The sequence below is a fragment of the Streptomyces sp. NPDC002825 genome (assembly GCF_040295385.1).
Taxonomy (GTDB): domain Bacteria; phylum Actinomycetota; class Actinomycetes; order Streptomycetales; family Streptomycetaceae; genus Streptomyces.
Genome location: NZ_JBEOVH010000008.1, coordinates 1 through 57,671 on the forward strand (window position 1 = coordinate 1; position 57,671 = coordinate 57,671).

Annotated in this window: 47 protein-coding genes (1 of these 47 running past the window's edge); 18 read left to right on the forward strand and 29 right to left on the reverse strand. The window is 71.1% G+C overall.

All coding sequences use genetic code 11. From position 1 onward, the window contains the following. Positions 1-102, reverse strand: a 102-nt coding sequence (locus ABT041_RS13055; protein ID WP_351183699.1) for a serine dehydratase beta chain, incomplete at its 3' end; no start/stop codon positions are given. Positions 103-153: 51 nt separating this feature from the next. Between ABT041_RS13055 and ABT041_RS13060 the strand changes: the two genes are divergently transcribed. Continuing rightward, the gene (locus tag ABT041_RS13060; RefSeq protein WP_351183298.1) at positions 154-951 is read left to right on the forward strand and encodes an IclR family transcriptional regulator; all 798 of its coding nucleotides are present in this window, start codon (positions 154-156) and stop codon (positions 949-951) included. A gap of 95 nt (positions 952-1,046) precedes the next feature. On the opposite strand, the gene ABT041_RS13065 is transcribed toward ABT041_RS13060, so the two are convergent. From ABT041_RS13065 to ABT041_RS13110, 10 genes are all read right to left on the reverse strand, one after another. Next, positions 1,047-1,649 (reverse strand): sarcosine oxidase subunit gamma, encoded by a 603-nt coding sequence (locus ABT041_RS13065; protein ID WP_351183300.1) that lies wholly within the window; start codon positions 1,647-1,649, stop codon positions 1,047-1,049. Further along, entirely contained in the window at positions 1,642-4,854 is a 3,213-nt protein-coding gene (locus ABT041_RS13070) for a sarcosine oxidase subunit alpha family protein (protein ID WP_351183302.1), read from the reverse strand. Before ABT041_RS13070 ends, ABT041_RS13065 begins: the two co-directional genes overlap by 8 nt. A gap of 11 nt (positions 4,855-4,865) precedes the next feature. Next, positions 4,866-6,098, reverse strand: coding sequence for a sarcosine oxidase subunit beta family protein (locus ABT041_RS13075; RefSeq protein WP_351183304.1), 1,233 nt, complete (start codon positions 6,096-6,098; stop codon positions 4,866-4,868). After that, positions 6,095-7,378 carry a serine hydroxymethyltransferase gene (glyA, locus tag ABT041_RS13080; RefSeq protein WP_351183306.1) on the reverse strand — a complete coding sequence of 428 codons (1,284 nt, stop codon included), beginning with the start codon at positions 7,376-7,378 and terminating at the stop codon, positions 6,095-6,097. Before glyA ends, ABT041_RS13075 begins: the two co-directional genes overlap by 4 nt. Next, positions 7,375-7,887 (reverse strand): tetrahydrofolate dehydrogenase/cyclohydrolase catalytic domain-containing protein, encoded by a 513-nt coding sequence (locus ABT041_RS13085; protein WP_351183308.1) that lies wholly within the window; start codon positions 7,885-7,887, stop codon positions 7,375-7,377. Before ABT041_RS13085 ends, glyA begins: the two co-directional genes overlap by 4 nt. Before the next feature lie 22 nt (positions 7,888-7,909). Further along, on the reverse strand, positions 7,910-10,348 hold the full coding sequence (locus ABT041_RS13090; RefSeq protein ID WP_351183310.1) for a GcvT family protein: 2,439 nt from the start codon (positions 10,346-10,348) through the stop codon (positions 7,910-7,912). A gap of 205 nt (positions 10,349-10,553) precedes the next feature. Further along, positions 10,554-11,531, reverse strand: coding sequence for an ABC transporter substrate-binding protein (locus ABT041_RS13095; protein ID WP_351183312.1), 978 nt, complete (start codon positions 11,529-11,531; stop codon positions 10,554-10,556). An 11-nt stretch (positions 11,532-11,542) separates the two neighbouring features. Then, entirely contained in the window at positions 11,543-13,516 is a 1,974-nt protein-coding gene (locus tag ABT041_RS13100; RefSeq protein ID WP_351183314.1) for an ABC transporter permease, read from the reverse strand. After that, positions 13,516-14,604 (reverse strand): quaternary amine ABC transporter ATP-binding protein, encoded by a 1,089-nt coding sequence (locus tag ABT041_RS13105; RefSeq protein ID WP_351183316.1) that lies wholly within the window; start codon positions 14,602-14,604, stop codon positions 13,516-13,518. The genes ABT041_RS13100 and ABT041_RS13105 overlap by 1 nt, the downstream gene beginning before the upstream one ends. Positions 14,605-14,624: 20 nt before the next feature. Continuing rightward, on the reverse strand, positions 14,625-16,094 hold the full coding sequence (locus ABT041_RS13110) for an aldehyde dehydrogenase family protein (protein ID WP_351183318.1): 1,470 nt from the start codon (positions 16,092-16,094) through the stop codon (positions 14,625-14,627). Between the two features lie 205 nt (positions 16,095-16,299). Here ABT041_RS13110 and purU point away from each other — a divergent pair, with 205 nt between their 5' ends. Continuing rightward, a complete protein-coding gene (gene purU / locus ABT041_RS13115; RefSeq protein ID WP_351183320.1) occupies positions 16,300-17,193 on the forward strand; it encodes a formyltetrahydrofolate deformylase in 894 nt (297 codons plus the stop codon). Positions 17,194-17,257: 64 nt separating this feature from the next. Here purU and ABT041_RS13120 read toward each other — a convergent pair whose 3' ends face one another. Both ABT041_RS13120 and betA read right to left on the reverse strand, forming a co-directional pair. Next, positions 17,258-18,094 (reverse strand): methylenetetrahydrofolate reductase, encoded by an 837-nt coding sequence (locus ABT041_RS13120; protein WP_351183322.1) that lies wholly within the window; start codon positions 18,092-18,094, stop codon positions 17,258-17,260. 3 nt (positions 18,095-18,097) lie between these two features. Continuing rightward, complete coding sequence (gene betA, locus ABT041_RS13125) at positions 18,098-19,768, reverse strand: choline dehydrogenase (protein WP_351183324.1); 1,671 nt, start codon at positions 19,766-19,768, stop codon at positions 18,098-18,100. Between the two features lie 151 nt (positions 19,769-19,919). Here betA and ABT041_RS13130 point away from each other — a divergent pair, with 151 nt between their 5' ends. After that, positions 19,920-20,717: an IclR family transcriptional regulator gene (locus tag ABT041_RS13130; RefSeq protein ID WP_052499527.1), complete on the forward strand. Its 798-nt coding sequence runs from the start codon at positions 19,920-19,922 to the stop codon at positions 20,715-20,717. Position 20,718: 1 nt separating this feature from the next. Here ABT041_RS13130 and ABT041_RS13135 read toward each other — a convergent pair whose 3' ends face one another. From ABT041_RS13135 to ABT041_RS13145, 3 genes are read right to left on the reverse strand one after another with little or no spacing between them, the layout of a single operon-like run. After that, complete coding sequence (locus ABT041_RS13135; protein ID WP_351183326.1) at positions 20,719-21,849, reverse strand: aromatic ring-hydroxylating oxygenase subunit alpha; 1,131 nt, start codon at positions 21,847-21,849, stop codon at positions 20,719-20,721. Positions 21,850-21,884: 35 nt separating this feature from the next. Next, a complete protein-coding gene (locus tag ABT041_RS13140) occupies positions 21,885-23,039 on the reverse strand; it encodes an NAD(P)/FAD-dependent oxidoreductase (RefSeq protein ID WP_351183328.1) in 1,155 nt (384 codons plus the stop codon). After that, on the reverse strand, positions 23,036-23,401 hold the full coding sequence (locus ABT041_RS13145; protein ID WP_351183330.1) for a bifunctional 3-phenylpropionate/cinnamic acid dioxygenase ferredoxin subunit: 366 nt from the start codon (positions 23,399-23,401) through the stop codon (positions 23,036-23,038). The genes ABT041_RS13140 and ABT041_RS13145 overlap by 4 nt, the downstream gene beginning before the upstream one ends. Before the next feature lie 265 nt (positions 23,402-23,666). Here ABT041_RS13145 and ABT041_RS13150 point away from each other — a divergent pair, with 265 nt between their 5' ends. Continuing rightward, positions 23,667-24,764 (forward strand): HAD family hydrolase, encoded by a 1,098-nt coding sequence (locus ABT041_RS13150; RefSeq protein WP_351183332.1) that lies wholly within the window; start codon positions 23,667-23,669, stop codon positions 24,762-24,764. Positions 24,765-24,823: 59 nt separating this feature from the next. On the opposite strand, the gene ABT041_RS13155 is transcribed toward ABT041_RS13150, so the two are convergent. From ABT041_RS13155 to ABT041_RS13175, 5 genes are all read right to left on the reverse strand, one after another. After that, the gene (locus ABT041_RS13155) at positions 24,824-25,453 is read right to left on the reverse strand and encodes an MBL fold metallo-hydrolase (protein ID WP_351183334.1); all 630 of its coding nucleotides are present in this window, start codon (positions 25,451-25,453) and stop codon (positions 24,824-24,826) included. Then, positions 25,453-26,541: an S-(hydroxymethyl)mycothiol dehydrogenase gene (locus tag ABT041_RS13160; RefSeq protein ID WP_351183336.1), complete on the reverse strand. Its 1,089-nt coding sequence runs from the start codon at positions 26,539-26,541 to the stop codon at positions 25,453-25,455. The genes ABT041_RS13155 and ABT041_RS13160 overlap by 1 nt, the downstream gene beginning before the upstream one ends. Before the next feature lie 190 nt (positions 26,542-26,731). After that, the gene (locus tag ABT041_RS13165; protein ID WP_351183338.1) at positions 26,732-28,063 is read right to left on the reverse strand and encodes a M1 family metallopeptidase; all 1,332 of its coding nucleotides are present in this window, start codon (positions 28,061-28,063) and stop codon (positions 26,732-26,734) included. A gap of 44 nt (positions 28,064-28,107) precedes the next feature. Then, a complete protein-coding gene (locus ABT041_RS13170; RefSeq protein ID WP_351183340.1) occupies positions 28,108-32,016 on the reverse strand; it encodes a Pls/PosA family non-ribosomal peptide synthetase in 3,909 nt (1,302 codons plus the stop codon). A 352-nt stretch (positions 32,017-32,368) separates the two neighbouring features. Further along, complete coding sequence (locus tag ABT041_RS13175) at positions 32,369-32,941, reverse strand: TetR/AcrR family transcriptional regulator (protein WP_351183342.1); 573 nt, start codon at positions 32,939-32,941, stop codon at positions 32,369-32,371. 127 nt (positions 32,942-33,068) lie between these two features. Between ABT041_RS13175 and ABT041_RS13180 the strand changes: the two genes are divergently transcribed. Next, the gene (locus ABT041_RS13180; RefSeq protein WP_351183344.1) at positions 33,069-34,058 is read left to right on the forward strand and encodes an aldo/keto reductase; all 990 of its coding nucleotides are present in this window, start codon (positions 33,069-33,071) and stop codon (positions 34,056-34,058) included. Between the two features lie 20 nt (positions 34,059-34,078). On the opposite strand, the gene ABT041_RS13185 is transcribed toward ABT041_RS13180, so the two are convergent. After that, entirely contained in the window at positions 34,079-34,369 is a 291-nt protein-coding gene (locus tag ABT041_RS13185; protein WP_351183346.1) for a hypothetical protein, read from the reverse strand. A gap of 160 nt (positions 34,370-34,529) precedes the next feature. On the opposite strand from ABT041_RS13185, the gene ABT041_RS13190 reads away from it, so the two are divergent. After that, positions 34,530-35,792, forward strand: coding sequence for a cytochrome P450 (locus ABT041_RS13190; protein WP_351183347.1), 1,263 nt, complete (start codon positions 34,530-34,532; stop codon positions 35,790-35,792). On the opposite strand, the gene ABT041_RS13195 is transcribed toward ABT041_RS13190, so the two are convergent. After that, a complete protein-coding gene (locus ABT041_RS13195) occupies positions 35,789-36,970 on the reverse strand; it encodes a carboxylate-amine ligase (RefSeq protein ID WP_351183349.1) in 1,182 nt (393 codons plus the stop codon). The two genes, ABT041_RS13190 and ABT041_RS13195, sit on opposite strands and share 4 nt — an antisense overlap. A gap of 321 nt (positions 36,971-37,291) precedes the next feature. Here ABT041_RS13195 and ABT041_RS13205 point away from each other — a divergent pair, with 321 nt between their 5' ends. Then, the gene (locus tag ABT041_RS13205) at positions 37,292-38,092 is read left to right on the forward strand and encodes a GNAT family N-acetyltransferase (RefSeq protein ID WP_351183351.1); all 801 of its coding nucleotides are present in this window, start codon (positions 37,292-37,294) and stop codon (positions 38,090-38,092) included. Between the two features lie 124 nt (positions 38,093-38,216). On the opposite strand, the gene ABT041_RS13210 is transcribed toward ABT041_RS13205, so the two are convergent. Both ABT041_RS13210 and ABT041_RS13215 read right to left on the reverse strand, forming a co-directional pair. After that, positions 38,217-38,618, reverse strand: coding sequence for a hypothetical protein (locus tag ABT041_RS13210; RefSeq protein WP_351183353.1), 402 nt, complete (start codon positions 38,616-38,618; stop codon positions 38,217-38,219). Positions 38,619-38,716: 98 nt separating this feature from the next. Continuing rightward, on the reverse strand, positions 38,717-39,637 hold the full coding sequence (locus ABT041_RS13215; protein ID WP_351183355.1) for a hypothetical protein: 921 nt from the start codon (positions 39,635-39,637) through the stop codon (positions 38,717-38,719). A 475-nt stretch (positions 39,638-40,112) separates the two neighbouring features. Between ABT041_RS13215 and ABT041_RS13220 the strand changes: the two genes are divergently transcribed. Continuing rightward, complete coding sequence (locus ABT041_RS13220) at positions 40,113-42,863, forward strand: ATP-binding protein (protein ID WP_351183357.1); 2,751 nt, start codon at positions 40,113-40,115, stop codon at positions 42,861-42,863. Here the strand turns inward: ABT041_RS13220 and ABT041_RS13225 are convergent. After that, positions 42,802-43,656 carry an alpha/beta hydrolase gene (locus tag ABT041_RS13225; protein ID WP_351183359.1) on the reverse strand — a complete coding sequence of 285 codons (855 nt, stop codon included), beginning with the start codon at positions 43,654-43,656 and terminating at the stop codon, positions 42,802-42,804. The genes ABT041_RS13220 and ABT041_RS13225 overlap by 62 nt on opposite strands. Before the next feature lie 325 nt (positions 43,657-43,981). Between ABT041_RS13225 and ABT041_RS13230 the strand changes: the two genes are divergently transcribed. Continuing rightward, positions 43,982-44,386, forward strand: a complete 405-nt coding sequence (locus ABT041_RS13230) for an SsgA family sporulation/cell division regulator (protein ID WP_351183361.1) — start codon at positions 43,982-43,984, stop codon at positions 44,384-44,386. A 219-nt stretch (positions 44,387-44,605) separates the two neighbouring features. Beyond that, a complete protein-coding gene (locus ABT041_RS13235) occupies positions 44,606-45,673 on the forward strand; it encodes an alpha/beta fold hydrolase (RefSeq protein WP_351183363.1) in 1,068 nt (355 codons plus the stop codon). 153 nt (positions 45,674-45,826) lie between these two features. Here the strand turns inward: ABT041_RS13235 and msrA are convergent, their stop codons facing one another. Beyond that, positions 45,827-46,345 carry a peptide-methionine (S)-S-oxide reductase MsrA gene (gene msrA / locus ABT041_RS13240; RefSeq protein WP_351183365.1) on the reverse strand — a complete coding sequence of 173 codons (519 nt, stop codon included), beginning with the start codon at positions 46,343-46,345 and terminating at the stop codon, positions 45,827-45,829. Positions 46,346-46,544: 199 nt separating this feature from the next. On the opposite strand from msrA, the gene ABT041_RS13245 reads away from it, so the two are divergent. From ABT041_RS13245 to ABT041_RS13260, 4 genes are all read left to right on the forward strand, one after another. Further along, the gene (locus tag ABT041_RS13245) at positions 46,545-47,396 is read left to right on the forward strand and encodes an alpha/beta fold hydrolase (RefSeq protein WP_351183367.1); all 852 of its coding nucleotides are present in this window, start codon (positions 46,545-46,547) and stop codon (positions 47,394-47,396) included. A 142-nt stretch (positions 47,397-47,538) separates the two neighbouring features. Further along, positions 47,539-47,967, forward strand: a complete 429-nt coding sequence (locus tag ABT041_RS13250; protein WP_351183369.1) for a hypothetical protein — start codon at positions 47,539-47,541, stop codon at positions 47,965-47,967. A gap of 277 nt (positions 47,968-48,244) precedes the next feature. Further along, a complete protein-coding gene (locus ABT041_RS13255) occupies positions 48,245-48,691 on the forward strand; it encodes an SsgA family sporulation/cell division regulator (protein WP_351183371.1) in 447 nt (148 codons plus the stop codon). A gap of 211 nt (positions 48,692-48,902) precedes the next feature. Then, complete coding sequence (locus tag ABT041_RS13260) at positions 48,903-49,724, forward strand: LysR family transcriptional regulator (protein ID WP_351183373.1); 822 nt, start codon at positions 48,903-48,905, stop codon at positions 49,722-49,724. 231 nt (positions 49,725-49,955) lie between these two features. Here the strand turns inward: ABT041_RS13260 and ABT041_RS13265 are convergent, their stop codons facing one another. Further along, on the reverse strand, positions 49,956-51,575 hold the full coding sequence (locus ABT041_RS13265) for a tannase/feruloyl esterase family alpha/beta hydrolase (protein ID WP_351183375.1): 1,620 nt from the start codon (positions 51,573-51,575) through the stop codon (positions 49,956-49,958). A 662-nt stretch (positions 51,576-52,237) separates the two neighbouring features. Here ABT041_RS13265 and abc-f point away from each other — a divergent pair. The 4 genes from abc-f to ABT041_RS13285 all read left to right on the forward strand — a co-directional run bounded on the left by abc-f (position 52,238) and on the right by ABT041_RS13285 (position 57,219). Next, positions 52,238-53,872: a ribosomal protection-like ABC-F family protein gene (gene abc-f, locus ABT041_RS13270; RefSeq protein ID WP_351183377.1), complete on the forward strand. Its 1,635-nt coding sequence runs from the start codon at positions 52,238-52,240 to the stop codon at positions 53,870-53,872. Between the two features lie 78 nt (positions 53,873-53,950). Beyond that, entirely contained in the window at positions 53,951-55,633 is a 1,683-nt protein-coding gene (locus ABT041_RS13275; protein ID WP_351183379.1) for an ABC-F family ATP-binding cassette domain-containing protein, read from the forward strand. Positions 55,634-55,726: 93 nt separating this feature from the next. Then, positions 55,727-56,281, forward strand: coding sequence for a CGNR zinc finger domain-containing protein (locus tag ABT041_RS13280; RefSeq protein WP_351183381.1), 555 nt, complete (start codon positions 55,727-55,729; stop codon positions 56,279-56,281). Positions 56,282-56,676: 395 nt separating this feature from the next. Further along, a complete protein-coding gene (locus ABT041_RS13285; protein WP_351183383.1) occupies positions 56,677-57,219 on the forward strand; it encodes a hypothetical protein in 543 nt (180 codons plus the stop codon). A 370-nt stretch (positions 57,220-57,589) separates the two neighbouring features. Here ABT041_RS13285 and ABT041_RS13290 read toward each other — a convergent pair whose 3' ends face one another. After that, a protein-coding gene (locus ABT041_RS13290) for an Ohr family peroxiredoxin (protein WP_351183385.1) crosses the window boundary here: on the reverse strand, positions 57,590-57,671 show its 3' portion. The gene runs 344 nt beyond the window's last position; only the last 82 of its 426 coding nucleotides appear in the window; the start codon falls outside the window, past its right edge; it ends in the stop codon at positions 57,590-57,592.

Genomic DNA, 57,671 nt, shown 5'->3' on the forward strand with positions numbered 1-57,671 from the left:
CAGGCGGCGGGCGAACATCCGGGCAGCCCTCATGGGGCCCACCGTGTGGGAGCTCGACGGACCGATGCCGATCGAGAACAGGTCGAAGACCGAGAGGGCCACGGGAGGACTCCTTGTGAGGCTGAATGATCCGACCTTGCTTATAGTTGCGCTATGAGCAACCACTCGGCACATGGCGAAACGCAGGCGCCCGCGGTGAACGGGGTGCAGTCCGTCGACCGCGCCGTCAGCGTCCTGGAGATCCTCGCCCAGCGCGGTGAGGCGGGCGTCAGCGAGGTCGCCGCCGAGATCGACGTCCACAAGTCCACCGCCTTCCGCCTGCTCGGCGCCCTGGAGGCGCGCGGCCTGGTCGAGCAGGCCGCCGAGCGGGGCAAGTACCGGCTGGGCTTCGGGATCGTCCGTCTGGCGGGGGCGGTCACGGGCCGTCTCGACCTCACGCAGCAGGGCCGGCCGGTGTGCGAGCGACTCAGCGAGGAGATCGGCGAGACCGTCAACATCGCCGTCCTGCAGGAGCACTACGCGGTCAACCTCTACCAGGTACGCGGCCCGGGTGCGGTCGGCACGCACAACTGGGTCGGGCAGCTCACCCCCGTGCACGCGACGTCCAGCGGCAAGATCCTGCTCGCCCATCTGCCGAAGAAGGAGCGCGCCGGCGTGCTCGCGGCATCCGGGTTGAAGAAGCTGACGCCGCACACCCTGACCGCGAGGACCAAGCTGGAGAAGAACCTCGCCCAGGCGCGGGAGCGCGGGTACGCAGTGACGCTGGAGGAGTTCGAGCTCGGACTGCACGCCGTCGCGGCGCCGATCCGTTCCCACCACGGGGAGACAGTCGCAGCCCTCAGCGCCTCCGGCCCCGCGTACCGCTTCACCGAGGAGCGCGTCCACGAGCTCGCGCCCCTGCTGGTCCGGGGCGCCGAAGAGATCAGCCACCGGATGGGCTACGCGGGCTGAGCCTGCCCCGGTCCCCGGGGCGGGGCGCCGCTCGTACCGGGAGGCGTGCACCATCCCCGGTGCGGCGGCGCGGAGCGCCGCCGCACCGGCCCGGTTCACCCGTATTCCACGGCCGCGTCAAGGAGCCAGTCCGTCAGGTAGCCGGCGAAGGAGGAGCGCACAAGCACCCAGAACCCTGCCCTGGGCTCGTCCCGGGCCACCAGGACGACCTGGGTGCGGGCCAGCGTCGTCTGGGCCGAACGGCCGGGGCCGAAGGCGCGCGGGTGCAGATCCAGCCGGCAGCCGTGGGACAGCAGGTCGCGGGCACGCGGTCCGCCGACCAGGACGGTGGTGCGCTGGGCGGAGACGTCGGTGACGGAGACGTGCTCGTCCCCGGCCGCCGAGCGGATCCGGCTCTCCAGGTCCCGCTGGGCGCCGGGCCTGCCCACCACCAGCCATTCGTCGGGGCCGAGCCACACCGCGCCCAGATCCCCCACGCGCACGACGGTGTCGGGCTCCAGGGGCAGTGGGAGTCCCAGAGCGAGTCCGACGGCGTCCGCCGCCGGGCTCTTGGCGTCGAGGCGGACGTTCAGCTGAGCCAGGAAGGGGACTTCGGCCAGGCGGACCGCGCCCCCGGAGGAGCGCGTCGCGGCGGCCAGGCGGTCGGCGGCATGCGCCAGCGGGCTGCGCTGCCATGCGGTCGGAGCGGTGTCAGCCATCGCGGCGGGCTCCCTCGGGGTCGTAGAGGACGGGGCTTGCGACGGTCACCGGCAGCAGCCGGCCGCCGACGGGTGCGTAGAGGCGTTCGCCGATGCGGTCCCGGCCGCCCTTGATCAGGGCGAGCGCGAAGGTCCGGCCGAGCGCCGCGCTGCGGTAGCTGGAGGTGACGTGCCCGAGCATCGGGACGGGCGGGGCGGGCAGTTCGCTGTCGGCGACCAGGTGGGTGCCCTCGGGGAGGAGGGCGGCCGGGTCTTCGGGGAGGAGGCCGACGAGGTGCTTGCGGTCGGGGCGGACGGTGTCGGCGCGGGCGTAGGAGCGCTTGCCGATGAAGTCGGGCTTCTTCTTGGACACCGCCCAACTCATGCCGAGGTCCTGCGGGGTGACCGTGCCGTCGGTGTCCTGGCCGATGATCGGGTACCCCTTCTCCGCGCGCAGGACGTGCATGGTCTCCGTCCCGTACGGAGTGATGCCGTGCGGGGCGCCTGCCTCGTACAGCGCCTCCCACAGGGCGAGGGCCTCCCACGGTGACACGTTGATCTCGTAGGCGAGTTCGCCGGAGAAGCTGATCCGGCACACCCTCGCGTCGATGCCCGCGACCGTCGTCTCCCGCCACGCCATGAACGGGAAGTCGTCGTTGGCGACCGCCAGTCCGGGTGCGAGCGAGCCGAGCACCTCGCGGGAACGCGGGCCGACCAGGGCGACGGTGGCCCACTGCTCGGTGACGGAGGCGCAGTGGACGCGGAGTTCGGGCCACTCGGTCTGCAGCCACTCCTCCATCCAGTCCAGTACGGCGGCCGCGTTGCCCGTGGTGGTGGTGACCAGGAAGCGGTCCTGGGCGACGCGGATGACCGTGCCGTCGTCGAAGATCATGCCGTCCAGGCGGCTCATGACGCCGTAGCGGATCATGCCGACCTTCAGGGTGCTCATCATGTTGGTGTAGAGCCGGTCGAGGAAGACCGCGGCGTCCGGGCCCTGCACGTCGATCTTGCCGAGGGTGGAGGCGTCCATGAAGGCCACGCCCTCGCGGGCGGCGCGGCACTCGCGCAGTACGGCCGCGTCCATGTCCTCGCCGTCCTGCGGGTAGTACCAGGGCCGCTTCCACTGGCCGACGTTCTCGAACAGGGCGCCGTGCGCGACATGCCACGCGTGGAGGGCGGTCGTGCGGACCGGGTCGGACAGCGCGCCGCGGTCGCGGCCTGCGAGGGCGGCGAAGGAGACGGGGGTGTACGGCGGCCGGAACGTGGGCAGGCCGAGCGCCGAGACGTCCACGCCGAGGAGTTCGGCGACGATCCCGCTCGCCAGGACCCCGCCCGTCTTCCCCTGGTCGTTGGCGGTGCCGGCCGTGGTGTAGCGCTTGGTGTGCTCCACCGAGCGCAGGCCCGCCCCGGTCGCCCGTCCCAGGTCATCGACCGTGACATCGCGCTGGAGGTCGACGAACCGGGGGGCTCCGGTGCCGGTGGGGACGGAGAACACCCGCATGGGAGGGGTGTGCGGACGGGCGGCGACGGCCGGGAGGGCCGGCGCCTCGGCGGTGTAGCCCTCCGCCTCGACCGCGCGGGCGCCGGCCGCCGCGCCCTGCGCGAGGGTCGTGGCGAGATCGAAGGCCCCGTTCGCGCTGCCCGCGACGTCCACCGCCTGACGGCAGCTGTCGGGCACGAACGTGCCGAGTACGTCGTCGTGGCGGAGCTTGCCGCCCGCCTGGCTGAACAGATGCGCGACCGGGTTCCAGCCGCCGGAGACCAGGAGCAGGTCGACGGCGAACTGCCGTCGTCCCACGGACTCCCCGTACGGGGCGACCGTCACGGCGGTGAGGCGGGCCCCGCCCTCCGTGTCCGTGACCGCGTGCCCGGCCAGCACCTCGATCCCGGCGGACCGGGCACGCTCGGCCCACTCCCCCGGCTCGGGCCGGGTGTCGACGATCGCGGCTATGTCCACTCCCGCCGCCGCCAGATCGAGTGCGGCGGCGTAGGCGCTGTCGTTGGTGGTGAAGACGACCGCGTGTCGGCCGGGCAGAACGGCGTACCGGTGGAGGTACGTCCGGGCCGAGGCGGCCAGCATCACACCGGGGCGGTCGTTGTCTCCGAACGCCAGTGAGCGCTCGTGGGCGCCGGTCGCGAGGACCACGCGCCGGGCGCGGATCCGCCAGACGCGCTCGCGGGAGACGTGGGCCGGGGCCTCGGCGCCGAGGTGGTTGGTGCGGCGCTCGACGGCGAGGAGGTGGTTGTCGTCGTAGTGGCCGAAGACGGTGGTGCGCCGCAGGACGCGTACCTCCGGGGCGGCTTCGAGCTGTGCCCGGGTCGCCTCCACCCAGTCGAGGTGTTCGCCGGTGCCGAGCAGGCTGCCGCCGAGTTCCGGCTGGTCGTCGGCGAGGACGACGCGTGCGCCGCTCCGCGCGGCCGCCGCGGCGGCCGCGAGGCCGGCGGGGCCCGCGCCGACGACCAGCAGGTCGCAGTGGGCGTGCACGGCGTCGTAGCGGGCGGGGTCCGGTTCGGTGGCGAGGCGTCCCTGTCCCGGGAGGCTGCTCGCGACCAGGCCGTCGTAGAGCTCGACCGTCGTGGCGGGGAGCATGGGCTCGGGGAAGGGGGCCTCGATCTGGACGACCGCGTTGGGTTCCTCCACGCCGGCCGAGAAGATGCCGCGGGGGCGGCCGAGCCTGATGCTGGTCGCCGCCGCGATCACGCCGTTGGCGAGGAGGGCGGAGGCGAGGGTGTCGCCCCGGAAGCCTTCGTACCGGATGCCGTCGAAGGTGAAGCCCAGCCGGTCGTCACGGTCGAGCCGACCGCCTCCCGCCAGACGGAACGCCTGACCGGGCACGCCCCATGCGGGGAACTCCCGTGTCGTCCCCGTCTGCGCGCCGGTGGTCGTGCATCGCCCTTCGGGATCGCCCTCGGCCTTCCCCGGGTGGGCCGGGTTCGTCGGCCGTGGCTCGGTGGCGGCCGGGCGCGGCTCCCCGACCCTGTAGACGTCCTGGATCTCGTTCGTCGCCGTGTCGCGCACCGCGTTGAACCACCTGCGGCAGCCCGCCGCATGGCTCCATCGCTCGGCGAACGGGCCCTTGGGGTTGTCGCGGAAGAACAGGTACCGCGCCCACTCCTCGTCGGTGAGGGCGGCGGGGTCCTCGGGGTAGGGCACGTGTGCCTGGCCGCCGTAGTGGAACTCGGCCTCGTCGCGGGGCCCGCACCACGGGCAGGGGATGAGCAGCATGGTTCGGCTCCCTAGTGGGCCACCGCGGCCGCGCCGTGCTCGTCGACGAGCGCGCCGGTGGTGAAACGGTCGAGCGAGAAGGGGGCGTTCAGGGGGTGGGGGGTGTCGTGGGCGATGGTGTGGGCGTAGACCCAGCCGAGGCCCGGGGTGGCCTTGAAACCGCCCGTCCCCCATCCGCAGTTGAGATAGAGGTTGTCGACCGGGCTGAGGCCGACGATCGGCGAGGCGTCCGGGCTGACGTCGACGATGCCGCCCCAGGTGCGCAGCACGTGGGCGCGGGCGAAGACCGGGAAGAGTTCCAGGGCGGCGGACATCTGCTCTTCGATGATGTGGAAGGCGCCGCGCTGGGTGTAGGAGTTGTACGCGTCGATGCCGGCGCCCATCACCAGCTCGCCCTTGTGCGCCTGGCTGACGTACACGTGGACGGCGTTGGACATGACCACCGTGGGGTGGACCGGCTCCAGGAGTTCGGAGACCAGGGCCTGCAGCGGGTGGCTCTGGAGCGGGAGTTCGATGCCCGCCATGGCGGCGAGGACCGAGGTGTGGCCGGCGGAGCACAGGGCCACCTTGCCCGCGCCGATGGGGCCGCGCGTGGTCTGGACGCCGACCACTCGGCCGCCGACCACGTCCAGGCCGGTGACCTCGCAGTTCTGGATGATGTCGATGCCGGCGGCGTCCGCGGAGCGGGCGAAGCCCCAGGCCACGTAGTCGTGCTTGGCGATGCCGGCGCGCGGCTGGTAGGTGCCGCCGAGGACCGGGTAGCGGACGTCCGGGGAGACGTTGACGATCGGACAGACTTCCTTGACCTGCTCCGCGTCCAGCCACTCGGCGTCCACGCCGTTGAGCCGGTTCGCCTCCACCCGGCGCACGCTGTCCCGTACGTCCTGCAGGCTGTGGGCGAGGTTCAGCACGCCGCGCTGGGAGAAGAGGATCGGGTAGTCCAGCTCCTCCTCGAGGTTCTCCCACAGTCTGAGCGCGTGCTCGTAGATGCCGGCGCTCTCGTCCCACAGGTAGTTGGAGCGGATGATCGTGGTGTTGCGGGCCATGTTGCCGCCGCCCAGCCAGCCCTTCTCCAGCACCGCGACGTCGGTGATGCCGTGGTTCTTCGCCAGGTAGTGGGCGGTGGCCAGGCCGTGTCCGCCGCCGCCCACGATCACCACGTCGTACGAGCGCTTGGGCTCGGGATCGCGCCAGAGCCAGTCGGGGTGGTCAGGGAGGTCGGCGCCTGGGGTGCTGGGGCTCATCGGACGTCTCCGTCTTCCGAAAGGTGCGGGTAGAGCGGGTACTTGGCCGCGAGCGTCTCGGTGCGGGCGCGCAGGGCGGCCACGTCCGGCTCGGGCCCGAGGGCCAGTGCGATCACGTCGGCGACTTCGGCGAAGTCCTCCTCGGTGAAGCCTCGGGTGGCCAGGGCCGGCGTTCCGATGCGCAGGCCGGAGGTGACCATGGGCGGGCGCGGGTCGAAGGGGACGGCGTTGCGGTTGACGGTGATGCCGATCCCGTGCAGCAGGTCCTCGGCCCGCTTTCCGTCGAGTTCGGAGTCCCGCAGGTCGACGAGGACGAGGTGCACGTCCGTGCCGCCCGTCAGGACCTTCACTCCGGCCGCGGCCGCGTCGGGCCGGGTGAGGCGCTCGGCGAGGAGGCGGGCGCCGGCCAGCGTACGGGCCTGGCGTTCGGCGAACTCGGGCGACGCCGCCACCTTGAAGGAGACCGCCTTCGCGGCGATGACGTGCTCCAGCGGACCGCCCTGCATCCCGGGGAACACCGCCGAGTTGATCTTCTTGGCGAGGTCCGCGTCGTCGGTGAGGACGACTCCGCCGCGGGGACCGCCGAGTGTCTTGTGCGTCGTGGTGGTGACCACGTGCGCGTGCGGGACGGGGCTGGGGTGCAGTCCGGCGGCGACCAGGCCCGCGAAGTGCGCCATGTCGACCATGAGGAGGGCACCGACCTCGTCGGCGATCCGCCGGAAGGCCGCGAAGTCCAGCTTCCTGGGGTACGCCGACCAGCCCGCGATGATCATCTTGGGCCGGTGTTCCTTGGCGAGCCGCTCGACCTCCTCCATGTCGACGAGGTGGTCGGTCTCGGAGACGTGGTACGGCACGACGTTGAGCATCTTGCCGCTGTAGTTGATGCGCATGCCGTGGGTGAGGTGGCCGCCGTGCGCGAGGTCGAGGCCGAGAACGGTGTCACCGGGCTGGAGGAGGGCGAAGAAGACGGCGGTGTTCGCCTGTGCGCCCGAGTGCGGCTGGACGTTGGCGAAGCCGGCCCCGAAGAGGGACTTGACGCGCTCGATGGCCAGGCGCTCGGTGACGTCGACGTGTTCGCAGCCGCCGTAGTAGCGGCGGCCGGGGTAGCCCTCGGCGTACTTGTTGGTCGCGACCGATCCCTGGGCCTCCATCACGGCGGACGGCGCGAAGTTCTCGGAGGCGATCATCTCGAGGGTGGACTGCTGGCGGTGCAGTTCGGCGCGGAGAGCGGCGTGGACCTCGGGGTCCAGCTCCGCCAGGGGGGTGTTCAGCGCGTTCATACGGTGTTCGCGTTCCTCTCGGCGGCCTCGACGACGTTGGCGAGCAGCATGGCCCGCGTCATGGGTCCCACGCCTCCGGGCATGGGGGCGATCCATCCGGCGACCTGGGCTGCGTCCGGATGCACGTCGCCGGCCAGGCCGTTGTCGGTGCGGGTGATGCCGACGTCCAGGACCGCCGCGCCGGGGCGCAGCATGTCCTGACGCGGGAGCGGGAGCCGGACGATGTGGCCGGTGCAGGCCGGGTCGGCGTTGAGTTCGTCGATGACGGCCTCGACCTGCGGCTGGGTGGCGTCGGCGGGCAGCTCGCGGCGCAGGGAGGCGATGCCCACCTGGGCGCAGTCGCGGTGCCTGCCGGAGACGTAGGCGTGGCTGCCCGGGTCGTCGCCGGCGAGGACGGTGCCGAGCCCCGGCGGGCGGCCGCCGGCCGCGGTCAGCTTGGCCACGCGTTCGGCGAGTTCCCGGCGGATGCCTGCGGCGGTCGCCTTGCCGTCGAGGACGTGTGCGGTCACCGGCGGTACCTCTTCCTCGGCGTCAGCCACGGAGACGGGACATGGTCGGGTCGAACAGCGGCTCCTCGGCGACGACCGCCTCGACGCGCCGGTCGAAGTAGCCGATGTGCAGGGTGGTGCCGGGGGTGGTGAGTTCCGTCGGGAGCCAGGCGTACGCGATGCCCTTGCCGATCGTGTAGCCGTAGGCGGCGCTGGTGACGTAGCCGACCGCGCGGTCGCCGTCGTAGACCGGCTCCTTGCCCAGGACGACCGACTGCGGGTCGTCGATGGTGAGGCAGGTCAGCTTGCGCCGTACGTCTTCCTTGCGGCGCTCCAGGGCTGCCTTGCCGATGAAGTCGCCCTTGTCCAGCTTGACGGCGAAGCCGACGCCGGCCTCGTAGGGATCGTGCTCGTAGGTCATGTCGGTGCCGAAGGAGCGGTAGCCCTTCTCCAGGCGGAGGCTGTTGAAGGCGCCGCGGCCGGCGATGACGCCGCCGAGCGGCTGGGCCGCCTGCCACAGGGTGTCCCACAGCTTCAGGCCCTGGTCGGCGGTGGTGTAGAGCTCCCAGCCGAGCTCGCCGACGTACGACAGTCGCATCGCGGTGACGGGCACCGAGCCGATGTACGCGCGCTTGGCGCGGAAGTACTTCAGGCCGTCGCCCGAGAAGTCCTCGTCCGTCAGCGGCTGCAGGACCTTGCGGGCCAGGGGTCCCCACAGGCCGATGCAGCAGGTGCCGGCGGTGATGTCGCGCACCTGGACCGTCCCGTCGGCCGGGAGGTGGCGGGTGAGCCAGTCGAGGTCCAGGTTGCCGTTGGCGCCGACTTGGAAGAGGTCGGGGGCCAGCCGGGCGACGGTGACGTCGCTGCGGATGCCGCCGTCGTGGTCGAGGAGCAGGGTGTACGTCACCGAGCCGACCGACTTGGCGACCTTGCCGGTGGTCAGTCCCTCCAGGAAGTCCGCGGCACCCCGGCCGCTGACCTCGAGTCGCTTGAGGGCCGTCATGTCGTACATCGCGACGGTCTCACGGGTGGCCTGTGCCTCTGCGCCGACGACGGGCGACCAGAACCGCGCGGCCCAGTCGTTCGGGGTGGGGATGTTGCGGCCTGCGACCAGCGCCGCGTTGGCCTCGTACCACTGGGGGCGTTCCCAGCCGCTCGCCTCCAGGAAGAACGCGCCGTGCTCCTGCTGGCGGGTGTGGAAGGGGCTCGTGCGGATCGGGCGCGGGTCCCCCGACGGCTGGAGGGGGTGGATGATGTCGTAGACCTCGACGAAGTTCCGGCAGTCGCGGGCCAGGACGTACTCCGGGGACAGCTGGTGCGGCTCGAAGCGGTTGACGTCGCACTCGTGCAGGTCGAAGGACGAGCAGTGGCCGTCGACCAGCCATTCGGCCATGGCGCGGCCCACGCCCGCGGAGTGGGTGACCCACACCGCCTCCGCCACCCAGAAGCCCTTGACGTCCCGGGACTCGCCGAGGAGCGGGAAGTTGTCGGTGGTGAAGGAGAACAGGCCGTTGATGCCCTCCTCGACCTTGGCCTCCGCAGTCGCGGGGAGCAGCGACCGGGTCTCGGTCCAGGCGTCCTCGAAGTCCTCCTCGGTGAACTCGAGGACCGAGGGCATGTGGTCGGCCTCGTCGACGGAGAGGATGTCGTCGGCCGAGACGGGCATCGGGCGGTGGCCGTAGTAGCCGATGCCGATGCCGTCGAAGCGGTCGCGGTAGTAGAGGTCGGCGTCCTGGTGGCGCAGGATCGGTCGTACCGCCTCCTCCGTCTGGCCCGCGAGCGCCGGGACCGGGCCGGTCCAGGCGAGCTGGTGGGCGAGCGGGGTCAGCGGAAGGTTCATGCCGGCCATGCGGGCGATCTTCGGGCCCCAGATGCCGGCGCAGCACACCACGATGTCGGCGGCGATCTCGCCCTGGTCGGTGAGGACGCCGGTCACCCGGCCCTCGCTCTGCCGGATGTCGAGCACCTCGTGGCGGGCGAGGAAGGTGACGCCTCGTTCGGTGGCCCGGCGGATCTGCGCCTCGACGGCGAGGACGGCCTTGGCGATCCCGTCCGTCGGGATCAGGAGTCCGCCGAGGATCCTGCCCCGGTTCACCAGCGGGTGCCGCTCGACGCACTCGTCGGCGCTCAGCATGCGGGCCTCGATGCCCCAGGCGGTGATCCAGCCGTGGCGGCGGTGCAGTTCCGCGAGGCGTTCGGGGGTGGTCGCCACTTCGAGGCCGCCGACCTGCAGGAAGCAGGGCTTGCCGTCGACGTCGAGGGAGCAGAACTTCTCGACGGTGTAGCGGGCCAGCTCGGTCATGGTCTTGGAGGAGTTCGTCTGGAAGACCAGGCCGGGGGCGTGTGACGTGGAGCCCCCGGTCGCGGGGAGCGGGCCCTGGTCGACCACGGTCACTTCGGTCCAGCCGCGCGCGGAGATCTCGTCCGCGAGCGCCGCTCCCACGACACCCGCTCCGATGATCACCACTCGGGGTCCCGCCATCGCCGCACCTCCTGATTCAAAACCAGTCAAGTTGCTTGCTGCGCAACGTGGTTCAGGTTGCGCAACTCAATGTGCCGGTCACGGAGAGGGGTGTCAAGGGGTCGGTGACGCCGGCGAACAGCCCGAAATGCGGCAATGCCCGGCGGGCGGCGCACACAGGTGCACACCGCCCGCCGGGCATCTCGGACCGTCTTCTCTACGTGGGCTACTTGAGCCAGGCGTCGACCTTGTCGCGGTTGGCCTCCACCCACTTCTTCGCCGCCGCCTCGGGCGACATCTTGTCCACCGCGATGTACTTGGCCACGGTGTTCTGGTCGTCGTTCGTCCACGTGAAGTTCTTCACCAGGCGGTAGGCCGGGCTGCCGGACTTCGCGAACTTCGCGCTGACGATCTTGTCGAGGTCGTACACGGGATAGTCGCAGGCGATCTTCGCCGCGTCGGCGTCACAGCCCGTCGTGTACGCGGGAAGATTCACCTTGACCAACGGCACCTCGGACAGGAACCACTGCGGCTCGTAGAAGTAGCCGATCACCCATTCCTTGTTCTTCTCGGCCTTCCGGAAGGACTGGATCAGCGCGGTCTCGCTGCCCGCGTACACCACCTTGAAGTCCAGCTTCAGGTTCGTCACCAGCGCCGCGTCGTTGGTGACGTACGACGGGTCGCCGTCCAGCAACTGGCCCTTGCCGCCCGACTCGGAGGTCCTGAACTCCGACGCGTACTTGTTCAGGTTCTTCCAGTCGGTGATGTCCGGGTGCGCCTTGGCCAGCCACGGCGGCACGTACCAGCCGATGATGCCCTTGTTGCCGGTCGAGCCGGCGCTCACGGCGGTCTTCTGCTGGGTGATGTACTTCTTCTTCAGATCGTCGTGGCCCCAGTTCTCCAGGACTGCGTCGACCTCGCCCGTCCCGAAGCCCTGCCAGGCGATCTCCTCCTTCAGGGCCTTCTTGGCGACCGTACAGCCGAGGTCGTGCTGCGCGACGTACGCGACGACCGCCGCGTCCGCCTCGTAGCCCACCCACGGGTTGACCGCGAGATTGAAGGTGCCGCACTTGCCCGGGCTGCCCGGACCCGCGGAGTCGACACCGACCTTCGCGCCGCCGCAGGCGGTGAGGGTCAGGCCGAGGACGGTCACGACGGCTGCGCCGGCCGTGCCGATTCTCCACTGTCGTACCTGTGCTGCCATGCTGGTGCTCCTTACGCGCTCGCGCGTCGCGCCGCTGCCTGGGTGATCCGGTCGAACATGACTCCGAGAAGGACGATCGCGAGTCCCGCCGCGAGTCCCTTCCCGTACAGCTGGCCCTGCGAGAATCCGGCCACGACGTCGTAGCCGAGGGCGCCCGCTCCCACCAGGCCGCCCACGACGACCATCGACAGCACGTAGATCAGGCCCTGGTTGGTGGCGAGCGTCAGGGCGCCGCGGGACATCGGCAGTTGCACCTTGGTGATGATCTGCCAGGTGTTGCACCCGGCGGACACGGCCGCCTCGACGGTGGTGCCCGGCACGGCCCGCACCCCGTCCGCGATGATCTTGATGGCGACCGGCACCGCGTAGACGACCGCGGCCACGATGGCCGTGAAGCGGGTCGCGCCGAACAGGGCCAGGAACGGCACGAGGTAGACGAACGGCGGCATCACCTGTGCCGCGTCCAGGGAGGGCCGCAGCACCCGGTCCACGAGCATGCTGCGCCCCATCCACACCCCGAGGACGACGCCGAGCAGCATGACCAGCACCGTCGCCACGAGGGTCGACGCCAGCGTCGTCATGGCGTCCGACCACAGGCCGGTGCCGACCAGCAGACCCACGCACACCGTCGTGGTGACCCCGGCCCGCCAACCGCCGAGCACGGCGCCGAGTGCGATCAGCACCGCGCCGACGAGCCACCACGGGGAGTCGGTGAGCAGCGTCTGGAGCGGATTGAGCAGGCCGTTGGTGATGCCGTCGCGGAAGGCGTTGGTGAGGCCCGAGAGGTTGTCCTGCACCCAGGCGGTCACGGTGTCCGCGGCGCTCGCGATGGAGCCGCCGATGCCGCCGTCACCGGGGAACTCCGCCGCCCATACATAGGTGTGCGACAGGTAGACGAGGACCGCCGTGGCCGCCGCGCCCGCGCCGAGCAGGGGCCTGCGCCACGTGAGGAGGCGGTTCTTCGAACGCCGGGCCGTCTCCTGGCGGGCGCCGGCCGCGGTGGTGACCCGGTCGAGGACGATCGCCATGACGACGATGGCGAGTCCCGCGTTGAAGGCCGTTCCCACATCGAGCGACTGAAGGGCCTGGATGACGGTCTTGCCGAGGCCGGGCGCGTCGATCAGCGCGGCGATGGTCACCATGGCCAGGGCGGCCATGATCGACTGGTTGACGCCCATCACCACGGTCCGCTTGGACATGGGCAGCAGGACCTTCAGCAGTGCCTGACCTCGTGTCGCACCCAGCGATTCGGCGGCCTCCACGGTGGTCTCGGGGACAGAGCGGATGGCGTGCGCGGTGATGCGGATCGCGGGCGGTGCCGCGTAGATCACGGTGGCGATCGTGGCGGAGGCCCCGCCGATGAGGAAGAACAGGGTCAGCGGGGCGAGGTAGACGAAGGTCGGCATCGTCTGCATGAAGTCCAGGAAGGGCGTCACGATCCGGTTGAACCGGTCGGACAGCCCCGCCCCCACGCCCAGCGGGATCGCGAACAGCAGCGCCACGAGGACCGCGGAGAGGGTGAGCGACAGGGTGTCCATGCTCTCCTGCCACAGCCCCTGCAGCCCCAGGAAGGTGAAGCCCGCCACGGCCAGGAGGGCGACCCGCCAGTTGCCCACCGCCCAGGAGACGTAGCCCGCGAGGCCGACGACTCCGAGCCATCCGATCTCCGGGACGGGGCGGCCGGCGGGGGGCTGCGAGATCAGGTGCTGGATGAAGGTCACCAGGTTGTCGATGACCAGGCGGATCTCGTTGAAGAAGTAGAGGAAGAGCGGGTTGGAGTTGCGGTCCGCGCCGATCGAGTCGTTGACGTCGTTGAACCACCGGTGCAGGTCGGTGAGATCCGCCGCCGCCAGGGCCAGGGTCTGCTTTCCGCGGAGGAGCACGAAGAGCAGCAGCCAGGCGGCCAGGATCGCCGCCACCACCGTGCGCCGGCCGACCCGTCGTACGCCGGCCAGGGGGGCGGACTTCTCCAGGGCGACGGCCATCACGCGCCGCCTTCCTGCCCGGCGACCACCGCGAGGATCTCCTCGTCGCCGACGATGCCGAGCAACGTGCCGTTCTCCACGACCTTGACCGGCCTGTCGGCCGCCAGTACCGCCCGGGTGGCCTCCTTCACCACGACGTCCGGGCCCAGCTCGGGACCGTCCAGGGCGTCATGGGGCCCCACCGGACGCATGATCCACCGCAGGGTCAGCACATCGCCGCGCGGCACGTCCCTCACGAACTCGCGGACGTAGTCGTCGGCCGGGGCGCCCACCAGCTCGTCGCCGGTGCCGCACTGGACGGTCTTGCCGTCGCGCATGATCAGGATGCGGTCGCCCAGCTTGAGCGCCTCGGAGAGGTCGTGGGTGATGAAGACCATCGTCTTGCCGACCTCGCGGTGCAGCCGGACGACCTCGTTCTGCATGTCGCGGCGGATCATCGGGTCGAGTGCCGAGAAGGGCTCGTCGAAGAAGAGCACGTCGGGGTCCCCGGCGAGCGCCCGGGCGAGGCCGACGCGCTGCTGCATGCCTCCCGAGAGCTGGTCGGGGTAGGAGTTCTCGTAGCCTGCGAGGCCGACGAGTTCGACGACCTCCAGGGCCCGCGCGGTGCGCTCGGCCCTGCTCATGCCGCGGATCTCCAGACCGAAGGCCACGTTGTCCACCACCCGGCGGTGGGGCAGCAGCCCGAAGTGCTGGAAGACCATGGAGAACTTGCGGCGCCGCAGCTCGCGCAGGCGCCTGCCGTCCGCCTCGCGGATGTCCTCGCCCTCGAAGACGAGCTCCCCGGCGGTGGGTTCGATCAGCCGGGTCAGACATCGCACCAGCGTGGACTTGCCGGAGCCGGACAGGCCCATGACGACGAACACCTCGCCCTTGCGGACGTCGAAATCGACATCGCGGACGGCGGCGGTGCACCCGGTGCGGTCCATGAGCTCGCGGCGGGTGAGGCCGCGCAGCTCCTCGGAGTCCGGTACCTGGTCGGCCTTCGGCCCGAACACCTTCCACAGCCGGCGCACGGATATGACCGGAGTGCCGTACGAATCCTGGTGCGCGCCGTGCCGCTGCGACACCTGGGTCTGCGTTGGGGTCATGGTCGACCTCTCTTCGGCATTCAGCCGCGGAACCAGTGCTGCGGCCGGGGTTGGATGTTCTGCCAGATGTGTTTGGGCTCTCGGTACTCGTCCAGGCCGGTCGGTCCCAGCTCCCGGCCCACGCCCGAGTGCCCGAAGCCACCCCATTCCGCTTGCGGCACGTAGGGGTGGTAGTCGTTGATCCACACCGTGCCGTGGCGCAGCCGCCGGGCGACCCGCTGGGCCTTGCCGGCGTCCTGCGTCCACACGGCTCCGGCGAGTCCGTACTCGGTGTCGTTGGCGATGCGCACGGCGTCGTCCTCGTCGGTGAAGCGCTCGACGGTGAGCACGGGTCCGAAGGACTCCTCGTGCACGACACGCATGTCCTGCCGGCACTCGTCGAGGACGGTCGGCGGGTAGTAGAAGCCGCCTCCGAGGGCCGGATCGTCGGGCCGTTCCCCTCCGCAGCGCAGTACGGCGCCCTCGGCGAGGCCCGCCGCGACGTACGCCTCGACCTTCTCCCGGTGCCGTGCGGAGATCAGCGCTCCGGTCTCGGCCTCGGGGTCGAAGGGCCCGCCGAGGCGGATCCGCCGGGCGCGGCGGACGACCTCGTCCACGAACCGGTCGTGCAGCGAGTCCTCGACGATCAGCCGGGCGCCGGCCGAGCAGACCTGCCCGGAATGCAGGAAGACGGCCGTGAGGGCGAAGTCCACGGCCGTCTCGAAGTCGGCGTCGGCGAAGACCACGTTGGGGTTCTTGCCGCCGAGCTCCAGCGCCACCTTCTTCACGGTCGCCGCGGCGGTGGCCATGATCCGCTTGCCGGTCTCCAGGCCGCCGGTGAAGGAGACCATGTCGACGGCGGGGTGCTCGGAGAGCGGGGCGCCCGCCTCGGGCCCGGCGCCCAGGACGAGGTTGGCGGCGCCGGCCGGGAGCCCGGCCTCCTCCAGCGCCTTCATCAGCAGGATCGAGGTGGAGGGGGTGAGTTCACTGGGCTTGAGGACGATCGTGTTGCCGGCGAGGAGGGCCGGTGCGACCTTCCAACTCGCCTGCAGCAGCGGGTAGTTCCAGGGGGTGATCAGCCCGCACACACCGATCGGCTCGTAGACGACGCGGCTCACGGCGTCGTCGCGGCCGGTGTCGATCACACGCCCGGCGTCGATGCCGCCGATCCCGCCGTAGTAGCGGAAGCAGGAGACGACGTCGGCGATGTCGTACTCGCTCTCCACCAGCCGCTTGCCGGTGTCCAGCGACTCGGCGCGGGCGAACTCCTTGGCGTCGCGCTCGATGAGGTCGGCGGTGCGCAGCAGCAGCGCGCCGCGCTCCCGCTCGGAGGTGCGCGGCCAGGGGCCCTCGTCGAAGGCCCGGCGGGCCGCGGCGATCGCCGCCTCGGTGTCGGGGCGCGTCCCTTCCGAGACGGTCGCGGTGAGCGAGCCGTCAGCGGGACAGCGGAGCTCCCGGCGTCCGCCGGCCACCGGATCCCGCCATTCCCCAGCCACATACAGGTCTGCCACGCGCCAAGCCCTTCAGCCGAAATGCGTTGCGCATCATGCATTCAATTGCTTGTGGTGGAACACCATGGCGAACCTGCAGACCTGCGTCAAGAGGTCGGCGCATGACGATTTCACCGGGTCGGCACTTGCACAACCACCCTTGACCACCAGGGGAGTCGAGCCGACCATGTTGCGTATCGCTCACCCTGTTGTGCATGACGCACCAATGGAGGTCGCTGTGTCCCCCAAGTACCCTCGACCGCAGCCCGGGCGTGAATACGTCCTCACCCTCTCGTGTCCCGACAGCGCCGGCCTCGTCCACGCAGTGAGCGGCTTCCTCGTCAGGAACTCGGGAAACATCGTGGAGAGCCAGCAGTTCGACGACCGGCTCCAGGGCCGTTTCTTCATGAGGGTCCACTTCGACGTCTCCGACCCGGACACGAATGCGAAAACCCTGCGTTTCCGATTCGGTCCCGTCGCCGAGGCCTACGGCATCGACTGGACCCTGAGCGAGGCGTCGACCCCGACCCGGACGCTCATCATGGTGTCCAGGTTCGGCCACTGCCTCAACGATCTGCTCTTCCGCCGGCGCACCGGTGCCCTCAACATCGAGATCCCCGCGATCGTCTCCAACCACCGGGACTTCGAGGGACTGGCGGAGACCTACGGCGTCCCCTTCCACCACATCCCCGTCACCAAGGACACCAAGGCCGAGGCCGAGGCGCGCCTGATGGAGCTGGTACGCGAGCTGGACGTCGACCTGGTCGTGCTGGCCCGCTACATGCAGATCCTCTCCGACGACCTGTGCAAGCAGCTCGAAGGCCGCGCCATCAACATCCACCACTCCTTCCTCCCCAGTTTCAAGGGCGCGCGCCCGTACGAACAGGCCTACGCCCGCGGGGTGAAGCTCGTCGGCGCGACGGCGCACTACGTGACACCGGACCTGGACGAGGGACAGATCATCGAGCAGGACGTGGTCAGGGTGGACCACTCGCTCGACCCCGGGGACCTGGTGACGGTCGGACGGGACGTGGAGGCACAGGTGCTCGCGCACGCGGTGAAGTGGCACAGCGAGAGCCGCGTCATGGTGTACGGCAACCGCACGGTGGTCTTCCGCTGAGCGGTACGGCGCGAGGGGGCGGGGCCGGTCTTCCAGCCCCGCCCCCTCGCGCGTACGACGCCCTTCAGCTTCCGAGCCGGTCGATCACGGTACGGCGCCACCGTTCCGTCTCGGCGATCTGGTTGAACGTGAACAGGTGCAGCCCGGCCACCCCCGCCGACGGGGCGGTGAGCGCCTTCTCGCCGCGCGCCAGCAGCCTCTCGGGCGAGTACCCGCCGGGCGTCGCGAACCGCAGGAACCACGAGGCGTGCCGGGTCAGGAAGCGCGTCGACTCCCCCACGCCGATCTTGGTCGCCATCGCCAGCAGCTTCGCCCGCTGCACGGGCCCCGCGACGCCGAGGTGGACGGGCAGGGTGATGTCCCGGCGTCGTATACGGGCGATCCACTCCCCCAGCACCCGCGGGTCGAAGCAGAGGTTGCTCACGATGTACGTGGCGTGCTCGCGCTTGTCCCACATGGCCTGGACGGTGACGTCGTCGTGGATGAGCGGATGGCTCTCGGGATAACCGGTGACGCCGACGCGGGCGAAGGGCCGGCCCAGCTCGCTCAGCCTCCGCAGCACCGGCAGCGCCCCGTCGTAGGCCCCGGCCGGCGGATCGGCGTCGCCCGCGGGGACGAAGACGTCGTCCACGCCCGCCTCGCGCAGCCGATCGACGACGTCCTTCAGGTGGGCCTCGTCCCGCAGCAGCCGCGCGGGCACGTGCGGGACGGCGCGGTAACCGTTCGCCGCGAGGCGGCCGGTGAGGTCGAGGGTCGGCTCCAGGCCCTTGACCGGCGACGCCGTCACGGTGACGACGACGTCGCGCGGGACATGGGCGAGGACCTTGTCCTCGGTCGACTTCGCGGGCAGCACCTCGTAGCGGACGCTGTCGAGCAGCGCCCTCAGTCCGGCGGTGGCCAAGGTCTACCCGGCCTGCTTCCGGGCGTCACGGAGGCGGTAGTACGCGGCCTTCGACGGCGCCTGCGGTTCCTTGCCGAGGATCAGGTCGGCGGCCTTCTCGGCGATCATCATCACCGGTGCGTAGATGTTGCCGTTGGTGACGTACGGCATCACCGACGCGTCGACCACGCGGATGCCTTCCAGGCCGTGCACGCGCATGCTGGTGGGGTCGACGACGGACATCTCGTCGGTGCCCATCTTGCAGGTGCAGGACGGGTGAAGGGCCGTCTCGCCCTCCTTGGCGACCCAGGCGAGGATCTCCTCGTCCGTCTCGACCTGCGGGCCGGGCGAGATCTCCCCGTCGTTGTACGGGGACATCGCGGGCTGGCCGAGGATCCTGCGGGAGACGCGGATGGCCTCGACCCACTCCCGGCGGTCCTGCTCGGTGGAGAGGTAGTTGAAGCGCAGCGCCGGGCGCTCGCGCGGGTCCTTGCTCTTGATCTTCACGGAGCCGATGGCGTCGGAGTACATGGGGCCCACGTGCACCTGGTAGCCGTGGCCGCCGGCCGGCGAGGAGCCGTCGTAGCGGACCGCGACGGGCAGGAAGTGGAACATCAGGTTGGGGTAGTCCACGTCCTCGTTGCTCCGGGCGAAGCCGCCGCCCTCGAAGTGGTTGGTGGCGGCCGGGCCCTTGCGGAACAGCCACTGCAGGCCGATGAAGGGCGCCCGCCACTTCGCCATGTACGGCTGCATGGAGACCGGCTGCTTGCAGGCGTACTGGACGTAGACCTCCAGGTGGTCCTGCATGTTCTCGCCGACGCCCGGCAGGTCGTGGACGACGTCGATGCCGAGGGCGCTCAGCTCCTGCGCGTTGCCGACGCCCGAGAGCTGGAGAAGCTGCGGGGAGTTGATCGCGCCGCCGCACAGGATGACCTCCTTGGCGCGGACCTGCTGGAGGGCGCCCTTGCCGCGCTGGTACTCGACGCCGACGGCCTTCTTGCCCTCGAAGAGCACGCGGGTCACCAGCGAGCGGGTCCTGACGGTGAGGTTGGGCCGCTTCCTGACCGGCTTGAGGTACGCCTTCGAGGCCGACAGGCGGCGGCCGCGGTGGACGTTGCGGTCGAACTTGGCGAAGCCTTCCTGCCGGTACCCGTTGACGTCGTCGGTGGGGGCGTAGCCCGCCTCCTGGGTGGCCTTGAAGAAGGCGTCGAAGAGCGGGTTGGTCGCCGGGCCGCGTTCGAGGACGAGGGGGCCGTCGTGGCCGCGGAACTCGTCGTCCGGGTCGGCGGCGAGACAGTTCTCCATCCGCCGGAAGTACGGGAGGCAGTGGGCGTAGTCCCAGGTCTCCATGCCGGGGTCGGCGGCCCAGCGCTCGTAGTCCATGGGGTTGCCCCGCTGGAAGATCATGCCGTTGATGCTGCTGGAGCCGCCGAGCACCTTGCCGCGGGCGTGGTAGACGCGCCGGCCGCCCATGTGGGGCTCGGGCTCGGACTCGTACTTCCAGTCGTAGAAGCGGCTGCCGATCGGGTAGGTCAGCGCCGCGGGCATGTGGATGAAGACGTCCCACGGGTAGTCGGAGCGGCCGGCCTCCAGTACCAGCACCCGGTTCGCCGGGTCCGCGGAGAGCCTGTTCGCCAGTGCGCTGCCGGCCGATCCGCCGCCGACAATGACGAAGTCGTATTGCAGGGGAGCCATAGTGCCTCGTCTCGCTCGCGCCGTAGATATGCGGGGCATGCTAATCCGGTATCGTAATGCGCACCAGGTTGCGAACAACGCAACTTGCAGAGGTTTTTATTTGGGCTTCGAAGCTTGCGACGACGTTGTTTACCGCGCGTATAGTTTCGCCATGAGCAACCACAGCCAAGACAGCGAAGCGTCGAACTCGCCGGCCGGTGGAGTGCAGTCGGTCGACCGCGCCATCAGCGTCCTCGAGATCCTGGCCCAGCGCGGAGAGGCCGGCGTCAGCGAGGTGGCCGCCGAGATCGACGTCCACAAGTCCACCGCGTTCCGCCTGCTCGGCGCCCTGGAGGCGCGCGGCCTGGTGGAGCAGGCGGGCGATCGGGGCAAGTACCGGCTCGGCTTCGGGATCGTCCGGCTGGCCGGTGCGGTCACCGGACGCATCGACATCACCCAGCAGGGCCGCCCGGTCTGCGAGCGGCTCGCCGAGGAGATCGGCGAGACGGTCAACATCGCCGTCATGCAGGAGCACTACGCGATCAACCTCTGCCAGGTACGCGGCCCCGGTGCCGTCACCGCGCACAACTGGGTCGGCCAGCTGACCCCGTTGCACGCCACCTCCAGCGGCAAGATCCTGCTGGCCCACCTGCCCGCCGAGGAGCGGGCCGCGCTGCTGGCCGAGGCGGGCCTGAAGAAGTCCACTCCGCACACCCTCACCTCGCGGACGAAGCTGGAGAAGAACCTCGCCGAGGCCCGCGAGCGCGGCTACGCGTGGACCCTGGAGGAGCTGGAGATCGGCCTGCACGCGATGGCCGCCCCGATCCGCGGCCGGGACGGCACGGTCATCGCCGCGCTCAGCGCCTCCGGACCCTCGTACCGCTTCACCGAGGAGCGCCTGCACGAGCTCTCCCCGGTGCTGCTCAAGGGTGCGGAGGAGATCAGCCACCGGATGGGCTACATGGGCTGAGTCACCCCTGGGGGTTTCCAAGGCGCTCGTTCACCCAGTCGTGGAAGGCCCCGATGTGGTGCTCACTGGGCACCAGCACGCCACCCTTGGCGTACATCCGGGAGCTCATGCCGGGCTGCGTGCGCTCGCATGCGTCGAAGTCCTGGCGGTTGACCCGGTCGAAGAGTTCCACGGAACGGGTGACGTCCTTGCCGCTCTCGACGACGTGCGGAAGATAGAGCCAGTCGCACTCGACGATCGTGCGGTCGGCGGCCACCGGGTACATCCGGTGGAAGATCACATGATCGGGAATGAGGTTGATGAAGACCTGCGGCTTGACGGTGATCGCGTAGTAGCGGCGGTCCTGTTCCTCCGTGACCCCGGGGATGCGGTCGAGACCCTCGGAGCCGTCGACGGTGAAGCCCCGGATCTCCTCGCCGAACTCGGCACCGTGGCCGACGTAGTACTGGGCCGCGTAGCCGTCCGCGAACTCGGGGAGCACCTCGGTGAGTTCGGGGTGGATCGTGGCGCAGTGGTAGCACTCCATGAAGTTCTCGATGATGAGCTTCCAGTTGGCCTTGACGTCGTAGACGATCCGCCTGCCGACCGACAGGTTGTCGATGTCGTAGCGCTCGATCGACTCCAGATCGCCGAGGCGGGTGACGGCCGCGCCGATGACGTCCTCCTCGAAGGAGGGCGGGTTCTCCGCCAGGCAGACCCAGACATATCCGAGCCATTCGCGGACGGCCACGCTCACCAGGCCGTACTCGGTGCGGCCGACGTCGGGCATCTTGGTGAGGTTGGGCGCGGCGACGAGCTTGCCGTTCAGGTCGTACGTCCAGGCGTGGTACGGGCACTGGAAGGCCCGCTTGACCTCGCCGGTCTCCTCGGTGCAGAGCTTGGCTCCGCGATGCCGGCACACATTGAAGTAGGCGCGGACGGAGTTGTCCCTCGCGCGGGTGACGAGGATGCTCTCGCGGCCCACGTCGACGGTGCGGAAGGCGCCGGGCTTCGCCAGTTCCGAGGCGCGCGCGACGCAGAACCACATGGTCTCGAATATGCGCTCCTGCTCCTGGGCGAAGATCGCCGGATCCGTGTAGGAGGAGCCGGGGAGGGTGGCGATCAGGCTGTCCGGCAGGCTGGTCGAAGTCACGGTGCACTCCTCGGAAAACGTCGTAGAGGGGTCATTCACGCGGTGAACTGCTTGCGCCAGCGGGTGAACAGCCGCGGCTGGTTCATCCCGAGCACGGCGACCGGCGTGCCGGCCCGCCGGTAGACGGCGAGGAAGCTGCGCTCGTCGGTGGCGCCCTCCTCGACCGTGACACTGTCGGCCCCTGCGGCGTGGCCGACGAACTGGATCTTCACGCCGTACTGGTCGGACCAGAAGTACGGCGGCCGGGGCACGCCCGGTTCCGTCCCACCGTGCGCGAGCAGCGTGGCGACGGCGGCGGCGGGCCGTTCCAGCGCGCCGGTCCAGTGCTCGACCCGGCGGTGGCCTCCGGTGTGCGGGTCGTACCAGTTGGCGCAGTCGCCGACGGCGACCACCCCGGCCAGGCTGGTACGGCCGTCGGCGCCGCACGTCACGCCGTTGTCGAGCGCGACGCCGGAACCTTCCAGCCATTCGACGCACGGGCGGGCGCCGACGCCGACGACGACGGTGTCCGCGGGCACGCTGCGGCCGTCCTCCAGCAGGACGGCGTCCACCCGGCGCTCCCCGCTGAGCCCCTTGACGCCGACGCCGCACAGCAGCCGCACGCCGTGGTCGGCGTGGAGCGCGGAGACGACGCCCCCCATGGCCTCGCCGAGCGGACCGGCCAGCGGGGTGGGGGCCGCCTCGATCACGGTGACGTCGAGGCCGAGGGCGTACGCGGTGGAGGCGACCTCGGCGCCGACGAAGCCGCCGCCGATCACCACCAGCTTCCCCCCGCGGGCCAGTTCGTCCCGCAGGGCGCGGGCGTCGTCCAGGGTGCGCAGAGTGTGCACCCCGGCGAGGCCCTCGCTGCCGGGCAGGGTGCGCGCCGCCGCTCCGGTGGCGATGACGATGCCGTCGGCCCGCACGGCACGGCCGTCCGCGAGCCGCACCGACCGGTCGGCGCGGTCGAGCGAAGTGGCCCGGACGCCCAGCAGCCACTCGGCGCCGAGATCCTCTCCGTCCGCCTCGAGGGCGAGGTCGGTCTCGCCGATGTGGCCGGCGAGGAACTCCTTCGACAGCGGCGGCCGGTCGTACGGGCGGTGCGGTTCGTCCCCGATGAGGACCAACCGCCCGTCGTAGCCCTGCTTCCGCAGTGCTCGCGCGGCCGACAGTCCGGCCAGGGAGGCGCCCACGACGGCCACGGTCCTCACGCCGGGCCTCCGGCGCCGAGCCGGGCCGCGACACACGGGGGCAGATTGGGCGCGGCCTCGGAGGGCCGCAGGTAGATCACGCCGTCGTCGACGACCACCTGATGGGTCCGGACGGGCAGTTTGGCCGGCGGAGCGTCGACCGCCCCGGTCCGCAGGTCGAACTTGGAGGCGTGCAGCGGACATTCGACCTCGCACCCTTCCAGCCAGCCGTCGGCGAGCGAGGCGTCCTGGTGGGTACAGGTGTCGTCGATGGCGAGGACCTCGCCATCCTCGGTGTGGAACACCGCGACAGGCGGCTCGATGTCGAGCCGATAGGCCTCGCCGCGCGGCAGATCCGCGAGTCGGCACACGGGAATCATCATGACACCTCGGTCGCGTGCGTAGCGTATAGCGAAACGGATTGCGTTTTACGCAACTCAGTCTGGAGGTGGCCCCATACCTTGTCAAGGACTCGACAGCGGCAGCGGGGTGGGGGAAGAAGGCGGTCGCGAGCCTTGACGCGACAGGCCCGCCACCACTTCACTCTGGGGACCAAACAGTGCACTGCGTTGCGTATCGCACAACTCACCTCCTCCCGACTCCCGGAGCCGATGCCGCATGCGCGTACCCTCTCGTCCCCTTCTCGCCGTGACCGCGGCCGTCCTGTCGGTGGTCCTCACCGGCGCCACGGCCACGGCCGCCCGCACCACCGCAGTCCCACCCGTCACGGCCGCGGCCGACACCTCCGGCCGGCCCACCGTCGAGCTGGCCAACTGGCCCCAGGCCCAGGGCGACCAGCTCGAAAAGCTCATCGGCAGGTTCGAGGGCCAGGGCCGCTACGCCGTCTTCGACGCCGACAACACCATCTGGCGGTACGACCTCGAGGAGTCGCTCCTGCCCTTCCTCGAAATGAAGGGCGTGCTCACGCCGGACACCGTCGACCCCTCGCTGCGCCTCGTACCGTTCCGGGCGGGCGAGAGCCTCTACGGCTACTACAACCGGCTCTGCGAGATCGACGACAAGGTCTGCTACCCGTGGATCGCCCAGGTGTTCTCGGGCCTGACGCTCGGCGAGCTGAAGCGGTACGTCGACGAGCTGTACGCCTACGGCAAGCCGATCCCGGTCAGCTACGACGACGCCGGCAAGACGGTGCACAGCACCGTGAACCCGCCGCGCATCTACGCGGGTCAGCGCGAGCTGATCCGCAGCCTTCAGGAACACGGCATCCGCGTCTACGTGATGACCGCCGCGCACGAGGAACTCGTGCGCATGGTCGTGTCGGACCCGAAATACGGCATCGGCGTCCCGCCGGAGAACGTCATCGGCGTCACGACACTGCTCAAGGACCCCGAGACCGGCCGCCTCACCACCGCGCGCAAGCAGATCGAGCAGGGCACGTTCGGCGCGGAGTACGGCACCGAGCGCTACCGGCGGCAGGTCGTCACGCCCTATCTGTGGACCCCGGGAACCTGGTACGTCGGAAAGCTCGCCGGCATCCACGACTACATCGCGGAGTACGAGCGGCCGGTCCTCGTCGCCGGCGACTCCCCCAGCGACTGGTGGATGCTCTTCTACTCGGACGCCAGGGCGGGCGGCGCCCGTGTGTGGGTCAACCGCAAGCAGGCGTACACCGACCGGCTGGAGGCGGAGAAGGAGAAGCGGTCCGCCGAGCAGAAGGCGGCGGGCGAGCCCGTCGACGCGGGCCGGGGGTGGGTGACGGTCAAGCCGGCGGAGATCGGCGGCTGAGGGCCGAGGCGGGCTGAGGGGTGGGGAGCCACGGCTCTCCACCCCTCAGCCCGTGGCCTCTAGCGACCGCGCGCGATCCACTCGTCCAGGTGGGGCGCCTCGGCGCCGATCGTCGTCGGGTCGCCGTGCCCCGTACGCACCACCGTCGCCGCCGGCAGGCTCAGCAGCCGGTCCCGGATGGAGTCGATGATCGTCGGGAAGTGGGAGAACGACCGGCCGGTCGCACCCGGCCCGCCGGCGAACAGCGTGTCCCCGGAGAAGACCGTGTCAAGACCCGGCGCGTACACGCAGACCGCTCCCGGCGCGTGTCCCGGTGTGTGCAGCACGGTGAGCTCGGTGCCCGCCGCCGACAGCACCTGGCCGTCGGCCAGTTCGCCGTCCGGCGACCGCTCGGGGTGGGTCTGCTTCCACAGCGGCAGATCGTCCGCGTGGAGCAGGATCGGCGCGCCGGTCCGGTCGGCGAGTTCGGGGGCGGCGTCGATGTGGTCGTTGTGCGCGTGGGTGCACACGATCGCGCGCAGGGTGCGTCCGGCAAGGGCCCGGACGATCGCCTCGGCGTCGTGCGCCGCGTCGATGACGATCGCCTCGGTGTCGTCGCCCACGATCCACACGTTGTTGTCGACGTCCCAGCTGCCGCCGTCCAGCGCGAACGTGCCCGAGGTGACGAGGCGTTCGACGCGGGCCGCCATCAGAGGACCACCACCGAGCGCAGCACGTCGCCGTGGTGCATCCGCTCGAAGGCCTTCTCCACGTCGTCCAGCGCGATGGTCTCCGTGACGAAGGCGTCCAGGTCGAGGCGGCCCTGGAGATGGAGGTCGACGAGCATCGGGAAGTCGCGGGACGGCAGACAGTCGCCGTACCAGGAGGACTTCAGCGCGCCGCCGCGACCGAAGACGTCGATCAGCGGCAGCTCCAGCTTCATCTCCGGTGTGGGCACACCGACCAGGACGACCGTGCCGGCGAGGTCACGGGCGTAGAACGCCTGCTGGTACGTCTCCGGGCGGCCCACGGCCTCGATGACGACGTCGGCGCCGAAGCCGCCGGTCAGCTCGCGGATCGCCTCGACCGCGTCGGCGGCACGGGAGTTGACGGTGTGGGTGGCGCCCAGCCGGCCTGCGGTCGCCAGCTTGCGGTCGTCGATGTCGACCGCGATGACCTTCGCGGCGCCCGCCAGCTTCGCCCCGGCGACCGCCGCGGCCCCGACACCACCGCAGCCGATGACGGCGACCGAGTCGCCGCGGCCGACGTTCCCGGTGTTGATCGCGGCGCCGATGCCGGCCATCACCCCGCACCCGAGCAGGCCCACGGCGGCGGCCGACGCGGCCCGGTCGACCTTCGTGCACTGCCCGGCCGCCACCAGCGTCTTCTCCGCGAACGCGCCGATGCCCAGCGCCGGGGACAGCTCTTCCCCGGTCGAGGCGAGGGTCATCTTCTGCTTGGCGTTGTGGGTGTTGAAGCAGTACCAGGGCCGTCCCCGCAGACAGGCGCGGCACTGACCGCACACCGCCCGCCAGTTGAGGATGACGAAGTCGCCGGGCGCGACATCGGTGACGCCCTCCCCCACCGACTCCACGACGCCCGCGGCCTCGTGACCCAGCAGGAAGGGGAAGTCGTCGTTGATGCCGCCCTCGCGATAGTGCAGGTCGGTGTGGCAGACCCCGCAGGCTTCGATCTTCACCAGCGCCTCGCCCGGGCCGGGATCCGGCACGATGATCGTCTCGAGGCTGACGGGGGCGCCCTTGCCCCGCGCGACGACAGCACGGACCTGGTGCGTCATGACCACTCCTCGGCTGGTTCGAGACCTGAGCAGACGTTGCTCATTACGACACGCATCTCACGTGCCGCAACAAAGCATCGTGGAGGGCCCCCGGGAGGTCAAGGAGTCGACGCGCACCGCAGCGCGGCCGAGGAAGCGGCAGGGGTGGTGTCGCAACCCGGGCGGCGCGATGCCCCAGCGCTGGCAGGCCCTAGATCGGCGGGGCCGGCAGCGGGGGGAGGGAGGGCTCGTGGAGCCAGGACCTGAGCATGGCGTCCAGCGGCTCGGCCGTGTAGCGGGCCACATGGGCGGCGAAGCTCGCGGTGGTCACGACGCCGTGGCGGTTCACGCCGGCCCAGTCGCGCAGCATGCGGAAGAACGCCCCGTCACCCAGCGCGCAGCGGATCGCATGCACCGCGAGGCCCCCACGCTGGTAGAGGCGGTCGTCGAACATCAGCTTGCGGCCGGGGTCGGCAAGGACCAGGTCCTGCGGTTGCGTGGTCAGCAACCCGTGTGCGGCGAGAGCCAGTTCCTGCGCGGTGCGACCGCCGGAGCGCTCCGACCAGAGCCATTCGGCGTACTTCGCGAAGCCCTCGTTCAGCCAGATGTGCCGCCAGTCGGCGATGGTCACGCTGTTGCCGAACCACTGGTGGGCGAGCTCATGGGCGATGAGCCGCTCCGAACCCCGTACGCCGTCCACGTGGTTGGCGCCGAAGAGGGACAGCCCCTGGGCCTCCACCGGCACGTCCAGTTCCTCGTCGGCGACGACGACCGCGTACTCGCCCAGGGGGTAGGGGCCGAACAGCTCCTCGAAGAGCTGCATCATCGCGGGCTGCCGGGCGAAGTCCCGGGAGAACTTCGGGAGCAGATGCGCTGGTACGTGGGCGCTCTGCGGAACACCGTCGAGTCCGGGGTCGCCGAGCAGCACGGTCTGGTACATGCCGATGGACAGGCCGACCAGGTAGCTGGAGGTCGGGGCGGTCTGCTCGTACACCCAGGTGGTCGTGGAGGCCTTGGTCGTCCGGGTGAGGAGGCGTCCGCCGGCCACCACCGCGTACGCAGAGGGGGTGTTGACCGAGAGCAGGTAGGAGGCCTTGTCGGCGGGCCGGTCGTTGCACGGGTACCAGGAAGGCGCGCCGACCGGCTGGCTCGCGACGAGCGCCCCGTCGGTCAGTTCCTCCCAGCCGAGGCCGCCCCAGGGGCTGCGTACCGGCTTGGGGTTGCCCGACCAGTGCACCTCCACGGTGAAGGCGGCTCCCGCGGGGAGGGGCTTTCCCGGCCGGACGCGCAGTTTGCCACCGCGGTGGGTGTAGTGGGGTGACCGGCCGTTCACCTGGACCCGGCCGACCTTGAACTCGGCCAGGTCGAGGGCGAACTCGGTGAGCTGCGCCCGGCCGACGATCGCGCTGAGCCGCGCCGTCCCGGCCAGCCGGTTGGGGCCGGGACGGTAGTCCAGGGTGATCTCGTACCGGTGCACGCGGTACCGGGGATCGCCGTTGGCCGGAAAGTACGGGTCCGACACCGTTGTCCGCTGGCCACTCACTGCCGCTTCCGCTCCCTGCGCTGTGCTCGTACGCCGTAGCCCCTTCAGGCCCGCCACGCCTCGATCGGATTGCCCAGCCAGCGGGTGTCGGCGGGGACGGATTCCCCGGCCATCACGAGAGAGGCGGGTCCCAGTGTGCTGCGGGCCCCGACCGTGCTTCCGGGCAGGACGATTCCGTTCGGGCCCAGGGCGGCGCCCTCGCGGAGGACCACAGTATCCGTCCTCAAGATCCGGTCGTGGAAGAGATGCGTCTGCAGCACACAGCCGCGGTTCACGGTGACGGCGTCGGCAAGGGTCACCAGGTCCGTCTCGGGGAGCCAGTAGCTCTCGCACCAGACGCCCCGGCCGATCCGGGCCCCCAGACCACGCAGCCACAGGGTGAGGAGCGGGGTCCCCGGCACCGATCCGACGAGCCAGGGCACGGCCAGGACCTCGACGAACGTGTCGGACAGTTCGTTGCGCCACACGAAGCCGCTCCACAGCGGGTGCTCCCCCGTCCTGTGCCGGCCCACCAGCAGCCATTTGGCGGCCACGGAGACCACGGCAGCGGTCGCCCCTGCGGCGAGCAGGACCGCTCCGGACAGCAGCGCGGCCCCCACGGCCCCGACCCCGCTCGTCGCGATCAGCGCGCACAGCGCGGCCGCGGTCAGGACGCAGAGCGCGGCCGAGCAGAACACCGGGACGAGCCGGCACAGTTCCACCAGGCCCCGGGCCCACAGCAGGTGCGCGGGCGGGTCGTAGGTACGGCTCCGGTCCGCGGCGACCGCGGATCGCGGCAGCTTGACCGGCGGCAGGCCCAGGTAGGAGCTGCCCTTCTTGGCCTTCTTCGGAGTGGCCGACAGGACGCCGACCAGCCCGTCGTCGGGCACGCTGCGTCCCGGCGCGGTCATTCCGGAGTTGCCGAGGAACGCCCGGCGCCCGATCTCGGAGTGTCCGATGCGGACCCAGCCTCCGCCCAGTTCACAAGGAGCGGTCAGGGTGTCGTCGGCGAGGAACGCGCCGTCGCCCACGGTCGTCAGGCTCGGGAGCGCGAGAACCGTGGACACCTCGGCGCCCCGGCCGATCTTCATGCCGAGCAGCCGTAGCCACACGGGGGTGACCAGCCCGGCGTACAGCGGGAACAGGGTCTCCCGGGAGAGGTCCATCAACTGCGTGACGGTCCACGCCTGCCAGCCGACCCGGCTGTGCGTCGGGTGGGTCCCGGTCCGCAGTCCGAGGCTGAGCAGACGCACCGGGACGAGCAGGAGCAGCGCGTACGCGAACCCGAAGGCGAGCGCCGCGGGCACCACGGCCGTGAGCGCGCCGCGCAGGGCCTCCGCGAGGCCGGCGCCGGCGGGTACGAACAGGCTGACGACGTACAGCGCCGGCAGGGCGGCGAGCACGGGCAGAAGGGTGAGGCAGAAGCCGCTCGCTCCGTACACGGCGCGCCAGTGGACGGCGCGCGGCGGGCGCTCCTCGGGCCAGTTCCGCTTGGCTTTGCCGAGCTTGACGGCGGGTACTCCGGCCCAGCGCTGACCGGTCGGGATCTGCCCGGTCACGGCGGAACCGGGGGCCACCTCGGCCCGCTTGCCGACCCGCGCGCCCGGAAAGAGCACGCTGCGGGTGCCGACGACCGCGCCCGCACCGACCTTGACCGGGCCGATCTCCAGCCGGTCGCCGTCCAGCCAGTGCCCGGAGAGGTCCACCTCGGACTCCACGGCGCAGCCGCGTCCGAGCTTGAGCATGCCGGTCACGGGAGGCAGGGAGTGCAGGTCGACCTCCGGGCCGATCCTGGCACCGAGGGCCCGTGCGTAGCTCTCCAGCCAGGAGCCGGTGAGGGAGGTCGCGCCGACGAGGTCGGCCAGTCGTTCGGCCGTCCACAGCCGCAGGTGCACGCTTCCGCCGCGCGGATAGCGTCCCGGCTCGACGCCGCGCAGCAGGATGCGTGCGCCGCCGGCCGCGAGGGCCAGCCGGCCCGGCGGGCTGTGGAACAGGGCGGCGCCGGCGGCGACGAGCCACCACGAGGCGGTGGGCGCCCAGGGGTAGGCCCCGAACCGGTGCAGGACGTTGCCCAGGGCGAGGAGCGCCACCGTCCAGCGCAGTCCGACCAGGGTGAACAGCGGGAGCAGGAGCAGCGACTGCGCCACCTGGGACCGGAGCGGGACGGGAGCGACGGTCCGGGCCGCGCTGGCGTCGTGCACGGACCGCTCCAGGTGGCGGGCGAGCTTGCGCAGGGTGGGCTGCTGGTAGATGTCGACCACGGCCGCGGCCGGGTAGCGGGCGCGCAGCCGGGTGGTGAGCTGGGCGGCGGCGAGGCTGTTGCCGCCGATCGCGAAGAAGTCGTCGGCGGCACCGGTGACGGCCACCCCCAGGATCTCGCTCCACTGCTCGGCGAGCCAGGCCTCGGTGCCGTAGAGCTGCTCGACGGGGCCGGTGGATTCCAGTTCGGGCAGAGGCCAGGGCAGCGCGTCGCGGTCCACCTTCCCGGAGGTGCGGGTCGGCAGCTCGTCGACCGGTGCGAGGAGCGGCACGAGGGCCGCGGGCAGTTCGGCGCGCAGCCGCTCGACCGCCGCGGGATGGTCCCATCCCTCCTGGGTGACGAGGTAGCCGACGAGGAGCTGGTTGCCGCCGCGCGCGGTGCGGACGGCGGCGGCCGCTCCGGCGACGCCGGGCAGGGCCTGGAGTGCGGCGTCCACCTCCCCCAGTTCGATGCGGCGGCCGCCGAGCTTGATCTGCTCGTCGCCGCGGCCGAGGAAGACGAGGCCCTCCGGCTCCGCGCGGACGAGGTCGCCGCTGCGGTAGGCGCGCTGCCAGCCGAGGGAGGCGAGCGGGGCGTACTTCTCGGCGTCCTTCGCGGGGTCGAGGTAGCGGGCGAGGCCGACGCCGCCGATCACGAGCTGGCCACTGCCGCCCATGGGCACCGGCTCGCCGGACTCGTCGACGACGGCCAGTTCCCATCCGTTCAGCGGGAGACCGATGCGGATGGGTTCCTCACCCGTCAGGAGCGAGGCGCAGGCGACGACGGTGGCCTCGGTGGGACCGTACGTGTTCCAGACCTCGCGGCCCTCGGTCACCAGGCGCTGGGTCAGTTCGGGCGGGCAGGCCTCCCCGCCGAAGATCAGCAACCGGACCTCGCCGAGGTCCGCGGGGTCCCAGAGCGCGGCCAGAGTCGGCACGGTGGAGACCACCGTGATCTCCTGCTCCACCAGCCAGGGACCGAGGTCGGCGCCGCTGCGCACCTGGGAGCGCGGGACGGGCACGAGGCAGGCGCCGTGGCGCCAGGCCAGCCACATCTCCTCGCAGGAGGCGTCGAAGGCGACCGACAGTCCGGCCATGACCCGGTCGCCGGGTCCGATCGGTTCCTCTGTGAGGAAGAGCGCGGCCTCGGCGTCCACGAAGGCGGCGGCGCTGCGGTGGCCGACGGCGACGCCCTTGGGCATGCCGGTGGAGCCGGAGGTGAAGATGATCCACGCGTCGTGCTCGGGCCCGGGGCGGGCCGCGGGGGCGTGGCCGGGCGCGGGGTCCCCGGTGATCCCGACGGTCTGTCCGGCGCCGAGCACCGCGCGCACCCCGGCTTCGCCGAAGACCAGCTCGGCCCGCTCGTCCGGGTCCTCGGCGTCGACCGGCACGTAGGCGGCGCCTGCGGCGAGCACGGCGAGGACGGCCACGTACAGGTCGTTGGTCCCGGAGGGCACGCGTACGCCGACCCGGTCGCCGAGCCCGATCCCGGCCGCGGCGAGGGTGCGCCGCAGCCGCTCGACCTCGGCTGCCAGCGCGCGATAGGTCAGCTGGGCGGAGCCGTCGTCGAGGGCGAGTTCGTCGGGGTATGCCAGGACGGTCGCATCGAGGATGTCGACGAGCGTACGGGGCGGGGCGGCGGGGCCGGCGGAGAACCGGGCCGCTTTGCCGGACTCCTCGTACGTCCCCCCGTCGTCGAGCAGAGTGAGTTCACCGCGCTCAGATGTGGCTGACATCGGCCCTCGCGTCTCGCTCCCGGAACGTCCGGGTCGCCGGTGGAGCCCGGGTCTGCCCAGGTTGTTCCGATCCGGCCGCCAAACAGCCCGTCAGTCTAGTGCTCCGACCGGGATTTCCTCGTCGAATCCCTTGCGCGTTGCCGAGGAAATCAGGTAATGCAGCGGCTCTCCGCGGGGTTCCGGCCGGGGACTGGGGGCCCGACCGTGGAACACCGCGCATCCGTCGCGGCGGCCTTGCCGGCGGGGACCACGCGCAGGCACTGCGGGGACACGGTTCCCCCGGCCGGAACCGGGCGGTTTCCAGACCGGCCCCGCATCCCCCACCGTCGGTGGCTGAGGTCACCGCGCCGGGTCAGTGGTGTGGACGGCAGCCGTCGAACACGACGCCAAGTGCCCGGTCTCGCAACTCGCTGTCCCACTGGTTGCGTTCCGCCGCCATGCACACGGCACCCAGCAGGGCCAGCAGTTCAGGCATGCGCAGGTCCTCACGCACCGTGCCCTCTTGCTGGGCGCGGGTCAGAAGCGCCTCGACGGCGGAGCGCACGGCGCTGCCGACCTCCGACATGCCCGCCTTCACGTCGATCCCGGCATCGGAGAGGACATCGGCCACGGCCCTCATCCGGGTCGCGTTGTCGACGATGTCGGTGAAGAAGCCGAAGAACGCCGCTCCCGCGTCCTCCGCGTCGCACAAGGCCGGCACGTGTTCGATCAGGCGCTCCATGCGGGCGACGAGGATCGCTTCGTAGAGCGCCTCCCGGGTCGGGAAGTGCCGGTAGATCGTGCCGAGGCCGACGCCCGCCTCCTGCGCGACCGCCCGCATCGACGCCGCGACCCCGTCGCGGGCCAGGACGGTCTCGGCCGCCTCCAGAACGCGGACCCTGTTGCGCCGGGCGTCCGCGCGCAGCGGCTTGGCCTCCTCGGTCACGGCTCTCTCCTGACTGGGCTGACTCGTTGACATTCGGAACAGCTGTTCCGTATCGTCCAAACGGAACGCGTGATCCGATTCTATCGAGCCCGACCAGACGCATCCGACGAGCAGAAGGCCACCGAAGATGGAATACGCACGGCTCGGCAACTCCGGTCTGAAGGTCTCCGGAGCATGCCTGGGCACCATGAACTTCGGCCCCTCCGGCGGGGTGGGCGTCGGCAGCTGTGACGAGACCGACGCCCGGCGCATCATCGACGCCTTCCTGGACTCCGGCCACAACGTCATCGACACCGCCGACGCCTACACCAGCGGCGAGTCCGAGCGGATCGTGGGCCGGGCCGTCCGAGGACGACGCGACTCCGTCGTCCTCGCCACCAAGGCCTCCCTCCCCCAGGGGCCGGGCGCCAACGACAGGGGGCTCTCCCGTGTCCATCTCACCCGCGCCCTCGACGCCAGCCTGCGCCGACTCGGCACGGACTACATCGACCTCTACCAGTGCCATCAATGGGATCCGGAAACGCCGATCGACGAGACCATGGCGACCCTCGACGGCTTCGTCCGCTCGGGAAAGGTGCGCTACATCGGCTGCTCGAACTTCACCGCCGCCCAGATCGTGGAGTCGCAGTGGGCGGCCGAACGCGGCGGTGGCACACGGTTCGTCAGCCTGCAGTCGCAGTACTCGCTGCTGGCCCGGGGCATCGAACCGGAGATTCTGCCGACCTGCGAACGGCACGGACTCGGGACCCTGACCTGGTCGCCGCTCGGCGGCGGCGTCCTGACCGGCCGCTACGCGCGGGACGCCGCCCCCGACCGGACGTCGCGGATGGGCCGGCTGCTGCACTCCCCCTCACCCCTGGCCCGGGCCATGGCCGAGGACCTGCTCACCGACCACAACCTGGACATCGCCGAGGAGGCCGCCAAGATCGCGGCAGCGCTGGGCTCGACCTCGACCGCTGTGGCACTCGCGTGGGTACGTCAGCGACCCGGCGTCACCTCAGTGATCATCGGCCCGCGCACACTCGACCACCTCACCGACAACCTGACCGGCTTCGCTCTGAGCCTTCCCGCCGACGCGATCGCCCGACTCGACGCGATCTCCGCCGCCGGCGTCTGACTTCACCCAACGGCTCGTCGTCACGGGTTGACGGCCGTGCAGGTGGACGCACCGAGTGCCGCGGTCCGCTCGACGTCGCCCGCGGGGCGGAGCCGGAGGCGCGAGCCCCACCGGTCCCGCTCCGTGGTGACCGCCCCGAGGTTGACGACGAAGGCGAGCTCGCCGGCGCGGCCCGTGACGTGGCTGTGCCGTCGGTGCAGGACCGTGACCGGGGGCGGGAACAGTGCGGGAGCCGCCCCAGCAGGCAACTGGTGACGGCGCTCATCCTCGGCCGTCTCGGTCTGCGCGACCGCACCCGGGCGGCGCTCCACGCCCGGGACACGGGTCTGCTGTGACGCCGCACATGCCCTGCGGACGTCTTCGGTCCTCCGGTCCGCGTCCAGCAGGTCACGGTCCGCGCCGACGGACGGTTTCGCGTGACGCCGGGCACACCCACGCGGGCTCGGACCGTCTGCGTGTTAGCGTCCGGCCGTGACTCCCCAGGCCCTTGACCTGCCCGTACCTGCCGCGATACCCCGGCTCGACCTGTTCGGCGACGGCTTCGTCCGCGACCCGTACCCCTGGCTGGACACGTTGCGGACCGACGCGCCCGTGCACCGGGACCCCGGTACCGGGCTGTGGCTGGTCAGCAGGTACGAGGACATCCGGCGCGTCCTGCTGGACCCGGCGGCGTTCCACCCCGACAACGCGCAGCACGCCGTCACCCCGCTGCCGGTGGGCGTGCTGCGGGTGCTGGCCGGGGCCGGCTTCAGGCTCCCGCCCGCGCTCGCCAACAACGGCACCGAAAGCCACCACGGACTGCGGCGCGTGGTCACCCGGTTCTTCCATGCCAAGCGCGTCGCCGCGGCCGTCCCCGCCATCGAGCGCATCGCCTCCGAGCTCCTCGACGCCGCGCAGGAACGCCTCGACGGGAACGGCTCCTGCGATCTGTTCGAGTCCTATGCGCAGATCCTGCCCTGCCGGGTGCTGATGGAGCTCCTCGGCATCGACGGCATCGACCCCGCCACGCTGGTCCGCTGGAGCGACGCCTCGCTGGAGCTGTTCTGGGGCAGACCCACGCCCGAGCGGCAGCTGGAACTGGCCGTGCTCGTCGGCGAGTTCCACCAGTGGCTCACCGCGACCGTGAGCACCGCCCCGCAGCCGCCCGGCTCCTTCCTCGAAGCGCTGACCCGCCACCTCCTGCCCGACGGCCGGCCGCTCGACGTCGCGACCGCGGTCGGCGCCTGCTTCTTCGTCTTCATCGCCGGACAGTCCACCACCGGGCAGCTCATCTCCACCACGCTGCACCGGGCCCTGGCCGAGCCGGGCGTGTGGGCGCGGGCGGGCGACGAGCAGGACCTGGCCGAGGCGTGGGTGGAGGAAGTGCTGCGCCGCGAACCGCCGGTGACCACCTGGCGCCGGGTGGCCGCCGAGCGCGTGACGCTCGGCGGCGTGGACGTCCCCGCCGGAGCGCACCTGCTGCTGATGCTCATGGGAAGCGGCTCGGACCCGGAGGTGTTCGACGCCCCGGACCAGATGTGCCCGCACCGGGCGAACGCCCGCCACCACCTGGCTTTCGGGGTGGGCCGGCACCGTTGCCCGGGCGCCTCGTTGGCCAGGACGGAAGCCGCCGTCGCCCTCCGCGCGGCCGCCCGCCGCCTCCCGAACGCCCGTATCGCTCCTCCGGACGAGCAACCGCCGATCCTCGGCCTGCTCTCCTTCCGCGCGCCCCAGAGTGTCCGGGTGACCACCTAAGCGGCGCCGACGGCCCGCATCAGGGCGTCCACGACGTCCGAGGGGCTGTCGCGGTTCCGGTGGGCGGCGCGTTGGCGTTCGGCGCCGTTGCCGACGGCACGCAGGCGGGCCCAGCCGGCGGTGACCGTGTCCAGGTCGCCGTGGTCCAGGAGGGCGGGACGAAGATCGTCCAGCATCCGTTCGACGAGCGTGGCGGCCGGCCGGAGGCGCCGGGTGCGGAGGTCCACGGCGTCTCCGGTCAGCCCGTCGCGTGCGGCGCGCCAGCACGCGGTCCGCAGGAGGCCCGCCGGCGGACGGAGCGCGGGCCTGCCCGCCTCGATGTCCGCGAGGGCGGTGGCGACGAGTGCCCTGGTGACCGCGGCGAGCAGCACGGTGTCGGCGACGGTCGGCGTGGCGTCGAACGCCCGGATCTCCAGGGTGGGCACGTGGTGGGAGGGGCGGATGTCCCAGTAGAGTCCGCCGCGGTCCATGATGGTTCCGGTCGCCGTCAGGTCCTCGACAAGAGCGTCGAAGTGCGCCGTCGAGTCGAAGTGCGGCGGTGGTCCGGCAGCCGGCCAGCGGGCCCAGGCCAGGGTGCGCCAGCTCGCGTATCCGGTGTCCCGTCCCTGCCAGTACGGGGAGTTGGCGGCGAGCGCGATCAACTGCGGCAGCCGGCCGCGCAGATGGTTGCTGACCCGCAGGGCCAGGTCCACGTCGGGGATGCCGATGTGCAGGTGGCAGGCGCAGATGGTCTGTTCGTCGTCCAGGGCGCCGAACATCGCCACGCTCCTGGCGTACCGGGGGCCGTCGGTCACCGCGAGCGGATGGGGCTGCGGCAGGACGGGCGTGCCGCTGGAGACGACACCCAGGCCGTGCCGGGCGGCGGCGCGCACGACGGCCGTGCGCATGGTGCGGACCTGGTCCGCGAAGTCGGCCAGGCTGCTGTGGGGGTCGGTGCGAGCCTCGATCTGGTAGCAGGTGATCTCCGTGGTGACCCTTTCGCCCAGTTCGGCGGCGGCCTCGGACACCACCTTCTGTGCCTCCGGTCTCAGCTCCCTGGTGACCGGGTCGACCAGCAGGTACTCCTCCTCGGCTCCGACGGTCAGAGCCCGTCTGCGCCAGGCCGCCGTGGGGGCGCTGCTGCCGGTGGCCGAACCGGCTCCTTCCGGTACCGCGGGTGTCAGCCCTTCACTGGTCACGGTCATCATCCTGTCACCGACGGCGACGCCGAAACCTCTTCCTCCGGAGTGACATGCGCGAGCGGACCCGGATCCTGATCACCGGTGGCGACCCCGGCGGGGCGACGGCTGCCTCCTCGCGCGAGGTGACGGCGCCGTCGTTCACCCTGCCTTCGGCCACCGGCCGCACCGTCGACCTGACCGAACTGCTCTCCGACGGACCCGTGGTGCTGACCTTCTACCGAGCCCCACTCCGGAAGGAGTTCCGTGAACCAGAGGGTGGGCCTCGTCGTTGTACCGGTCGAGCGACTTTCCATGACCGTACAAAAAAGGGGGTTTCTGGTGACGAATCTCGCCGAGTCGACCGAATCGATGGAACAGCTGGCCGTGGCGTGGCGGGCCATGGTGCTCGACCGGGATCCGGAGGCGGATGTCCGTGATCTTCCGGGGATCGCCGTTCGCTGGGCCGACTGCCGGTTCGCCTTCTGGAACTGTCTGACGCTGACCGAGGTCGGCGCCGACGCGGAGCTGCTGGAGCGGCGTCTGCACGAGGCGGCGGAGATCATGCGTTCCAAGGAGCGGCCCGGCTTCCTGTGGCTGTTCGAGGACCTTCTCGACGAGGGCGCTCGGGACGTGCTGGAGGCCGCGGCCGAACGGGCTGGGCTCCAGCACGCCTTTCCGGGCACCGGCATGGCGGGGGATCTGCTTCCCGTTCCCGAGCCGTCCCACCCGGACCTGACCTTCGTCCGGGTGACCACCGACGAGCAGCTGCGCGCCTACGCGGACCTCAACTCGCTCGCCTACGGCTTCCCGTTGGAGGACGGCCGGGACGGGCTCGAAGGCTCGAAGCTGTGGAAGGAGGGGGTGCACGCCTACCTGGGGATGCGGGGCGACGTTCCGGTCACGTGCGCCGGGACGGTGGCGGCGGACGGCCGTCTGTTCGTGGCGCTCGTCGCCACCCATCCGGAGTGGGAGCGGAGGGGCTACGGCGAGGCGGTGACGCGGAAGGCCTTGTACGAGGGCGGGCGGGCCACAGGCCTCACCCGCGCCACCCTGCACGCGACGGTCGCCGGGGCCCCGGTGTACCCGCGTATCGGGTTCAAGCCGAACTCGCCCATGCGATTCTTCGGCCTGAAGAGCTGATCGCGGCGGCCCTCGGTCGCCGCGTGCGGAGATCGCCGCTCCGGCCGGCGCGGCCGGGTCACGCGACGTCGGCCCACGCGACCGCGATCCGGTCACGTGGGCCGACGTCAGAGGCCCTTACGTGCTAACCCCAGGTTCGGACCGAGGAGATCGAGTCGTTGTAGGGGTAGTTGAGGACGTTCCAGGTGTAGTTGTTCTGGAAGACGCCCTGAATGCCCTGGAAGTTGTTGTCGTTCCACGTGTAGAGCGTCTTGGCGTTCTGGATGGAGATCGAGGAGATCCGGTCCTGGAGCGCCGCCGTCCCGGAGCTCGAGTTGATGTCCTTCCCCATGTCGGGAACGTACGGGTCGTTGTCCGTCGTCCAGTAGTGGCACGTGTTGAGGTAGTTGTTGACGCAGAGCTGAGTCCCGTTCGCGACGGTCGTCGCGGCCGAGGCGGGGGTCGCCAGCATCAGGGTGGCGAGGCTCGCGGTGGAGGCAACCACGCCGAGGGCCGACAGAGCCTTCGGCTTCTTGAGTACGCGCATGAACCTGTCCTTCGAGTTGATGGATTTCCTGGTGGAACGTCAAGGCTGCTCCGGGAGGGGCAACTTCGCCCTTCGGGAGCTCGTCCGGTACCCGTATGTCACGACCGGCCGGGGCGGTGAGCGCCCGCGAGGGCGGTGCGCCACGCATCGGACAGCGCGATCGTCTTGAGTTCGTCGATTCCCAGCGCGGGTTCGCTGCGGGTTCCGGGGAGCCGGTAGGCCTTCGCGTTGAGTTCGTTGACGGCGACGCGCAGCCCGTCGGGGTGCCAGATGTCCACCGACCACAGGACCGCCCCCTCCCCTCCCTTTTCCGGGTGGCTCCTCGTGACCTTCACGCGGACGCCGTCCGCTCGCCTGGTCGCCCCGCGGAAGACGCGCGTCAGCGCCTCGTCATCCGGTTCCCATTGCTGCACCGTGACCGCGACGAGGCATTTGCCTCGCCCGTCGTCCACCGTCAGGTGCCCGTAGCCCGGGGTTCCGCCTCTGTCCGCCGTCCTCAGGTGGCCGGGCAGGTTCTGAGTGATGACCTCCGTGACCTTCGCCGCGGGGAGGGACTGGAAGGACGGCGGCGACACCGAGCCACGGGGAGGAGCGGGGACGGCGGCCAGGACGGGCTTCCATGCCGTCGACACCGCGATGTCGGTGAGCTGGCGCGCGTTCAAGGGTGGAGTCGGCCGGCTGGGAGAGGAGTTCCTGTTGTCCCGTGTGTTGGACGCCGAGACGGCGACCATTCCTCCGTTCCGGTCGGTGCGTACCGCCGTCAGTCGTCGGCCGACGGACGGCCTGGTCTCGTCGGCCGGGGACTCGTCGAAGATGAGCGTGGCACCGTCGTCGAGGTGCGTGAGGGTGCAGCGGCTGAAGGGGTGTTCGGAGAGATCCGGGCATGGGGACAGTTGCGGGGGCAGGGGTAACGGGACACGTCCCACCGACGCCGACACCTGGCCGATTCCGTCGGCGTCCGTGTAGATGAGGGTCGCCGGAGCGAGCGGATCGTTCGCCCTGGCCTCGGCGTCGTGCACGGCTGCGTCCCCTTCCTGCGGTAGCAGGGTTCGGAGGACCTGGCCCACCGAGTGGGGGCTCGGTCCGGTCGGCGACGAGGAGGAGCAACCGGCCGCGAAGACCATGCAGGCCAGTGGGGCGAGCACTGCCGCGTACGGAGAAGCGCGCCGACTCGACGAGCCGAGGGCACCGCGGGCGGACGTCCTCATGGATTCTGCCTTTCAGCGAGTGTGACGGGGTCACCATACAACGTGTGCACACGTATCTGCCGTCGCCAGGACACACATGTCCGAACGTGTTCGCTCGCGCGTCCGACCGCGCGCCGCGCACCTGCTCGTCCGCCCCAGAGGCAGCCGTACGCCAAGACCACTTTCGGCCACCAGGTGACGGGGTTCCGTGGGGAGATCTAGTGTTGCCCCGCCTGGCCCGGATCCGTGCGCGCGAACCGCGTGGCACGGATCCGGGCCGGTTCAACGGGGAAGGAAGTGGTGGACGATGAAGTCGATCGACGGGGTGATGATCGGCCGCGAACGCGAGCAGTCGGTGCTGTCCGAGTTCGTGGCAGCCACCGGAGGGCGCGCCCTCGTCCTGCGCGGCGAGGCCGGTGTGGGCAAGAGCGCCCTGCTCGACCACGTCGCCGGCCTCGCCGAGGGCGGGGAGCACCGGGTGATCCGGGCGGCCGGGGTCGAGGCCGAGTCGGAGCTGCCGTTCGCCGGCCTGCACCAGTTCCTGTACCCGCTGCTCTCCTCCATCGACCTGCTCGACGGCAACCACCGGAAGGTGTTCGACGTCGTCTTCGGCAGGGGCGAGAACTCGCCTCCTTCGGTCATGACCCTGGGCATCGCCGTCCTCGACCTCCTCTCCCTCGCGGCGTCGCGGAAACCGCTGCTGCTGGTACTCGACGACGGACAGTGGTTCGACACCTCCAGCACCGAGGTGTGCGGATTCGTGGGGCGCCGGCTCACCGGCAGCTCGGTGAAGCTGGTCGTCGGCCTGCGTGCCGGCGTGCCGTCGGGCTTCGACACCGCCGCGCTTCCGGAACTCGCGGTGCCCACACTGTCGGGCAGGGCGTCGGAGCAACTCCTCGACACCCACCACCCGGAGCTGGACTCCCGGATCCGCCGTCTGGTTCTGGACGAGGCTCAAGGCAACCCGCTGGCCCTGCTCGAGCTCCCGCCGTACGTGCGGGGCAGCCGGACGGGGCACACGCCCGAGGCCCTTTTCGGGTACACCGGCATCCCGCTGCCCCAACGTCTCCAGCAGGTGTACGGGGCCCGGATCGAAGCCCTCGGCCAGGATGTCCGCGCGGCGCTGCTGCACGGCGCCCTGGACGGCGTCGGCGCCGGTGCGGCGACCGGCCCCACGGGCAGCGCCCGCTACCGGATGACGGATGCCCACCAGGCGGTGACGGCCGGGCTGCTGGAGATCGACGCGCTGAGCGGCGACTTCGTCTTCCGGCATCCGCTGGTGCGTTCGACCGTGGTCCAGATGGCGACGCCCAACGAACGGCGTGCCGCTCACGCGGCCCTCGCCCGGGTGCACCGCGACGACATCGAGCGGCGGGCCACGCATCTGGCGGCCGCGACGGTCGATCCGGACGAGGAGGTGGCGGCCGTCCTGGAGGCGGCGGCGGACTCCGCGACCCGGCGGGGCGGCGCACGGGCCGCCATCACCTGGCTGACCCGCGCCGCCGAGCTGAGCGAGAGCCACGAGGAGAGGTCGAGGAGGCTGGGCAGCGCGGCGTACATCGCCGGGCACTCCGGCATGCTGGAGCACGCGCAGCAGTTGCTCCGCTCCGGTACCGACGCCTCCCCCGACTCGGTGGTCGCGTCGGGCTACGTCGCGTTCTTCGAGGGCGGGGACATCCGGTCCGCGCAGCGGCAGGTCTTCGCCGCGATCGAGAGCATGCGCGACAGCGGGCCGCGGGAACCGGACGAGGTGCTCACCCGCCTGGTCGACCTGCTGCTCGCCATCAACCAGTACGCGAGTGACGAGGCCTGGTGGGAACGGACCCACGAGCTGCTCGACTCACTGGGCGATCTCGTGCACCCGTACTCACGCATCTACCAGGACGCCTGGGGCGACGTCGTGCGACGCGGCGCCGGCCTGCGGGAGCGCGTGGAGCGCGCCTACGCCGGCCTCCACCTGGAACCGTGGGACATCACGCGGCTCGGTGCCGCGTCCTATCACGTCGACACCCTCAGCCAGTACCGGCCGCTGCTGCAGCGCGCCGCGGACCGCGAGCTGGAAACGGGGGCGGTGGCCGACGTCATGACCATGCTGCACCTGATCATGCTCGACCAGATCGCGGTCGGCGAATGGGACGAGGCCGAGCTGACCGGCCGGCAGTGCCTGGAACTCACGACGGCCCACGGGCACGGTCTCCTCGTCCACCACACGCATGCGTATGTGGGTTTGCTGGCCGCTCTGCGCGGCCGGGTCGACGAGGCCCGGGAACTGCAGGCCGTCGTCGACGCCTGGGCCCGTCCTCGCGGCGTCGGATTCCTCACGCAGATCGCCGACGCCATCGGCACCGCCGCCGCGCTCGCCGAAGGCGACTACGAAGCCGCCTACCTCCATGCCATCGGACTCACCTCCCCCGGCTCCTTCTCCCCCTACGCCCACCAGGCCTCCCGAACCCTCCTCGATCTCGTGGAAGCGGCCCTCCACACCGGCCGCGCCGAGCAGGCCCGCAGACACGCCCTCGCCGCCCAGGAAGCGGGCCTCCCCGACATCTCCCCCCGCCTGGCGCTCATCACGTACGGCGCCCTCGCCATGACCACCACCGACGCCGGCGAGGCCGACGCCCTGTACGACCGCGCCGAATCCCATCCCGCCGGTGCCGTCTTCCCCTTCGAACTCGCCCGCATCCGACTCGCCCGCGGCATACGCCATCGCCACACCCAGGGGCGCAGAGCGGCGCGACGCCCCCTCACCCTGGCGGCGGAGACCTTCGAACGGCTCGGGGCGACGACCTGGACGGAGCGGGCCCGGGCCGAGCTCCGCGCCACCGGCACCGCCACCGTCGCATCCTCGGCCCTCCTCACCCCGCTGACCTGGCAGGAGCGCCGGATCGCCGACCTCGCTGCCAGTGGCCTCACCAACAAGGAGATCGGCGCACGCATGCACCTGTCGCCCCGTACGGTCAGCTCACACCTGTACCGCGTGTTCCCCAAGCTCGGCATCACCGCGCGCGCCGCCCTCCGCGACGCGCTGGGCAAGCTGCCCGACGGCCAGAACATGTGACGTCGCAGGGGTGGGCGCGGAGGCCGTGTCGCTCCAGCCAGCCGAGCACGTAGTCGGCGACGAATCTCCATCCGTTGTCGACGACCAGGGAGTGGCCGCGGTCCGCGAACTGCTTCAGGTCGGTCACGGCCGTCGAGTCGCCGTACTTCTTGTAGACCGCACGCGTGACGGAGTCGGGCACCAGTCGGTCCTCCTGCCCGGATATCAGCAGCAGCGGGCCGCGGTGCGCGTTGCCGACGTGCACCACGGCACTGCCCGCCCCGCCCCCGGCCCCGATCTCTCCGACAAGGCGGCGGGGTGCCGGCGTGACATGGCGCTCGAAGAGCCGGTACGACTCCTCCGCCGCGACCGTGTTCGCGAAGTCGCGGTGGAACCGCTGCGGAGACAGGGTCACCAACGGGTCGGCGGCGGTCTGGTCGGGGGTCCACAACCGCGCCGAGGAGGGGGGCAGCGGGATGCCGTTGATCGGGACCGGTGCGATGGCCACCGCGGCCCGGCCGATGTCGGCTGCGAGGAGCTGCTGCGCGATGAGGCCGCCGACCGAGTGGCCGACGACCACGGGCTCGGTCTCGAACGACCGCACGATGTCCGCGTAGTGGGCCGTCAGCGCGTCCAGGCCGATACCTGCGAACGTCTCGGACGGCATACGTGTCTCACCGGAGGCGACCTCCCCGGGCCAAGCAGGTGTGGAGGTGAGGAACCCCCGGCCGTCGAAGCGCTCCGCCCATGGCTCCCAGGAGAGCGTGTGCAGCCAGGTGCCATGGATGAAGACGACGTCGGGAGTGTGGTTCACGGATGGCCCCTCCGAGCATGACGATCAGCCGGCGCTGGCGCGCCGACGACAGTTTCAGGATCGTTCAGGCGCCCATCGGAGGCGACAGTCGAATGACTTAATGCGTGGACAGGGGAAGCGTTCCGGTCGGCAGGAGTCCCATGCCGCCCTTCGCCGTCGGACTCGGCCGAAGTCGGCGGTCACATGACTTACGCACGGCGCTCCGGCTCGCCCGAGAGTAGGCCTGGTCATCCCCGTCGCAGAGAGAGATCCACACATCATGAGCGGTGACCGACCAGGTGCACAGGTCCGGCGAGCGGTGCCGGAGGGACGCCTCGAGCTGAGCTTGGACATCGAGCGTGTGTTGAGCCTCTCCGCCCGACAGGCCCTCAGGGCCGAGTTCCGGTTCTCACAGGAGGCGCCCCTGGCCGTTTCCGTGGAGTTCCTCGTCCCGGGCGGCACACGTGTGCTGTGGCGGATCGGCCGCGACCTCCTTCGGCAGGGACTGCGCCGTGCGAGCGGCTTCGGTGACGTGCGGATGTGGCCGTCGCAGTCCGGCGAGCCGGCCACCGCATGGCTTCAGCTGACCGCCAGAGACACGGCGGCCCTGTTCGAGATACCCGTACGCCCGCTCGCGGAGTGGCTGGAGCGCACGTACGAGCTCGTTCCCGCCGGCCGCGAGCTCGCCACGATCGACTGGGACGTCACCTCCGAGGACCTGCTGCGGAGCCCCGAGGCACAGTCCGAGTGACCCCCGGCGGGGGGATCCCGCCGACGGCGCGGCGACCGAGTGCGCCGCGCCGACAGCCGCCACGCGGCGGGCAGGGGAGGACTGACCTGTCGATCAACGGCTCCCTGATGGACCGGGCGGTGTCGCGCCGTCATCTGACGGATGTGCCTGCTTCGGACGCGCGCCAGAGTGGTTCCGGTCGACAGCCGGTCACCGTAAACGCACCACGGAGGAATCCACATGATCAACAGGCGTATCTTCAACAAGGCCGTCGGCCTGGGCACCGGCGCGGCGGCGGTCTCGCTGACCGGCCTGCACACCGACGCGTTCGCCGCGACCGCCCCGCACGGGCAGGGCGGCCCGCAGGTCCCCACGGTGCCGGGCATCACCCCCGGCACGCACACCGAATTCCAGAGGTACAAGCAGGTCAAGGCCGGTGTCCTCGACATCGGTTACGCCGAGGCCGGCCCCGCGCACGGCCCGGTCGTGCTCTGCCTGCACGGCTGGCCGTACGACATCCACAGCTTCGTCGACGTCGCCCCGCTCCTCGCCGACCTGGGGTACCGCGTCATCGTTCCGTATCTGCGCGGCCACGGCAGCACCCGCTTCCTGTCGGCTCGTACTCCCCGCACGGCCGAGCAGTCCGCCATCGCGCTCGACATCATCGCCCTGATGGACGCCCTGAAGATCGACAAGGCCGTCCTGGCCGGCTTCGACTGGGGCTCGCGGACCGCGGACATCATCGCCGCGCTGTGGCCCGAGCGCGTCAAGGCCCTTGTCTCCACCAGCGGCTACCTCATCACCAACCGCAAGGCGCAGCTGGAGCCGGCCGCAGCCGCCGTCGAGCACAACTGGTGGTACCAGTGGTACTTCGCCACCGACCGCGGCAAGAAGGCGATGGAGAACGAGGAGGAGCGCATCGCGCTGTGCCGGTTCGTGTGGACGCTCGTCTCCCCCCACTGGAACTTCGACGACACCACGTACGCGCGCACCGCCGAGGCCTTCAAGAACCCCGACTACGCCGCCGTCGTCCTGTTCAACTACCGCTGGCGCATCGGTCTGGTCGACGGCGAGGCCCGTTACGACCGCTACGAGAAGCAGCTGGCCGCCCAGCCCCCCATCCACGTCCCCACGGTCACGCTCGACGCCGCCCTGGACCCCTTCACCCCGCCCGGTGACGGCTCGGGCTATCGCGAGCATTTCACCGGTCCCTACGCGCACCACACCGTCCCGGACATCGGCCACAACCTGCCGCAGGAGGCACCCGGCACCTTCGCCCAGGCCGTCGTCGAAGCGGATCACTTCTGAGCCCCGCGACGGGCGTCCGCCTCGGTCCCGTCCGGCTCCGGGGGTGACTGCCCGGGTGGCTGCCCGGACGGCTCCCTGGGCGACTGCCCGGTGGGCGAGCCCGGAGCCGTGCGGTCGGGAGGAGCGTGCTGCTTCTCCCGACCGCACGGGCGTTCAGGACGCTTCGCGCCTCGGCAGGCGCCAGTTCGGGCGCGGGAAGTGGCAGGTGTAGCCGTCCGGGTAGCGCTGGAGGTAGTTCTGGTGCTCCGGCTCGGCCTCCCAGAACGGACCGACCGGCTCGACCTCCGTCACGACGGGCCCCGGCCACAGTCCGGATGCCTCGACGTCGGCGATGGTCTCCTGAGCGACGCGCCGCTGCTCGTCGTCGGTGTAGTAGATGGCCGAGCGATAGCTGAGACCCACGTCGTTGCCCTGGCGATTCCTCGTGGTGGGGTCGTGGATCTGGAAGAAGTACTCCAGGATCGTGCGGTAGTCGGTGACCGACGGGTCGAAAGCGATCTCGATCGACTCCGCGTGCCGCCCGTGGTCGCGGTAGGTGGGACGGGGCTTGTCGTCGTCGCCGGTGTAACCCACCCGGGTGCGCACCACTCCGGGAAGCGAGCGGATCAGCTCCTCCATGCCCCAGAAGCACCCGCCTGCCAGCAGGGCCCTCTCCTCCGAGACGTCACTCATGCCACTCACCTTTCCATGCGTGTGTGCGTGTCCAAAGGTGCCGGCGCGCCTCGCACGTGCGACCGGAACACCCCCATCATAGTCACCCTCTTGACAGGTGACGAGCAGGCCTGACAGATTGCGTCACCGGTTAGAACGGTGACGCAGATCGCCAAGTCCGATCCGCCCCCGTTGTCGAAACACCTGAAAGGGACATGCCGTGGTGAGCATCAAGAGTGGACGCAGGCGTCTGGTGACCGGTGTGGCCGCGTCGCTCACGGCGGGGCTCGCGCTGGGCGCGTTCACCCTCGCCGGAACCGCCAACGGTGCGGCCGGGACCGCCGACGCCGAAAGGCACACCAAGCCGACGGTCGTCCTGGAGCACGGCGCCTTCGCCGACGGCTCCAGCTGGAACGGCGTCATCGAGAAACTGCGCGCCGACGGCTACCCCGTCATCGCCGCAGCCAACCCGCTGCGCGGACCCGCGTCCGACGCCGCCGCCCTGCGCACGGTCCTCGACCATGTGAAGGGCCCCAAGATCCTCGTCGGACACTCCTACGGCGGCAACGTGATCAGCCAGGCCGCCACCGACGACCCCGAGGTCAAGGCCCTCGTCTACGTCGCCGCGTTCCTCCCCGCCCCCGGCGAGAGCGCCCTCGAACTCACCAACAAGTTCCCGGGTTCCACTCTCCCCGGCGCCCTCGATCCGGTGACCTACCAGCAGGCCGACGGCTCCACCGCCACCGACCTGTACATCCAGCAGGACAAGTTCCGCCAGCAGTTCGCCGCCGACGTCCCCGCACAGCAGGCCTCCCTGATGGCCGCCGCGCAGCGCCCGATCGCCCAGGCCGCCCTCGGGGAGCAGGCCACCACGGCCGCCTGGAAGACGAAGCCCACGTGGGACATCGTCACCACCCAGGACCTCAACATCCCGGCGTCCGTGCAGCGCTTCATGGCCGAGCGCGCCCACGCCCGCACCACGGAGGTCGCCGCCTCGCACTCGGTGGCCGTCTCCCACCCCGGCCTGGTCGCGGACGTCATCGAGCGGGCGGCCCGCGCCACCGTCCGCTGACGCCCGCCCGGGGGCGGCGGGACGCCCTCCGGACCGGACCCCGCCGCCCCGGACACCTCGCCGACGCATCCGACGCCGATGCGCTCCGTACGAGGATCCAGCGACACCGGTCAGAATGGTCACTTCTCAGCGAGGAAAGCCCATGACAGTCGTACGTCTCCACCTCGTCTCCACGCTCAGCCCGAAGGACGTCCTGGCCGTGCTGACCGACTTCAGCCCTTCCCGCGCCGACGCCTGGCCCACCATCGACGCCGACCACTTCCAGGTCCACGAGCTCGGCGACACCTGGGCCGAGGTCACCGAAGGCACCGCAGCCGCATGGGAACGGGCCCGCTACCAATGGGAGCCCGACGGCGACACCGTCACCATCACCACCCTCGACTCCAAGCTCTTCGGAGCCGGCGGAGGCTGGGTCTTCAGGACCACACCCCACGCCGACGGCACCCGAGTCGACATCGAACTGACCCGAAAGCCCACCACCACCCGGGGCAAGGTGCTCGCCGCCCTCCTTCCCCTCGTCGCCCCATCCTCGCTGCGCAAGTCCTTCGCCGGTCCCCTCAAGGCGAGGTGACCTCCCGCGGATCGAGTCACCCGAGAGGCCGACGGCGCGAGCCGTCGGCCTCTTCGCCGAGGTGGGACGATACGGCTGACGGATGGACAGCACATTGACTGACGGCACGCCCTCCGCCCTCGGTACGACACAGCCCAAGGGCGTCAACTGCCCACCGTCAGCCGCCCCTTTGACCGTCAACTGACCGATGTACGGATGCGGCGCCCGGCGCAGAGTGGGAGACACAGTCCCCGTCCCACGGAGGGAATCCCCTGTCATGCACCGTGACCAGTCACCCTTGCGAGCGCCTGCCACGCCCGGGCTCCTGCCGCCGCTCCGCCTGGAAATCGACCAGTTGCTCGACGAGTTCACCCGGCTTCCGATGCGGGCGAGGTTTCACTTCGACCCGGAGATGGCAGCGGTGATCACGGTCGAGTTCATGGCGGAACGCGGTCCCGGTCTCGTCTGGCACATCGGCCGTGAACTCCTCTACCGGGGCGTGGCGTCCATGAGCGGCGAGGGCGACGTGCGCATGTGGCCGACTCTGGACCGGGAGCGGCCCTCGTCGTGGCTGCTCCTGGAGTCCGAGGAGGTGGAGGCGCTGTTCGAGGTGCCCGCCGCGCCGCTGACGGAGTGGCTGGACGCCACGTACCGGATCGTCGCAGCCGAGACGGAGATGGACGGCCTGAACTGGGACGCCTTCCTCAGGGACCTGCTCGACGGGCCGGGTACGCCGGCCGGATGACCGACCCGGTGTCCCGTCCGAACGGACGCGACTCACCCTCGCCGAACCACGGACTCGGACGTTCCCGGGGCAGCCTGACCAGCAAGATCCACCTCGCGGCCGAGCAGGGGCCGGAAGCCGCTGCCGGTGGTGAAACCGGCAGAAGAGTCACCAGATCCGGCGGACGGACCCCAGGGCAAGGCTTCACCACGGGACCGGCCCGTGGCGGTCGGTGAAGGTGCCGGTCGGGCACCGGGTCGCGCTGACGCCGGTCGGACGGCGCCGTCGCGAGGACCTCCAGCAGGCCGTCGACCTGCTGCACGCCGCCCTGGCCCGGGCCAGGGCGGCCGCTCCGGGCCCGGGACGGACCCTGCGGGTGGGCGTGTTCGGCCACGCCGGGCACGAACTGCGGCCGCTGGTCGAGGCGTTGAGCGCCCATCACCCGGGCAGCGACATCGCGTTCGGCGAGGTCAACGGGTGCGACCCGTTCAACGCGCTGCGCAACGGCTACCACGAGCCAACGTGCTGTGGCTGCCGGTCGCCGAACCCGACGTCATCGTCGGCCCCACCGTCCTCACCACCGGACGGGTCCTGGCGGTCGCCGCCGGCCACCCGCTCGCCGAGCGCGGCCATGCCTCGCTGGAGGACCTCGCCGACAACCAATTCGCCGACCTCGGCCCCGACGCACCCGACTACTGGGTCGACGTCCTGGTGCCGCTGCGCAACGCCGCTGGGCCGCCGGGTCCCGCGCGGGCCGCTGGCACGGACCTTCGCCGCCGGGCGCTGCGTCCACCCGCTGGGCGAGATCGCAGCCCGCTACAACCGGCCGCCGGGGATCGTCTTCCTCCCGGTCCACGACGCCCCCGTCCTGCGGTTCGCCCTCACCTGGCACTCCGCCAACGAGGACCCGGCGCTGCACGCCCTCGCCCGCACGGCCGCCGGGCTCGGCCCCATCCCCCTGACTCCGCGACGGAGAGGAGCCGGGCGATGTGCTCGGGGACATGGCTGCCGGCGAGCGCGCGCGGCCGCCTCGGCCGCGGCCCGGGTGCCCTGAACCTCCGTGGTCCGCGCCAGGTGCCAGCGGTACAGGTCGTAGCCGTGCCCGTCGATGCTCGCGTGGTCCTTTGTCTCCTCTTCGAGGACGACGTACCAAGATCCCGTCATGGCCCGAGACTGCTGTCCCCGGAGGGTCGCCCCGGGTCGGCCCTGAAATGGTTCGACCCGCGCCCCTGAGGGGTGCGGGTCGAAGGTGTGAGGGGTGGTCAGTGGGTTCGCGTCGGGGCCATCAGTGCCGGGACGGGGACACGCACCGGAAGCTCGAGGCCGCGTTCAGGTCGCCGTAGCCCTTGTAGCGGGCCACCTGCGGGTAGCGGCACAGGTTGCGTGCGATCCGCTCGCCGTCGGCGTTGATCAGCGTGGCGGGCAGCGTCCTGGGCGCCTTGCCGTGCTCGACCCACGCGGTCAGGGCGGCGAGGCCGTCGGCGGCGCCGTCCTGGCCGTTCAGGCCGCAGTGGTTGGTGTCCGGGGCGATGAAGAGACGGTAGAAGTCGTCGACCTGCCGGGCGCCGCCCATCTTCCGCTCGACCTGCTTGCGGTACTTCACGGTGCCCTGGGTCGGAATGTACTCGTCGGCGTCGCCGTGCCAGGTCAGCAGCTTGCCGCCGGAGGCGCGGAAGCCGGACAGGTCGGGGTCGTCCGTGCCGATGACGTCGTCGTACTCCGCCCGGGACTGTTCGAACAGCTCGGTGAACTGGCTGTAGGTGATCGTCGAGACGTCGAAGGACGGGTCCTTCTTCACCCAGCTCGAGACCCAGTGGGCGGGCACGGGGAAGGGCGCGCCCTGACGGGTGCCGTCGGTGCCGGGGACGGTGGCCGCCAGCCCCTTGAGGTCCGCCCCGACGGGGACGCCGGGCCACAGCTTCTTGCCGGTCGCGGTGCGCGGGCCGTCCCAGATCTTGCGGACCACGGCCGCGTCGGCGGAGGTGATGACCAGTTCCCTGCCTTCGCACACCACCTTGGTGCCGATCAGCCGGCGCGGGTCGAAGTCGCAGCGGGAGGCGTCCTCGACCAGGCCGTCCTCGACTCCGTCGAGCGGGTCGCAGGCCTTGACGGCGGCCTTGGTGAAGGCCTCCAGCTCACAAGCGGTCGGGTAGGTCTTCTCGTTGTTCATGACGACCTGCGGCCACAGCGTGGCGACCTCGTACTCGTCCCAGCTGATCGCGGGGGCGTCGGCGAGGATGCCGTCGTAGTCGTCGGGGTGGCGCTGGGCTTCCATGTAGCCCTGGCGTCCGCCGGTGGAGCAGCCGGTGAAGTAGGCGTACGAGGCGCGCTCGCCGTACGTCGCGGCGACGATGTCCTTGCCGACGACGGCTGCCTCGTGCTGGGAGCGGGAGGCGAAGTTCTCCAGGAGCGCCTTGTCGATCCGGCCCTCGCTGTTCAGGGCCCAGTCGGTGTCGAGGACGTCACCCACGCCCGCGTCCGTGGTGGTGGCGGCGTAGCCGTTCTTGACCGCGGTGCCGAGTCCGACGCCGTTGTCGCCCGCGCGGTAGGCGGCACCTCCGATGGCCTGGAAGCGGCCGTTCCAGCCCTGCTCGGGCAGCCAGGTCGTCACCTTGGCGTGGTCGCCGTCGCCCGGGTGGGTGAGGGTGACGGTCACCTCGCAGAAGGCCGGAACGCCGGTGACCTCGCCCTGGAGGATCCCGGTGCCCTTGATGGTGCCCCCGGCCTGGCGGACCGCCGTCACGGACTCCACCTCGGTGCCTTCCGGCGCCTTCACCGGCACGGTGCTGCAGTTGAGCGGCGTGGACGCAGCAGAGGCCTGGGCCCCCGCCGAAGCGGTCGGCAGGTACACGGCCGCGGCAAGCGGCACACCGGCCGCGAGGGCGATCAGAAGTCGTCGTCTCATGGATTCCATCCAGGAAGTAGGTGTGTACTCGGTCGCAGGGGCGACACGTGTGTATGGAGGGGCGCAGGGCCGGCGTCTGGAACGAAGACTCACGGCGCGCCGAAGACTGAGCCGGACCATATCACCGGTTAAACCGGTGACGAAAGCAGTGTGCTTCCCTTCGGTCGCGACGCCGTCCTGTTACTACTCTGCGGGCTCGTCAGGCCTGGCAGAACCGTCAGTTGACGGTCCACTTCCACGACCCTCCGCCCGAGCGAGTGCGGGATGCCTTGGGTCATTCGACGGCGCAGGGCCGCCCGCGCGAGTGGGCGCCCGCCGCGGAACGGTTCAGGCTGTACAGATCCGCCTTCGCGGAACCGGGCCGAGAACAGGCCCAGCAGCGATCGACACGTGTGAACGTCTGCGACACGACACCCACACACGTCGAAAGCCGCGCCACGACGAGGACGGGCTGCTAGGCTGCGCGTGACATAGATCGTTCATCGAGGAGTCAGCAGACGTGGTGGGTGACGACGACATCTCCGGGTGAGATCCGGATCTGACGGCCACCGGCCGGCGCCGAGGAGCGCCGCCGAGGTGGTCCGTTTCGTCGTACCCCTTTTCCCCATGTCTGCCCAGGGCAGAGAACCATGCTCCGCCCTCAGTACCTCCGAGGTCTCTCCATGTCCGACGCCGCCATCGTCTGCTCGAACCTCTCCTTCACCTGGCCCGACGACACCCCCGTCTTCCACGACCTGTCCTTCAGCGTCACCCCCGGCCGTACGGGCCTCGTCGCCCCGAACGGCTCCGGCAAGTCCACCCTGCTCAAGCTGATCGCCGGCGAACTCAAGCCGGCCTCCGGCTCGGTGCAGGTCAACGGCACCCTCGGCCACCTCCCGCAGAGCCTGCCCCTGACCGCGAACCTCACCGTCGCCGAGGTGCTCGGCATCGCCCAGGTGATCCGCGCCCTGGACGCCGTCGAGTCCGGCGACGTCGACGAGCGGCACTTCACCACCATCGGCGACGACTGGGACATCGAGGAGCGCACCCGCGCCCAGCTCGACCGCCTCGGCCTGGCCGACCTCACCCTGGACCGCGGTCTGAGCACGCTCAGCGGCGGCCAGGTCGTCTCCCTCGGCCTCGCCGCCCAGTTGCTCAGGCGTCCCGACGTGCTGCTGCTGGACGAGCCCACCAACAACCTCGACCTGCAGGCCCGGCACAAGCTCTACGACGTGCTGTCGGACTTCAACGGCTGCCTGCTCCTGGTCAGCCACGACCGCGCCCTGCTCGACCGCATGGACCGCATCGCCGAACTCGGCAGCGACGAACTGCGCCTGTACGGGGGCAACTTCAGCGAGTACGAAGAGGCCGTCCGCGCCGAACAGGAGGTCGCCGAGAAGAACGTCCGCAACGCCGAACAGGAACTCAAGCGAGAGAAGCGGGAGCTCCAGCAGGCCCGTGAACGCGCCGACCGCCGCGCCAGCAACGCCGCCAAGAACCTGAAGAGCGCCGGCCTGCCCCGTATCTTCGCGGGCAACATGAAGCGGGGCGCGCAGGAATCCGCGGGCCGCGCCGGGCAGATGCACGCCTCCCGGGTGAGCGAGGCCAAGGCCCGCCTCGACGAGGCCGGGCGCGCGCTGCGCGAGGAACAGCGCCTCAGCCTGGAACTCCCCGACACCCGGGTGCCCGCCGGCCGCAACCTGTTCCTCGGCGAAGGAATGCAGGTACGACTCGGTGGCGGGGACGTCTTCGCCCCGGGCGGCATCGACCTGACCGTCCGGGGCCCGGAGCGCATCGCGCTGACCGGTCCCAACGGCGCCGGGAAGACGACCCTGATGCGCCTGATCACCGGCGAACTCACCCCCGACGGAGGGGATATCAAGCGCGGCGACGGCCGGATCGCCTATCTGTCCCAGCGCCTGGACCTGCTCGACCTGAACCTCACCGTGGCGGAGAACTTCGCCGCGTTCGCCCCCGAGCGTCCGGACGCGGAACGGATGAACCTGCTCGCCCGCTTCCTCTTCCGGGGCCCGCGGGCGCACCTGCCGGTCGGGGTGCTGTCCGGCGGCGAACGGCTGCGCGCGACCCTGGCCTGCGTACTGTGCGCCGAACCGGCACCCCACCTGCTGCTGCTCGACGAGCCGACCAACAACCTCGATCTGGTCAGCGCGGGCCAGCTGGAGAGCGCGCTCAACTCGTACCAGGGCGCCTTCATGGTGATCAGCCACGACGAGCGGTTCCTCGCCGAGATCGGGGTCGACCGCTGGCTGCGGCTGGCGGACGGGGCACTCAAGGAGACGGGAGCCCCCGTGGTGTGAGCGGTCGATGTGCGACCTGGCCCGCGCCCGAGGCCCGACGCCCGGCGGGCCCACCACGCTCACATCGGACGGACCCCCATGCCCCAGCCTGCTCTGCTCGCCCATGAGCTCGTCCGCGACCTCGGCGGCCGCCGAGTCCTCGACGGCCTCTCCCTGACCGCCTCCCCCGGCCGCCGCATCGGCCTGATCGGAGAGAACGGCGTCGGCAAGTCCACCCTGCTGCGGGTGCTCGCCGGCGTCGACGAACCCGACTCCGGGACTGTCAGGCGCCCCGGCGACCTCGGCTTCCTCCACCAGGAGTTGCCGTTCGACGCGGGCTCGACCCTCGCCTCGGTACTCGACGAGGCGCTCCGCGAAGCCCGCGAGGACCTCACGGAGCTGGACCGGCTCGGCGCGGAACTCGCCCGGGTCCCGGAGGGCGACCCCGGCCATCGGCAACTCCTGGAGGCCTACGGCAGACGCCTGGAGCAGGCCCAGGACCGGGAGTCCTGGGACGCCGACCGCCGTGCCGCCCTGGTCCTCGACGGCCTGGGGCTCGGCGGGGTCGGGCACGACCGTCCGCTCGGGTCGCTGTCCGGCGGGCAGCGCGGCCGGCTGGCCCTGGCCGCGCTGCTCGTACGGCGGCCGTCGGCGCTGCTCCTCGACGAGCCGAGCAACCACCTCGACGACGGCGCCGCCGCCTTTCTGGAGGAGCAGCTCCGCGGCCTCCCCGGAGCCGTGGTGGTGGCCAGCCACGACCGGGCGTTCCTCGACGCCGTCTGCACCGACCTGATCGACCTCGACCCGGCGATGGACGGGCCGGTCCGCCACGGCGGCGACTACAGCTCCTACCTGTCCCGGAAGAACGCCGAGCGGGAACGCTGGGAGCGGCGGTACGCCGAGGAGCAGCAGGAGCTGGACGAGCTGCGCCGGACGGCGGGCGTGACCGCGCACCGGGTCGCCCCCGACCGCGGCCGCACCGACAACGAGAAGATGGGCTACGGCCACCGGGCGGGACGCGTCCAGAACTCGGTCTCGCGCCGGGTGCGCAACGCCACCCGGCGGCTCGAGGAGCTGGAGCGCACGCGGGTCGCCGAACCGCCGCGCCCTCTGCGGTTCGCCGCCGGGGAGCCGGCGGCGCGCGCGGAGGAGAACCCACAACCGCTGGTGGCCCTGTGCGGTGTACGGGTGCCGGGGCGGCTCACGCTGGACGGCCTGGAGGTGGCGGCGGACGACCGGTTGCTGGTCACGGGCGGCAACGGGGCGGGCAAGTCGACGCTGCTCACCGTGCTCGCCGGGCGACTCGGGGCCGAGGGAGAGGTACGGAGGCGGCCCGGCCTGACGGTGGGACTGCTCACCCAGGACACCTGCTTCGAGCGGCCCGAGCGCACGGTCCGCGACACCTACGAGCTTTCGCTGGGCTCGGCGCGGGCGGAGCGGGTGCCGCTCGTCTCGCTCGGCCTGCTGCACGAAGCGGACCTGGACAAGCCGGTCGGCCGGCTGTCCGTGGGGCAACGGCGCCGTCTCGCGCTGGCGCTGCTCGTGGCCCGCCCACCGCACCTCCTGCTGCTCGACGAGCCGACCAACCACCTCTCCCCCCGCCTGTGCGACGAACTGGAGGAGGCACTGGGCGGAGGTCCGGGTGCGATCGTGGTCGCGAGCCACGACCGCTGGCTGCGGCGGCGCTGGCAGGGCCGCGAGGTGCGGCTTGAACCGGGACACGACCGGCGACGGGAGGCGGCCCGCCCCGACCCGGTCCAGATGCCGGCATCCGCGAGGTGAGCGCGGCTCTCCGCCTCGCCCCCGATCAGCGGCACCGGCCGGACCGGTGACGCATCCTTGCGCTTCAGCTGAATCACCTGTCAAGATGGTGACGTGAATCTTGACCATGTCTTCGTCTGCGGGCACCCGGCGCTCGACTTCGCGGCCACCCTCCGAGCCAGGCGCTCGACCCGGTTCGAGATGTTCGTGACCCCGGACCGGCTGAACGCCTGGTACCTGGAGTCCGGGCTCGTGGACACGATCACTCCCGGCACCGAGGAGGACGTCCGGGAGGCGGTCACGGTGCGCGAGGCCCTCTACCGGCTCGTCACCGACCGTCGCCTGGGCGAGGAGTTCGACCGCGAGTCGCTCGCCGTGCTCAACGGCGCCGCGCGCAAGGTCCCCGTGACGCCGCAGCTCACCCTGGCGGGCCGGCACACCGACGCGACCCCGGAGCAGGCCCTGGCCACCGTCGCCCGCCAGGCCGTCGAACTGCTCAGCGGCCCGGACGTCCCCCTGCTGAAGGAGTGCGGCAACCCCGAGTGCACGCGCGTCTACATCGACCGGTCCCGGGGCATGCGGCGCCAGTGGTGCGGCATGGAGTCCTGCGGCAACAAGTCCAAGGCGGCCGCGTACCGCGCCCGCAAGAAGACCGCGGCAGCGCACTGACCCCGGGTGGGGGGTCAGACGGCGGGCCGCCGCGGATTGCACGACCGCGCGCGGCCTGCGCAGGACGTCGTGGTGATGATGGCTCTTGACGGCACCCGCCGGCACTCCGAGGATGCCGGCGGTCTTCCGCTGTCTGGGTACCGACCCCGTCGATGTCTTCGGTAGGACCGCGGTGACCCGGCATCCTCTCGGCACACGGGCCAAGCCGCCAGAACACACCTCACGAAAGACACATGTGAGTCACCGGAACATGTGCGTCGTCGGGACTCCGATGTTTATCGTGAAGGGTGAGCGGGTCCGGGCGTACGGACTGGCGTCGACACTTGTCTGCCGCAGGGCACGTGGACGGTGAGTAGCATGCGCAGCACCGTTCATACCGAGGGAGTGAAAGCGTTGTGACCAACCAGTCGACCGCCACCCGGTTGGTGGACCAAGCCACGTCGGACCTGGAAGAGAACCGCCGTCTGCAGCAGGAGCTGTCCCAGCGGATCGCGGTGTTGAAGCAGGAGGAGGCCCTCCTGACGGACATCCTGGCTCTCGCCCAGAAGTACGAGGGCTTCTCCGACCCGTCCAGACTGCCCGAGCAGCAGCAGGACGAGCCGGTGGTCGCCAAGGGAAGGCGAGCGTCCGCCGGTGCGGCCGCGCGACGCGCGGCTCCGGCCAGGACCGCTCCGGCGGGTGGCAGGTCGACTTCGGGAGCGAAGAGCACATCGCGCCGGCCGCTGCTCGGCGACCTTCTGCTGGAGTTGCTCGGCACGTACGACGAGCCCCGCCTGGCGAAGGAGCTGCGGGACGAGCTCCTCACGAAGCACCCGGACCGCAACCCGACCCCGCAGGTGGTACGGAACACTCTCGAGGCCCTGGTGGCCAAGGGGCGCATCCAGCGCCACAAGCAGCAGCGTTCCGTCATGTACACCGTCATCGATCCGGCCGGCTGAGACTCCGCTCGCGCGAAGGACGGCCACTGATCGGTGGTGGCCGGCCGCCGGTCGCCGATCGCCGGCCGCCGGTCAGAGGAAGCCGGCAGCGGACGGGCCGTACCCGGCGAACATCGCGTTCTGCGCCCAGCCCCACACCTCCGCACCGGTGGGCCATGCGCGCCCCTCGGTGCTTGCCGCACTCAGGGACGACCGTTCACCGGCAACAGCGGAGGTTCCGCCGACGGCGCGGCGACGGTGGCCGTCCGTGCGTGTGTGCGTGGTGGAGGCCATGTGTCTGCCCTCGCTCTCCGGTGGATGGGACGGGTGTGCACGAGGGTGCGGGTCCCGCGAGGGGGATCACGGGACCCGCGGTCTCGGGAGGGGGAGGTCAGGCGGCGACGGCGTTGATGATCACGGGGACGTTGCCGCGCGTGGCCCTGGAGTACGGGCAGATCTGGTGGGCGGCCTGC

Excerpts from the sequence above, each read along its gene's own strand:
- ABT041_RS13060 (WP_351183298.1), top strand. The coding sequence starts at position 154 with ATGAGCAACCACTCGGCACATGGCGAAACGCAGGCGCCCGCGGTGAAC.
- ABT041_RS13065 (WP_351183300.1), bottom strand. The coding sequence starts at position 1,649 with ATGGCTGACACCGCTCCGACCGCATGGCAGCGCAGCCCGCTGGCGCAT.
- ABT041_RS13070 (WP_351183302.1), bottom strand. The coding sequence starts at position 4,854 with ATGCTGCTCATCCCCTGCCCGTGGTGCGGGCCCCGCGACGAGGCCGAG.
- ABT041_RS13075 (WP_351183304.1), bottom strand. The coding sequence starts at position 6,098 with ATGAGCCCCAGCACCCCAGGCGCCGACCTCCCTGACCACCCCGACTGG.
- glyA (WP_351183306.1), bottom strand. The coding sequence starts at position 7,378 with ATGAACGCGCTGAACACCCCCCTGGCGGAGCTGGACCCCGAGGTCCAC.
- ABT041_RS13090 (WP_351183310.1), bottom strand. The coding sequence starts at position 10,348 with ATGGCGGGACCCCGAGTGGTGATCATCGGAGCGGGTGTCGTGGGAGCG.
- ABT041_RS13095 (WP_351183312.1), bottom strand. The coding sequence starts at position 11,531 with ATGGCAGCACAGGTACGACAGTGGAGAATCGGCACGGCCGGCGCAGCC.
- ABT041_RS13100 (WP_351183314.1), bottom strand. The coding sequence starts at position 13,516 with ATGGCCGTCGCCCTGGAGAAGTCCGCCCCCCTGGCCGGCGTACGACGG.
- ABT041_RS13105 (WP_351183316.1), bottom strand. The coding sequence starts at position 14,604 with ATGACCCCAACGCAGACCCAGGTGTCGCAGCGGCACGGCGCGCACCAG.
- purU (WP_351183320.1), top strand. The coding sequence starts at position 16,300 with ATGGAGGTCGCTGTGTCCCCCAAGTACCCTCGACCGCAGCCCGGGCGT.
- betA (WP_351183324.1), bottom strand. The coding sequence starts at position 19,768 with ATGGCTCCCCTGCAATACGACTTCGTCATTGTCGGCGGCGGATCGGCC.
- ABT041_RS13130 (WP_052499527.1), top strand. The coding sequence starts at position 19,920 with ATGAGCAACCACAGCCAAGACAGCGAAGCGTCGAACTCGCCGGCCGGT.
- ABT041_RS13145 (WP_351183330.1), bottom strand. The coding sequence starts at position 23,401 with ATGATGATTCCCGTGTGCCGACTCGCGGATCTGCCGCGCGGCGAGGCC.
- ABT041_RS13155 (WP_351183334.1), bottom strand. The coding sequence starts at position 25,453 with ATGGCGGCCCGCGTCGAACGCCTCGTCACCTCGGGCACGTTCGCGCTG.
- ABT041_RS13160 (WP_351183336.1), bottom strand. The coding sequence starts at position 26,541 with ATGACGCACCAGGTCCGTGCTGTCGTCGCGCGGGGCAAGGGCGCCCCC.
- ABT041_RS13170 (WP_351183340.1), bottom strand. The coding sequence starts at position 32,016 with ATGTCAGCCACATCTGAGCGCGGTGAACTCACTCTGCTCGACGACGGG.
- ABT041_RS13180 (WP_351183344.1), top strand. The coding sequence starts at position 33,069 with ATGGAATACGCACGGCTCGGCAACTCCGGTCTGAAGGTCTCCGGAGCA.
- ABT041_RS13210 (WP_351183353.1), bottom strand. The coding sequence starts at position 38,618 with ATGCGCGTACTCAAGAAGCCGAAGGCTCTGTCGGCCCTCGGCGTGGTT.
- ABT041_RS13220 (WP_351183357.1), top strand. The coding sequence starts at position 40,113 with ATGAAGTCGATCGACGGGGTGATGATCGGCCGCGAACGCGAGCAGTCG.
- ABT041_RS13235 (WP_351183363.1), top strand. The coding sequence starts at position 44,606 with ATGATCAACAGGCGTATCTTCAACAAGGCCGTCGGCCTGGGCACCGGC.
- msrA (WP_351183365.1), bottom strand. The coding sequence starts at position 46,345 with ATGAGTGACGTCTCGGAGGAGAGGGCCCTGCTGGCAGGCGGGTGCTTC.
- ABT041_RS13250 (WP_351183369.1), top strand. The coding sequence starts at position 47,539 with ATGACAGTCGTACGTCTCCACCTCGTCTCCACGCTCAGCCCGAAGGAC.
- ABT041_RS13265 (WP_351183375.1), bottom strand. The coding sequence starts at position 51,575 with ATGAGACGACGACTTCTGATCGCCCTCGCGGCCGGTGTGCCGCTTGCC.
- abc-f (WP_351183377.1), top strand. The coding sequence starts at position 52,238 with ATGTCCGACGCCGCCATCGTCTGCTCGAACCTCTCCTTCACCTGGCCC.
- ABT041_RS13275 (WP_351183379.1), top strand. The coding sequence starts at position 53,951 with ATGCCCCAGCCTGCTCTGCTCGCCCATGAGCTCGTCCGCGACCTCGGC.